49 protein-coding genes (2 of these 49 cut by a window edge) are annotated in these 57,671 nt (G+C 59.2%); 42 read left to right on the forward strand and 7 right to left on the reverse strand.

What is annotated here, in order from left to right; all coding sequences use genetic code 11:
- Positions 1 to 672, forward strand: partial view of a type IV pilus twitching motility protein PilT gene (locus tag ACWUI2_RS07090; RefSeq protein ID WP_486982158.1) — the 3' portion only. 384 nt of this gene lie to the left of the window's left edge; 672 of the gene's 1,056 nt are visible here — the last part of the coding sequence; the start codon falls outside the window, past its left edge; its stop codon occupies positions 670 to 672.
- 161 nt (positions 673 to 833) lie between these two features.
- Here ACWUI2_RS07090 and ACWUI2_RS07095 read toward each other — a convergent pair whose 3' ends face one another.
- A complete protein-coding gene (locus tag ACWUI2_RS07095; protein ID WP_486985051.1) occupies positions 834 to 1,565 on the reverse strand; it encodes an NYN domain-containing protein in 732 nt (243 codons plus the stop codon).
- A gap of 120 nt (positions 1,566 to 1,685) precedes the next feature.
- Here ACWUI2_RS07095 and ACWUI2_RS07100 point away from each other — a divergent pair, with 120 nt between their 5' ends.
- The 7 genes from ACWUI2_RS07100 (at position 1,686) to ACWUI2_RS07130 (ending at position 10,380) form a co-directional block, all read left to right on the forward strand.
- On the forward strand, positions 1,686 to 2,033 hold the full coding sequence (locus tag ACWUI2_RS07100) for a DUF3127 domain-containing protein (protein ID WP_486982159.1): 348 nt from the start codon (positions 1,686 to 1,688) through the stop codon (positions 2,031 to 2,033).
- Between the two features lie 43 nt (positions 2,034 to 2,076).
- The gene (locus ACWUI2_RS07105) at positions 2,077 to 2,511 is read left to right on the forward strand and encodes a DoxX family membrane protein (protein WP_486982160.1); all 435 of its coding nucleotides are present in this window, start codon (positions 2,077 to 2,079) and stop codon (positions 2,509 to 2,511) included.
- Positions 2,508 to 3,530 (forward strand): SAM-dependent methyltransferase, encoded by a 1,023-nt coding sequence (locus ACWUI2_RS07110; RefSeq protein ID WP_486982161.1) that lies wholly within the window; start codon positions 2,508 to 2,510, stop codon positions 3,528 to 3,530. The genes ACWUI2_RS07105 and ACWUI2_RS07110 overlap by 4 nt, the downstream gene beginning before the upstream one ends.
- 129 nt (positions 3,531 to 3,659) lie before the next feature.
- On the forward strand, positions 3,660 to 4,361 hold the full coding sequence (locus tag ACWUI2_RS07115) for a cytidylate kinase-like family protein (protein WP_486982162.1): 702 nt from the start codon (positions 3,660 to 3,662) through the stop codon (positions 4,359 to 4,361).
- Positions 4,362 to 4,434: 73 nt separating this feature from the next.
- Positions 4,435 to 7,065 carry a PAS domain S-box protein gene (locus tag ACWUI2_RS07120; RefSeq protein WP_486982163.1) on the forward strand — a complete coding sequence of 877 codons (2,631 nt, stop codon included), beginning with the start codon at positions 4,435 to 4,437 and terminating at the stop codon, positions 7,063 to 7,065.
- Positions 7,062 to 7,514, forward strand: coding sequence for a response regulator (locus tag ACWUI2_RS07125; RefSeq protein WP_486982164.1), 453 nt, complete (start codon positions 7,062 to 7,064; stop codon positions 7,512 to 7,514). The genes ACWUI2_RS07120 and ACWUI2_RS07125 overlap by 4 nt, the downstream gene beginning before the upstream one ends.
- Positions 7,515 to 7,533: 19 nt before the next feature.
- Positions 7,534 to 10,380 carry a PAS domain-containing hybrid sensor histidine kinase/response regulator gene (locus tag ACWUI2_RS07130; protein ID WP_486982165.1) on the forward strand — a complete coding sequence of 949 codons (2,847 nt, stop codon included), beginning with the start codon at positions 7,534 to 7,536 and terminating at the stop codon, positions 10,378 to 10,380.
- Positions 10,381 to 10,395: 15 nt separating this feature from the next.
- On the opposite strand, the gene ACWUI2_RS07135 is transcribed toward ACWUI2_RS07130, so the two are convergent.
- The gene (locus ACWUI2_RS07135; RefSeq protein WP_486982166.1) at positions 10,396 to 10,674 is read right to left on the reverse strand and encodes a hypothetical protein; all 279 of its coding nucleotides are present in this window, start codon (positions 10,672 to 10,674) and stop codon (positions 10,396 to 10,398) included.
- Between the two features lie 162 nt (positions 10,675 to 10,836).
- Between ACWUI2_RS07135 and panB the strand changes: the two genes are divergently transcribed.
- From panB to ACWUI2_RS07150, 3 genes are read left to right on the forward strand one after another with little or no spacing between them, the layout of a single operon-like run.
- Positions 10,837 to 11,613, forward strand: coding sequence for a 3-methyl-2-oxobutanoate hydroxymethyltransferase (gene panB / locus ACWUI2_RS07140; RefSeq protein ID WP_486982167.1), 777 nt, complete (start codon positions 10,837 to 10,839; stop codon positions 11,611 to 11,613).
- Complete coding sequence (locus tag ACWUI2_RS07145) at positions 11,610 to 12,602, forward strand: NAD(P)H-dependent glycerol-3-phosphate dehydrogenase (RefSeq protein ID WP_486982168.1); 993 nt, start codon at positions 11,610 to 11,612, stop codon at positions 12,600 to 12,602. Before panB ends, ACWUI2_RS07145 begins: the two co-directional genes overlap by 4 nt.
- Positions 12,603 to 12,643: 41 nt before the next feature.
- Entirely contained in the window at positions 12,644 to 13,000 is a 357-nt protein-coding gene (locus tag ACWUI2_RS07150) for a DUF1622 domain-containing protein (protein WP_486982169.1), read from the forward strand.
- Positions 13,001 to 13,004: 4 nt separating this feature from the next.
- On the opposite strand, the gene ACWUI2_RS07155 is transcribed toward ACWUI2_RS07150, so the two are convergent.
- Together ACWUI2_RS07155 and ACWUI2_RS07160 are read right to left on the reverse strand one after the other, a co-directional pair.
- On the reverse strand, positions 13,005 to 14,339 hold the full coding sequence (locus tag ACWUI2_RS07155; protein WP_486982170.1) for a PAS domain-containing sensor histidine kinase: 1,335 nt from the start codon (positions 14,337 to 14,339) through the stop codon (positions 13,005 to 13,007).
- Positions 14,336 to 16,504, reverse strand: coding sequence for a response regulator (locus ACWUI2_RS07160; protein WP_486982171.1), 2,169 nt, complete (start codon positions 16,502 to 16,504; stop codon positions 14,336 to 14,338). Before ACWUI2_RS07160 ends, ACWUI2_RS07155 begins: the two co-directional genes overlap by 4 nt.
- A gap of 297 nt (positions 16,505 to 16,801) precedes the next feature.
- Between ACWUI2_RS07160 and ACWUI2_RS07165 the strand changes: the two genes are divergently transcribed.
- From ACWUI2_RS07165 to ACWUI2_RS07195, 7 genes are all read left to right on the forward strand, one after another.
- The gene (locus ACWUI2_RS07165) at positions 16,802 to 19,072 is read left to right on the forward strand and encodes a TonB-dependent receptor family protein (protein WP_486982172.1); all 2,271 of its coding nucleotides are present in this window, start codon (positions 16,802 to 16,804) and stop codon (positions 19,070 to 19,072) included.
- Between the two features lie 324 nt (positions 19,073 to 19,396).
- Positions 19,397 to 20,113: a DUF3450 family protein gene (locus ACWUI2_RS07170; RefSeq protein WP_486982173.1), complete on the forward strand. Its 717-nt coding sequence runs from the start codon at positions 19,397 to 19,399 to the stop codon at positions 20,111 to 20,113.
- Positions 20,110 to 21,543, forward strand: coding sequence for a MotA/TolQ/ExbB proton channel family protein (locus ACWUI2_RS07175; RefSeq protein WP_486982174.1), 1,434 nt, complete (start codon positions 20,110 to 20,112; stop codon positions 21,541 to 21,543). The genes ACWUI2_RS07170 and ACWUI2_RS07175 overlap by 4 nt, the downstream gene beginning before the upstream one ends.
- Positions 21,544 to 21,650: 107 nt before the next feature.
- Positions 21,651 to 22,262: a MotA/TolQ/ExbB proton channel family protein gene (locus tag ACWUI2_RS07180; protein WP_486982175.1), complete on the forward strand. Its 612-nt coding sequence runs from the start codon at positions 21,651 to 21,653 to the stop codon at positions 22,260 to 22,262.
- On the forward strand, positions 22,259 to 22,666 hold the full coding sequence (locus ACWUI2_RS07185; protein WP_486982176.1) for an ExbD/TolR family protein: 408 nt from the start codon (positions 22,259 to 22,261) through the stop codon (positions 22,664 to 22,666). Before ACWUI2_RS07180 ends, ACWUI2_RS07185 begins: the two co-directional genes overlap by 4 nt.
- Positions 22,663 to 23,334, forward strand: a complete 672-nt coding sequence (locus ACWUI2_RS07190; protein WP_486982177.1) for an energy transducer TonB — start codon at positions 22,663 to 22,665, stop codon at positions 23,332 to 23,334. The genes ACWUI2_RS07185 and ACWUI2_RS07190 overlap by 4 nt, the downstream gene beginning before the upstream one ends.
- 181 nt (positions 23,335 to 23,515) lie before the next feature.
- Positions 23,516 to 24,859 carry a tetratricopeptide repeat protein gene (locus ACWUI2_RS07195; RefSeq protein WP_486982178.1) on the forward strand — a complete coding sequence of 448 codons (1,344 nt, stop codon included), beginning with the start codon at positions 23,516 to 23,518 and terminating at the stop codon, positions 24,857 to 24,859.
- An 87-nt stretch (positions 24,860 to 24,946) separates the two neighbouring features.
- On the opposite strand, the gene ACWUI2_RS07200 is transcribed toward ACWUI2_RS07195, so the two are convergent.
- Positions 24,947 to 25,150 carry a hypothetical protein gene (locus tag ACWUI2_RS07200; RefSeq protein ID WP_486982179.1) on the reverse strand — a complete coding sequence of 68 codons (204 nt, stop codon included), beginning with the start codon at positions 25,148 to 25,150 and terminating at the stop codon, positions 24,947 to 24,949.
- Positions 25,151 to 25,799: 649 nt separating this feature from the next.
- Here ACWUI2_RS07200 and ACWUI2_RS07205 point away from each other — a divergent pair.
- The 17 genes from ACWUI2_RS07205 to ACWUI2_RS07285 all read left to right on the forward strand — a co-directional run bounded on the left by ACWUI2_RS07205 (position 25,800) and on the right by ACWUI2_RS07285 (position 45,315).
- Positions 25,800 to 26,600 carry an endonuclease/exonuclease/phosphatase family protein gene (locus tag ACWUI2_RS07205; protein ID WP_486982180.1) on the forward strand — a complete coding sequence of 267 codons (801 nt, stop codon included), beginning with the start codon at positions 25,800 to 25,802 and terminating at the stop codon, positions 26,598 to 26,600.
- A gap of 293 nt (positions 26,601 to 26,893) precedes the next feature.
- Positions 26,894 to 27,457, forward strand: a complete 564-nt coding sequence (locus ACWUI2_RS07210; protein WP_486982181.1) for a BON domain-containing protein — start codon at positions 26,894 to 26,896, stop codon at positions 27,455 to 27,457.
- A gap of 280 nt (positions 27,458 to 27,737) precedes the next feature.
- On the forward strand, positions 27,738 to 28,877 hold the full coding sequence (locus ACWUI2_RS07215) for a LamG domain-containing protein (RefSeq protein WP_486982182.1): 1,140 nt from the start codon (positions 27,738 to 27,740) through the stop codon (positions 28,875 to 28,877).
- 44 nt (positions 28,878 to 28,921) lie between these two features.
- Entirely contained in the window at positions 28,922 to 29,881 is a 960-nt protein-coding gene (locus ACWUI2_RS07220) for a metallophosphoesterase (RefSeq protein ID WP_486982183.1), read from the forward strand.
- 22 nt (positions 29,882 to 29,903) lie between these two features.
- Positions 29,904 to 30,968, forward strand: a complete 1,065-nt coding sequence (locus ACWUI2_RS07225; protein ID WP_486982184.1) for an outer membrane protein assembly factor BamB family protein — start codon at positions 29,904 to 29,906, stop codon at positions 30,966 to 30,968.
- Between the two features lie 131 nt (positions 30,969 to 31,099).
- Entirely contained in the window at positions 31,100 to 33,157 is a 2,058-nt protein-coding gene (locus ACWUI2_RS07230; RefSeq protein WP_486982185.1) for a hypothetical protein, read from the forward strand.
- 41 nt (positions 33,158 to 33,198) lie between these two features.
- The gene (locus tag ACWUI2_RS07235) at positions 33,199 to 33,945 is read left to right on the forward strand and encodes a type II secretion system protein (RefSeq protein ID WP_486982186.1); all 747 of its coding nucleotides are present in this window, start codon (positions 33,199 to 33,201) and stop codon (positions 33,943 to 33,945) included.
- Positions 33,946 to 33,954: 9 nt separating this feature from the next.
- Complete coding sequence (locus ACWUI2_RS07240; RefSeq protein WP_486982187.1) at positions 33,955 to 35,487, forward strand: alkaline phosphatase family protein; 1,533 nt, start codon at positions 33,955 to 33,957, stop codon at positions 35,485 to 35,487.
- 17 nt (positions 35,488 to 35,504) lie between these two features.
- Positions 35,505 to 36,737: a phosphonoacetate hydrolase gene (gene phnA, locus ACWUI2_RS07245; protein WP_486982188.1), complete on the forward strand. Its 1,233-nt coding sequence runs from the start codon at positions 35,505 to 35,507 to the stop codon at positions 36,735 to 36,737.
- On the forward strand, positions 36,721 to 38,163 hold the full coding sequence (locus ACWUI2_RS07250; RefSeq protein WP_486982189.1) for an aldehyde dehydrogenase family protein: 1,443 nt from the start codon (positions 36,721 to 36,723) through the stop codon (positions 38,161 to 38,163). Before phnA ends, ACWUI2_RS07250 begins: the two co-directional genes overlap by 17 nt.
- Entirely contained in the window at positions 38,148 to 39,329 is a 1,182-nt protein-coding gene (locus tag ACWUI2_RS07255) for a phosphonoacetaldehyde reductase (RefSeq protein ID WP_486982190.1), read from the forward strand. The genes ACWUI2_RS07250 and ACWUI2_RS07255 overlap by 16 nt, the downstream gene beginning before the upstream one ends.
- 73 nt (positions 39,330 to 39,402) lie before the next feature.
- A complete protein-coding gene (locus ACWUI2_RS07260) occupies positions 39,403 to 40,362 on the forward strand; it encodes a phosphate/phosphite/phosphonate ABC transporter substrate-binding protein (RefSeq protein WP_486982191.1) in 960 nt (319 codons plus the stop codon).
- Positions 40,359 to 41,180, forward strand: coding sequence for a phosphonate ABC transporter ATP-binding protein (gene phnC, locus ACWUI2_RS07265; protein WP_486982192.1), 822 nt, complete (start codon positions 40,359 to 40,361; stop codon positions 41,178 to 41,180). The genes ACWUI2_RS07260 and phnC overlap by 4 nt, the downstream gene beginning before the upstream one ends.
- The gene (gene phnE / locus ACWUI2_RS07270; protein ID WP_486982193.1) at positions 41,177 to 42,232 is read left to right on the forward strand and encodes a phosphonate ABC transporter, permease protein PhnE; all 1,056 of its coding nucleotides are present in this window, start codon (positions 41,177 to 41,179) and stop codon (positions 42,230 to 42,232) included. Before phnC ends, phnE begins: the two co-directional genes overlap by 4 nt.
- Positions 42,233 to 42,295: 63 nt before the next feature.
- The gene (locus ACWUI2_RS07275) at positions 42,296 to 42,556 is read left to right on the forward strand and encodes an antitoxin VapB family protein (protein WP_486982194.1); all 261 of its coding nucleotides are present in this window, start codon (positions 42,296 to 42,298) and stop codon (positions 42,554 to 42,556) included.
- 14 nt (positions 42,557 to 42,570) lie between these two features.
- Positions 42,571 to 42,963 (forward strand): type II toxin-antitoxin system VapC family toxin, encoded by a 393-nt coding sequence (locus ACWUI2_RS07280; protein WP_486982195.1) that lies wholly within the window; start codon positions 42,571 to 42,573, stop codon positions 42,961 to 42,963.
- A gap of 69 nt (positions 42,964 to 43,032) precedes the next feature.
- On the forward strand, positions 43,033 to 45,315 hold the full coding sequence (locus ACWUI2_RS07285) for a Tex family protein (protein WP_486982196.1): 2,283 nt from the start codon (positions 43,033 to 43,035) through the stop codon (positions 45,313 to 45,315).
- A gap of 646 nt (positions 45,316 to 45,961) precedes the next feature.
- Here the strand turns inward: ACWUI2_RS07285 and ACWUI2_RS07290 are convergent.
- Together ACWUI2_RS07290 and ACWUI2_RS07295 are read right to left on the reverse strand one after the other, a co-directional pair.
- Positions 45,962 to 46,957: an LOG family protein gene (locus ACWUI2_RS07290; protein WP_486982197.1), complete on the reverse strand. Its 996-nt coding sequence runs from the start codon at positions 46,955 to 46,957 to the stop codon at positions 45,962 to 45,964.
- Positions 46,958 to 47,089: 132 nt separating this feature from the next.
- Positions 47,090 to 47,323, reverse strand: a complete 234-nt coding sequence (locus ACWUI2_RS07295; protein WP_486982198.1) for a helix-turn-helix domain-containing protein — start codon at positions 47,321 to 47,323, stop codon at positions 47,090 to 47,092.
- Between the two features lie 159 nt (positions 47,324 to 47,482).
- On the opposite strand from ACWUI2_RS07295, the gene ACWUI2_RS07300 reads away from it, so the two are divergent.
- The 7 genes from ACWUI2_RS07300 to hisC all read left to right on the forward strand — a co-directional run.
- On the forward strand, positions 47,483 to 48,238 hold the full coding sequence (locus ACWUI2_RS07300; RefSeq protein WP_486982199.1) for a hypothetical protein: 756 nt from the start codon (positions 47,483 to 47,485) through the stop codon (positions 48,236 to 48,238).
- Positions 48,239 to 48,282: 44 nt separating this feature from the next.
- On the forward strand, positions 48,283 to 48,783 hold the full coding sequence (locus tag ACWUI2_RS07305) for a hypothetical protein (RefSeq protein WP_486982200.1): 501 nt from the start codon (positions 48,283 to 48,285) through the stop codon (positions 48,781 to 48,783).
- Between the two features lie 50 nt (positions 48,784 to 48,833).
- Positions 48,834 to 51,281: a hypothetical protein gene (locus tag ACWUI2_RS07310; RefSeq protein ID WP_486982201.1), complete on the forward strand. Its 2,448-nt coding sequence runs from the start codon at positions 48,834 to 48,836 to the stop codon at positions 51,279 to 51,281.
- 2,765 nt (positions 51,282 to 54,046) lie between these two features.
- On the forward strand, positions 54,047 to 55,267 hold the full coding sequence (locus ACWUI2_RS07315) for an RHS repeat-associated core domain-containing protein (protein ID WP_486985052.1): 1,221 nt from the start codon (positions 54,047 to 54,049) through the stop codon (positions 55,265 to 55,267).
- Positions 55,267 to 55,680: a hypothetical protein gene (locus ACWUI2_RS07320; protein WP_486982202.1), complete on the forward strand. Its 414-nt coding sequence runs from the start codon at positions 55,267 to 55,269 to the stop codon at positions 55,678 to 55,680. The genes ACWUI2_RS07315 and ACWUI2_RS07320 overlap by 1 nt, the downstream gene beginning before the upstream one ends.
- A gap of 313 nt (positions 55,681 to 55,993) precedes the next feature.
- Positions 55,994 to 57,292: a histidinol dehydrogenase gene (gene hisD / locus ACWUI2_RS07325; RefSeq protein ID WP_486982203.1), complete on the forward strand. Its 1,299-nt coding sequence runs from the start codon at positions 55,994 to 55,996 to the stop codon at positions 57,290 to 57,292.
- Between the two features lie 101 nt (positions 57,293 to 57,393).
- Positions 57,394 to 57,671: the beginning of a histidinol-phosphate transaminase gene (gene hisC / locus ACWUI2_RS07330; protein WP_486982204.1), read on the forward strand. 817 nt of this gene lie beyond the right edge of the window; 278 of the gene's 1,095 nt are visible here — the first part of the coding sequence; the start codon lies at positions 57,394 to 57,396; its stop codon lies beyond the right edge, outside the window.

The following is a 57,671-nucleotide window of genomic DNA, read 5'->3' on the forward strand; positions in this document are numbered from 1 at the left end:
GTCACCGGTCCGACCGGGAGTGGCAAGTCGACCACCTTGGCGGCGATGATCGATTTCATCAACGAGAACTACCAGAAGCACATCATCACGATCGAGGACCCGGTGGAGTTCGTGCATCCGCAGAAGCGGAGCGTGATCGTGCACCGGGAAGTCGGGTCGCACACTCATTCGTTCGCCAACGCCCTGCGCGGGGCGATGCGGGCCGATCCGGATATCGTGCTGGTCGGGGAGATGCGGGAGTTGGAGACGATCAAACTCGCGTTGAATTGTGCCTCGATGGGGATGTTGGTTTTCGGGACGCTGCATACCAACAACGCGCCAAAGACGGTCGACCGGATCATCGACGCGTTTCCGGCGGAGGAGCAGGCGCAGATCCGGGTGATGTTGGCCAACAGCCTCGCGTGTGTGGTGTCGCAGCTTCTTTGCAAGCGGATCCCGAAAGGCCGGGTGGCGGTGCATGAGATTTTGCTCAAACACGAAGCGTTGCCGAACACCATCCGGACCGGTCGGATCAGCGCGATTCGGGGAATCATCGAAAGCGGCACCGCCCAGGGGATGCGGTTGATGGACAGCTCGATCAAGCGCTGCCTTGAAGCCGGGGAGATTTCGGAGGAAGAGGCTTACATGAAGGCCTCCGACAAGGAAGCCTTCGCTCAATTGTTGAAGCGGTAGGAGAGAGGCGAATTGCGAATGCCGAGTGTCGAATGGGGAAGGGAGACTGGGGACGGTGAAAGAGGATAGTGGGTGAGGCATCCCGCCTCAGTGCGGAGTTTGAAGGCGTTTGCTCTGTGCGGAGGCGGGATGCCTCACCCACTTTGGGGAGCAGGTAACTTTCAGCGGGATTTGCGGCGGACGAGGATGGTGGTGGAGTTGTCTTCTTTTTCTTTCTTCACTTCGAAGGAGTCGATGGCGGAGAATAGGTCGCTGAGTTTGCGGAATCCGTGGTTGCGGGAGTCAAAGGAGCCTTGGTTGGCGATGTGGGAGCCGACCGGACCGAGCTCGGCCCAGCCGTCGTCGTCTTCGACGGCTTCCACCGCGCTTTGGAGGACGTTCATCAGTTTCGTGTCGCGCTTGAGTTGCGCCGAAGTCGGGCGTTTGTCCGTGGTGGCGCCGGAGGATTTCTTTTCGTCCTCCAGGTAAAGGAACCGGGTGCAGCTGTTGACGAACGGTGGCGGGGCGTTTTTGCCGCCGAATCCGATCACTTGTTTCCCGTCGGCCCGGAGACGGAGGATCAACGGGGTGAAGTCGCAATCGGAGGAGACCAGGCAGAAGGTGCCGACGCTTTTGGTGTAAAGGAGGTCCATGGCGTCGATCAGGAGGGCCATGTCGCTGGCGTTCTTTCCTTTGATTAAATCGAAGTGCTGGACCGGTTGGATGGCGTAGTCGTGGAGGACTTTCTCCCAGCCGGAGAGGGCCTGTTTTTTCCAATTGCCGTAGGCCCGGCGGATGTTGACGACCCCATAGGAGGCGAGTTCGGCGATGATGAAATCGATCTTGGCGGCGGGCGCGTTGTCGGCGTCGATCAGCAAAGCGATGTTTTCGTGGGAAGGACCCGGCGGTGTCATGTTGGAATCGATGATGCCGGGAGAGAAACCGCCCGTCAAGGCGCGCGTTTCCATTCGAAACTCCGGGTGGAGATCATTCCGGGGTGGACATCCTTTCGCCGGTTCCTTTTGAGTGGTGGGATGTCTTACGAAATTGTTGGCACCATTAAAGAAATCTTCGACGCCCAGACCTTTGCGAGCGGGTTTTCGAAGCGCGAGTTCGTGATCACTACCCCGGACAAGTTTCCGCAGGACATCAAGCTGGAGTGCCTGAAGGAGAAGGCGGCCCAGCTCGACAAGCTTTCGGTGGGGCAGTCGGTCAAAGTCCAGTTCGACATCAACGGCCGGGAATACAACGGCCGGTATTTCGTGAATCTCGCCGCCTGGCGGGTGGAGCCGGCCGACGGGGCCGCCAAGTCGGGCGGGGGCGACGAGCCGCCGTTGCCGGAAGACACCACCGATTATTCGGGGGACGACGAACCGTTTTGATTGAACTTGGCGGACGGCGCGGGAGCCGGTAGGTTGCGGCCCCATGGATAATCAAGTCAACGCGCAATCCCTCCTCGACCGGCAAATGGCCTTCGCCTTGTTGCGGTTGATGTTGGGTATCAACATGCTCGGGCGCAGCGTGGTGCGTCTGCCGGAGTTGGGACAGTTCGCGTCCGGCACGGCCGAGGCCTTCGCCGGAACGATCCTCCCGGCCGGATTCGTCTATGTTTACGCCAGCTTGATCGTGTTGGTCGAGGCGGTGATCGGGGTGATGCTCATCCTTGGGTGGAAGACCCGGTGGGCGTTGGTGACGATGGGGATTTTGATGGGCACGCTGGCCTTCGGGATGATCCTGCGGGAGCAGTTCGCGACGGTGGCGAACATTCTGCTCTACGGCGTGGCGGTTTTCCTGCTGTTGTTCAACACCCGTTACGACGGGTTTGGGATCGACCGTGGGTTCCGGGTTTCGCGACCGTGAAAATTTTGCAGCTTTGCCAAGCCGACTACGAGCGGTTCCTGATCGGGGAACTGGAGGAAAGCGGGCGGGCGGTCGTGCGGCGGAGCGGTCCGGGATTCGTTCATTCGGAGTGGTCGGAGGAGCCGGAGGCGGACGTGTTGGAAGGGTTCTGTTTTCCGCATCTGACCGTGATTGATCCGGTGGAGGTGGCGGAAGAGTCGGTGAACGCGATGGCGGGTCGGTTGATGGAACGGATGGCGGCCGATTTCCGGGAGTTGCGCTTCGACGGTCCGTGGTATTTTGACGCCTGGGTCCGCCGGGATCTCGACGGGTTGGGGCGGCGGGCGACCGGAGTGCGGCGGGCGTTGGCGGAGAAGCTGAAGACGCGGATGGGGCGGGTGGCGAAGTTGGGCGGTCAGGATTTTCCGGCAACGCCGGGACCGCACCGTGGCTGGGGGATGTTTTTCGAGGACTTCGGCCGGATCTTCGCCTCCTCGCGGTTGGTTTTCGGCGGTCAACAACGAATGGCGGATGACCCGGCGGCGCCGTCGCGGTCGTATTTGAAAGTGGAGGAAGCCTACAAGGTGCTCGGGCTCGGCCCGGTGGAAGGGGAGCGGGTGGTCGATCTCGGCGCGGCCCCGGGAGGCTGGAGTTACAGCGCGGCCCGGCGGGGGGCGAAGGTGGTGGCGGTCGACAACGGACCTTTGAAGGCGGGGGCGGCGGAGCATCGGGGGATCGAGCATCGGCGGGAAGACGGATTCCGGTTCCGTCCGGCGGAGGGTGAGGACGGGTTCGACTGGATGTTTTGCGACATGGTGGAAGATCCGTTCCGGGTGTTACGTTTGTTGGAGCAGTGGGTGGTGAACGACTGGTGCCGGAAGTTTGTGGTGAACCTGAAATTCGGTCGGGCGGATCCGGTCGCGTTGTTGAAGGAAGTGGCGATTTTCCGGGCGGGACCGCTCCGGGAGTGGACCCGGTTTAGGGCGAGGCATTTGTTTCACGACCGGGAGGAGATCACGTTGGCCGGAGCGAGGGAGTAGCCGGGGGTGACGGCGGCTTGAGGAAATCGGCGTCCGCTTCGCCTCATTTTCTTGGAAATTCGGAGGAAGTCCGTAGGTTGGATGAAGCGTAAGGAAATTTGAACAAACCGGATAAGAAAGGGTTGCATCATGAAGACCGAAGGATCGATCAGGAATTTGAGCCGCTTTTTGGAAGCGAAGTTCAAGGAATCACTCTTGCAGGCGGACTTGGAGGCGAGGGCGCGGACCCGGCCGGTGATCACGTTGTCGCGGGAAACCGGGGCGGGGGCGCTGACCATTTCTCCCCGGATCGCCGAGTTGATGGGGTCCGGAAAGAACGGAGAGCATTGGGGCATTTTCGACCGGGAATTGGTTTCGGAGGTCTTGAAATCGCATGATTTGCCGGAACGGTTGGGGGAATACATGCCCGAGGCGAAACCGAGCGATATCAGCGATCTGGTGGGGCAGCTCGTCGGTCTTCATCCGCCGGTGTGGACCTTGGTGGAAAAGACCAATGACACGATGCGCCGGTTGGCCAAATCGGGGAATGTGATCCTGGTCGGGCGGGGCGCGCATTGTGTGACGGCGCGCATGCCGCAGGCGTTCCATGTCCGGTTGGTTTGTAACGTCGACCGCCGGATCGAGCGGGTGATGGAGGCGTATCGGGTGAACGCGACCGAAGCTCGCCGTTTGATGGACGTCAAGGACCGGGAACGCCGGGAATACGTGGAACGTTATTTCGAGCGGGATATCGATAATCCGTTGGACTATCATTTGGTGGTGAACACCGGAGATCTTTCGGACGAGGAGGCGGCCCGAATTATCGCGGACGCGGCGAAACGGCGGGGCTGAGCGGCGTCCGTCGTCGGCGGTTTCTCCTTTACCCGGGAAACCGTTTGGAATTGGATGGCCGGACGTTCGCATTATGAAACTCTCGTCGTTCCTCTGGCTGACCCGCCGCCATGTGCCCCTTTGGCTAGTTTTGTTGGCGGGCACGGCGTTGTCCTCGCTGGTTTTCCAGATCAAGCGGGACGCGGTCGAGGAACGGCAGCGGTCGGCTTTCACCGAGGCCGCGCATGAATACGCTCGCCGGATCCAGTGGGAAATCGATGTGCATGTCGACGCGTTGCATTCGTTGCGGGATTTCAAGCTGGCGTCCCGGGAGATCGACCGAGGGAGGTTCGAGGCGTTTTTCCAAGGGCCGTCCCGGCGGGCGTTCGCTTTGAAATCGTTGCAATGGATTCCGGTGGTGCCGGCCGGCCAACGGGCCGATTTCGAGTCCCGGATAATGCAGGACGGGGTGCCGGATTTTTCCATTTTTCGTTTCGACGCCGAAGGGCGACGGGTGGCCGCGAGCGAGGCGGAGACCTATTATCCGATCCTGTATGTGGAGCCCTTCGAAGAGAACGCGGCTTGGGTTGGATTCGATCTTGGCTCGACGGTTTCCCGTTACCGGGCCTTGTTGGAGGCGGAAGAGGCGGGGGGATTGGTGGTGACCCGGATGGCGCGCTCGATGGGAGATGCGGGCGCTGATCTCGAGCTGTTTTTGTTGCTTCCCCTGTATCAATCGGCCGAAGGACCCTCGCGGGTTTCCGGCTATGTCGCCGCGACGATGAATTTCGGCGAGATTTGCCGGCGGGTGTTCAGCCGGGGACGCGATGGGATTCGGATTGAGCTCGGACAGGGAGGAGTGGGCGCGCCGGTCTATGTGTTTCCGGCGGGAAGCTCCGCTGGTGGAAGGGGCGCTTCCGAGTTGGAGCGGCCGCTCTCGATCGGGGGAAGGGAATGGAGTTTGCGGATCGCGGCCGATGACGATTTGCGGGATCCGGCGGCGGCGGGGGAGAGTTGGAGTATCTTGTTGTTCGGATTGGTGTTGACCGGGTTCGTCACGCTCTGGATGCGGCAACGGCAGGTTTACGTCGAGTCGGTGGAAACCGAGGTGGAAGAGCGGACGGGGGCTCTGAGCCGGATCAACAACGATCTGCAAAACGAGATGGCCCGGCGCCGCAAAATGGAAATTGATCTGCGGGAAAGCGAACTTCTTTTCCGGGAGGCGTTTCTCCATGCCCCGATCGGAATCGCATTGCTGTCGCCGGCGGGGGAGTGGATGCAGGTCAACCAGGCGTTGGTGAAAATGACCGGTTTCTCCGAGGCGGAATTGGACGGACTGACAATGGCGGAAATGCTGCATCCCGACGAGGTCGGGCCGCAGTTGGCGCAGATGGGACAGTTGTTGGCGGGGGAGATCCGGACCTTCGCGTTGGAGCAAAGGTTTCGCCACAAGGAGGGAGGTTATGTCTGGGTATTGATGAACATTTCCCAGGTGCGGGACGAAGGGGGACGGTTGTTGTATTTCGTCTGTCAGATTCTCGATATCACCCGGAGGAAGAAGGCGTTGGAAGAGGTCCGCCGGGCGCAGCAGTTTTCGGAAAACATCATTCGGAGCAGCATCGACGGAATTCTGGCCTTCGACACCCGGGGCGTCGTGACGGTTTGGAACGGCGGGATGGAGAATATGACTGGAATCGGGGCCGATCTCGCGGTGGGAAAGCCGGTCGCCGAAGTTTTGCCGTCGTTGGCGGCGGTGGACGGGAATGGGGCTTCGCTGGAAAAGGTGGTGGCGGGCGAGGCGGTCATCACCGAAGAGCGGGCATTTGCGATACCCACGAGCGGACGCCGCGGATTCTATACCGCCCGCCTGGCGCCGTTGCACGATGCCGAAGGGGCGATGATCGGAGGAGTCGGGGTGATCCATGACGTCACGGCCGAACGGGAGGCGCGGGAACGCCTGCGGGAATCGAGCGAGAAATTGCGGCAACGAAACCGGGAGTTGCAGGACTTCGCCTATGTCGCGTCACACGATCTGCAGGAGCCGTTGCGAAAAATCCGGGCCTTCGGCGACCGCCTGGCGAAGAAGTGCGAAGGACAACTCGATGAGCAGGCGAATGATTATTTGAACCGGATGTTGGACGCCGCCCGCCGGATGCAGACCCTGATTTCGGATTTATTGGCTTTTTCCCGGGTTTCCACCGTGGCCAATCCGTTCGAGCCGGTTCGGCTGAACGACGTGGTCGGGGAGGTGTTGTCGGACCTCGAAACCCGGATCGAGGAGACCGGAGCGGAAGTAACGGTCGGGGAGTTGCCCGAATTGGACGCGGACGCGACCCAGATCCGGCAGCTGTTGCAAAACCTGATTGGCAACGGCCTGAAGTATCACCGGCCGGAAGTCCCGTGCCGGATCCGGGTGTATGCCGCCGAAGCGTCGGGGGAAGCCGCCGTCGGATTGCCCGACCTGGGTCAGGCCGGTTGGCTCATCTTCGTCGAGGACAACGGCATCGGGTTCGATGAAAAGTATCTCGATCGGATCTTCACGGTTTTCCAGCGGTTGCACGGACGGAACGAATATCCCGGGACCGGGGTCGGATTGGCGATCTGCCGACGGATCGTTGAACGGCACAACGGCTGGATCACGGCAAGGAGTAAACCGGGAGAGGGGACGACGTTCATCGTCGGTTTGCCTTGTGCCCAGAAAAATCTCATCGAAGCAAAATTATGACCAATCAGGCAAAGACCATCACGATCGTTATCGCGGAGGATGATCCGGACGACCGGTTTCTGGCGAGGGAAGCCTTGGAGGAAAGCCGGCTGGCCAACATCATCGAGTTCGTCGAGGATGGCGAAGAACTCATGGAGTTGCTGCGTCAGGAGGGACGGTATGCCGGCCGGAGCGATTTGAAACGGCCCGGTCTCATCCTGCTCGATTTGAACATGCCGCGGAAAGACGGGCGGGAGGCGTTGCGGGAGATCAAAGCCGATCCCGTCCTTCGACAGATTCCGGTCGTGGTGTTGACCACGTCGAAGTCGGACGAGGACATCATTCGCAGTTACAGCCTCGGGGTGAATTCCTTCATCACCAAACCGGTCACGTTCGAAGGATTGGTCGACGTGATGCGGACGTTGCAAAAGTATTGGTTTGAAATCGTCGAGCTTCCTCCTGGTCAATAGCGCATTCGTTTCTCCCCTCATGGACGCGAAAACCCAACCTGCCCCTGAAATTCAAGTCCTCCTGATCGAAGACGACGAAGACGATTTCGTCATCACCCGCGACTTGCTCAAACAAGTGCGCGGGGGGAAGATCCGGATGGATTGGGAGCCGGACCCTAAAAAGGGATTGGATCTCGCCCTGAAACGGCGCCACGACGTCGTGTTGGTCGATTACCGTCTCGGTGAATGGAGCGGTTTAGACATTATCCGGGCGATGCGGGAAGCGGATTGTTTAACCCCCGCAATTTTGTTGACCGGCGAAGGCCGGGAGAATCTGGACATTGAAGCGCTCCAGGGAGGGGCGGCCGATTATCTGGCGAAGGATCAGATCAATGCCTCGTTGTTGGAACGTTCGATCCGCTACGCGATCGAACGAAAACGATCCGGGGAGGTTTTGCGGGAGAGTGAGGAGCGTTTCCGGACGTTGGCGAACATTGTTCCGGCGTTGATTTGGACGGTCGGACCAGACGATCGGTTGACCTACGTGAACCAAGGCTGGCTCCGTTTCCGGGGCGCCCGGCCGGAGGAAGTGCTAGGGTCGGAACTGGGTGACGGGACCCATGTGGAGGATCATGAGGTGCTAGACCGGATGAAGGCCGAAATGGAGGCCCATCGACCGTTCGAGCTGGAAATGCGGATGCGTCGGCACGACGGTGAATACCGGTGGGTCTTGAATGGCGGAACTCCGACGTTCAACCGCGACGGCGTCTTCAGCGGCTACGTCGGCGCCTGCATCGACATCACCGAGCGAAAGTTGGCCGCCGAGCAACTGGCGGAAGCGCGGGACCAAGCGGTCGATAACGCGCGGCTTAAGTCGCAGTTTTTGGCCAACATGACCCATGAGATCCGAACCCCGATGAACGGGATCCTGGGGATGGCCGGATTGCTGCTCCAGACCGAGTTGAACCAGGAGCAGCGGGAGCTGACCGAGTCGGTGCGGTCGAGCGGCCAGTCGTTGTTGCGCATCATCGACGACATCCTCGATTTTTCCCGGCTGGAAGCCCGGCGCCTTCACATCGACCGTCTCCCTTTCAACCTGTTGTCGGTGGTGGAAGACGTGATCGAACTTCTCGCGGAGTCGGCGCGGGCGAAAGGGATCGAACTCATTTCCTCGGTTGATCCGGCTTTAACCCTGGGAGTGATGGGGGATTCGGGACGGCTGCGCCAGGTTTTGCTGAATCTTGTCGGCAATGCGATCAAGTTCACCGACGAGGGTGAAGTGATACTGGGCGTTCATCTGGTCCAGGAGGATCCGAAGAATGTTTCCGTGCGTATCGACGTAAAGGATACCGGAATCGGAATCGCCCGGGAAACACAGCGGCGGCTGTTCGCGGCGTTCGAGCAGGCCGATGGTTCCACGACCCGGAAGTATGGAGGCACGGGGCTGGGTTTGGCGATTTCGAAGGAACTGGTGGAGTTGATGGAGGGTGAAATTACCCTCCGGAGCGAACTCGGTCAGGGATCGGTTTTTCGGATTCTGTTGCAATTCGAGAAGGACCCGGACGGGATGCGTTTTCTGGATCGCGGGGAAGCCGGGTGGAAGGGGCGGAAAATCCTGGTGATCGACGATAACGCCGAGCAACGGGCGTTGTTGTGCGGGCATTTTTCCTATCTCGGGTTCGATTCGCTCGAGCTGGCCCATGGCTTGAAGGCGGTGCAAGTGATGGAGCAGGAGGCCCGCCAGGGAGCTCCATTTGCGGTGGTGTTCGTCGACGCCGATATGGCCTCCGGGGAGACGATCGAGGTGATCCGCGGCATGGCCGCGTCACCGGAAAGGGGGGCGACCCGGATCGTTGCCATGCCGTTCGGCATCTTGCGGGAAGATCTTCAACCGTTGCGGGCGGCGGGGGCCGACGATTTCCTGTCGAAGCCGGTCCGACAGAGCCAGATTTATCCGCTGATGAACCGTCTCTTGGCAATGACACCTTCAACCGTCGAAGAGAAGCCGGAGGAGAAGGAAGGCGCCGCGAAACCGTATTTTTCCGAGGAACGCTTCCTGATTTTGAGTCAGTCGGACGAAGAAAGCGATTTGCTGAAGCAGCAACTGGAGTTGCTTGGGGGCAACGCCGATCTCATCTCCAGCGGAACAAGGGCGGTCGAAGCGTTGAGCCTTTTCCATTACGACGCCGTATTCATCGAACCGAACGCGATGGGGGCGGACGGCGCCGACATCGTGCGCCGGCTCCAGCTGGGAGGAATGGATTCGGGAGCGCGAAGAACTCCGGTTATCGGATTTGGCCCCGCGTCCGCGCGGGTGGGTGCGCGGGTGGTGTTGGGACATCCGTTGGAGTCGGTCGATCTGATTCAGGCGTTTCGGCGATGTGGTTTGTTGCCGGAACCGGAGAAAACGTCCGGGCCTCGGCCCATCGTTCTCGGCGTCAGCGCGGAGGGGTCGGCGGCCGGGCCAGAGGTAGAGGACGGAGATCCGGCGAACCTTCCATCGGACGGAGCGCCGGAGCTGGCGACGCTCAATCTCGACCGGTTGAGTCAGATCCAGCGTTTGCAGGTGGATGGTGAAAACGTGGTGGCCGATTTGCTGGAGCTCTTCCGGCAGGAAGTCCCGTTTCGACTGGAGGAGTTGCGGCAGTCGATCGAACAGGAGGATTGGACGGCCGCGAATTTCTTAATCCATGCGGTCAGCGGCGTTTGTTCCAATCTCGGGGCTGACCGGATGGAGTCGCTTTGCCGTCAATTCGAGCAACGCCTCAAGGAGGGGTTAATCGATGGGATCGGGCCTCGGATCAACGCTTTGCACCGCGAGTCGGTCAAGGTGGAAGCGGCGCTGGAAGACGCGGTAGAAGGTTCTTCGGAGGAATCGCGGCGGTGAAGCGGCCGCCTTCACTCAGAAAAGGGCGAGGGCGTGAGCGCTTTCGATGACGACCCAGACGAAGCCGAGAAAGAGGCATCCGATCAGGAGGCGGACAGCGAGGCGGCGGCGGAGCATGGCTTTTTCCTGCCGGTCGGGATTGAAAGCGGGGCGGAAGCCGCTGCTTTCCAGAAAACCGACGAATTGGGGACTGCGCACCGCCGTTCTCCGGCCGCGGACTCCATCCATCATCAAACCGAAGCGCACGTTGGGCCTTCTGAAGAATGAAAGAGTCTGGCGGATGAGAAAACGCATACAGATATGAAACCGCATCCTGCGAAGGAATTTGCCGCTGTCCACGATATTCGGTGAATGAACCTGAAAAACGGTTGCTTTCGAAATAAATTTACTTTCCGCGCGACATTTTCTTTGCTTGGAGGCTTTTATGGGCAGGCAGGAGACGGGAGAAACGAGAATTTGAAAACGACCACGCAGACCATCCGGGACTTGAAAGGGAAGCGTCCGATCACCGCATTGACCGCTTACGATTTCATCATGGCGAAACTGGCCGATGAGGCCGGGGTCGATTTGTTGTTGGTGGGGGATTCGATGGGGACAACGGTTCTCGGGATGCCGACGACCGTTCAAGTGACCTTGGAGATGATGTTGCATCACACGGCGGCGGTCACGCGGGCAAATCCGTCGGCCTTGGTGGTCGCCGATATTCCGTTTCCGGTGGCGCATCGTTCCCCGTTTGATCTGCTCGACGCGGGCGCCCGTTGCATGCAGGAGGCGGGGGCCGACGGGTTGAAGATTGAAGGAGGAGCCTCGATGGCCGGAAAGATCGAAACCTTGGTCGAGGCGGGCATTCCGGTGCTCGGCCACATCGGGCTTTTGCCCCAGCAGGTGTATCGACTCGGCGGTTACAGAAAATTTGGCAAAACGCGGGCGGAACACGAGGTGCTGGTGGCCGATGCCTTGGCGGTGGAAAAAGCCGGGGCGTTCGCGGTGGTGATGGAGATGGTCGAAAAGGAAGTGGCGCGGGAGATCACCGCGCGCCTGACGATTCCGACGATCGGCATCGGATCGGGGGGCGGATGCGACGGCCAGATTCTGGTCTCCCATGACATCCTCGGATTGACTCCCGGAAAGACCCCGGCTTTCGCCCGGAAGTACGCGTCGTTGGGCGAAGCGATAACGACCGCTTTCCGGCAGTTTTGCGACGACGTGCGGAACAAGGAATTTCCATCATGAATTTTTGCGTGTTAGGAGCGGGCGCCTGGGGAACGGCGATGGCGGTCCATCTCAATTCCCTCGGCCATACGGTCACGTTGGTTCCGCGGCGGTTCGAACAGGCCCTCGAACTGGCGTCGCGACGGATCAACGAAGATTATCTTCCGGGCGTTTTTTTGCCGCATACGCTGCAAATCGGTCATGAGATCAAACCGGCTTTGATGGAGGCGGAGGTGGTGCTGGTCGCTTCGCCTACGGAAGGTCTGCGGGATTGGGCGGAGCGGGTAAGGGCCAATGTCGGCTTGGTCCGGGGTCGTCCGGTTTTCGTGTCGTTGACCAAAGGATTGGAGCCCGAGACCTTTATTCGGCCGACCGAGATTTTTCGGGGGTTTTTGCCGGAATTCGAGCACGCGGTTTTGACTGGACCGACCAACGCTCTGGAGGTGGCGCAGGGGAAACCGACGGCGATGGTGCTCGCGGGGGACGCCCCGCTGGAGCTCGTCCAAGAAGGACTCTCGGGGGCGAATCTCCGGGTTTACCTGAGCGGTGATCTGAAAGGGGCGGAGTTCGCCGGAGCCATGAAGAATATTTACGCGGTCGCCGCCGGCTGTTCCGACGGACTTGGATTGGGGGACAATGCCAAGGCGGCGTTGTTGACCCGGGCGCTGGCGGAGATGGTTCGGATCGGGGCATTGCTGGGCGCCCGGCCGGAGACTTTTTTCGGGTTGAGCGGCTTTGGCGACTTGGTGGCGACGAGTCACGGCGCCTGGAGCCGAAACCGGGGATTTGGCGAAGCGATTGGGCGGGGGATCGAGGTGGAGGAGTTGATCCGAAACCGGAAGACGGTGGTGGAAGGATACCGCGCGACCCGCGCGTTTTACGGGCTATGCCGCCGGGAGGGAGCCGATGCGCCGATCCTGGGCGAAGTCTATTCGATTTTGTTCGAACGGAAGGATCCTCGGCGGGCGTTGTCGGACTTGATGAACCGGCAGTTGAAGCCCGAGGATTAAAACAGTGCCAAATCGCTGGTTTTACGCTATAACGGGACCGTATGGAAGCCGTTATCCCGATTTTGACCTGGCTGGCCGACGGAATCGCCTTGCTCGGCGGGGCGATCATCGTGGCGGGCGTGGTGGTGACGACGGGGCGCTTGGTCCGGGTCGAGTTGTCCGCTTTGCGCGAATCCGATATCGACCACGACCGCAGAACGCTGCGACACCACTTCGGTTATTACATTTTGCTCGGATTGGAGTTCGTGGTGGTCGCGGATATCCTGCGGACATTGATCCATCCGGGTCTGGAGGAATTATTGGTGCTCGGGTTGGTGGTGTTGATCCGGACGGTGATCAGCATCACGCTCAATTGGGAGCTGTCCCGGGTGGACAGTATCCGGGAGGATCACCCGTGAAGGCTCAAACTCCGGGATGCTCCCCGGCGGGAATCGCGAGGATGAACTCGGCCCCTTCGCCGGGGCCGGCGCTGAAAAAGTCGATGCGCGCGCCGATCTCTCGGGCGGCGTTGGCGCTGGAGTGAAGACCGAATCCGTGGCCCTCGGCGCGGGTGGTGAAGCCGAAATTGAAAAGTTTATCGCGGACTTCCCCGTTGAATCCGATGCCGTTGTCCCGGATGGAAATGAGAACTTCACCGCTGCTCAGTCGCACGCCGACGGTCATCGTCTTGGAGTCGTGTCCCAGTTCGTCCATGGCGTATTTGGCGTTGCGGATGAAATTGATGAGGATCACCAGGACCTTGTGGCGGGTGACTTTGACGGAGGGGACGGGTTCGATTTCGCGGCGAACCTCTATGCCATGGCGGGAGAGGGAGATTTCGCTGATTTGGAGGGCTTCGTCGAGGAGTTGCACCGGATCGGCGGTTTCGGCGATGTCGGGGGCTCGGCTGTAGGCCTGCTGCATGGCGACGATCGAATTGATGTGCTCGACTGACTGGCGGAGTTGCTGCAGTTCGGCCAGGTAGTCCGCATGGTCTCTTTCGAGCTGAGCGGAGAGTTGAAGGAGGTAGTCCGGCAACTGGGCGCCGCGGGGGTCGGCGGTGAGGAAGCAGGCGAGATCTTCGCGGCGTTCTTCGAGGAGGCGGACGGCTCTCCGCAGGTTGGGGAGGCGGGAGCTTTCGATCCGGCTGTAGAGGAGCCCGACCGATGTGTTCACGCTGTTGAGCGCGTTGCCGATGTTGTGCAGGATGCCGGTGGAGATCTCGGCCATTCCCGCCAGTCGGGAGGCTTCGAGTAATTCCTGTTGGGTGTTCTTCAGGTTTTGTTCGGCATGTTTTCTTTTGGTGATGTCCCGGGAGACGCCGAACGTACCGATGATGACTCCATCGAGTGAATACAGCGGCATTTTGGTGGTGGATGCCCAGCTGACGGTGCCGTCGGCCCAGATCAATTTTTCCTCCGCATCGATGAGTGGTTTGCCGGTCTTGATGATCCGTTGTTCGTCGGCAAAGGCCAGTTCGGCATGTTCCGGGAGGAAAATGTCGAAATCGGTCAGGCCGATCATGTCCGCCGGTTGCGAACTGGCGCATTCCTGATAGGCCTTTGATTTACTTACGCAAAGGAACCGGCTTTGGAGGTCCTTGAAATAGATCCGCTCCGGAACGTTGTCGAGGATCGCCCGGAGGTAGACGACCGCTTCCCGCTGGAAGTCGCCGGGAGTGAAAGCCGGTTCGGCGGCGAGTGCGGGATCGGCGGCCGGGGCGGGAGCGCTTTCTGGAAATGGCCTGTCGGGCGTCATGTCGGAATCAAGTTGGCTTGCGAATCGAGTAGGTCGCGGAGGACTCGTTCGAGTTCTTCCCGCCGGACCGGTTTGGCGATGTAATGATCCATCCCGCAGGCGAGGCAATTTTCGCGGTAGTCGCCGACCGTGCCGGCCGTCATCGCGATGATCGGGATCCGTTTGCGTCCGGTGCGCGCCTCGTCCGCGCGGATCGTTCGCGTCGCTTCGAAGCCGTCCATCTCCGGCATTTGGCAGTCCATGAGGATGAGGCCGTATTGGCCGGTCGCGGCGGCTTCCACCGCTTCCCGTCCGTCATGGGCGATGGCTGTGTTGAAACCGAGACCTTTCAGCAGGAGAGTGGCGACCTTCTGATTCACGGCGTTATCTTCGGCGATCAGGATCCGGGTGGAGGAAAAACCGGATCGGTCGAGAGGATGGGGAGCGGGGATTGGCTCGGGTTCCTTGGACGAAGGGTCGAGGGCGGTGAGGAGGGCTGATCGGCGGAGCGGTTTGAACAGGCAGACGTCGATTCCGGCGAGGTCCAATTCGTCGCGGCCGGGGCGGAGTCGATGGGGGGAGAGCAGAACGATCTTCGGTTTCCGGACCGTCCGTTCGGAAATCGATCTCGCCAGTGAGACACAGTCGGGGCCGGACATTTGTTGGTTGAGGACGACCGCGTGGAAAGGATCGCCATCCGCCTCCGCCGCGAGGACGGTGTCGAGGACCGAGGCGGGATCCTCGACGAGATCGACGCGGGCCGATCCCGAGGCGAGGATCCTTCCGACAATGTGGCGGTGAAGCGGATGCCCGTCCCCGTTCAAGACGCGGAGGTTTCGCAGGGAGGCGGGAGCCGGGGCGGGTTGGGCTGGATCGACGGCCAGCGGCAATTCGATGGTGAAGACGGCCCCTTGCCCGGGTTGGCTGTCGACGGAGATGCGGCCGTGCATCAGCTCGGCCAGGCGACGGCAGATGGCCAACCCCAAACCGGTGCCGCCGAACCGGCGGGTGATCGAGGCATCGGCTTGGGTGAAAGGTTGGAAGAGTTGGGCGCGGGTTTCGTCGTCCATGCCGATGCCGGTATCGCGCACTTGCAGCCGGATTCCATGATCGCCGAACTCGCCTTGCGGGCGGGAGACATGGACAAAAACCTCTCCTTCCGAGGTGAATTTGACCGCGTTGCCGAGCAGGTTCAGCAGAATCTGGCGGAAACGGGTCGCATCGCCGATGAACCATTCGGCCAGGTGGGGATCGATTTCGCAAAGGAGTTCGATCTGTTTCTCCTCGGCGTGGGGGGCGGCCAGGTCGATGGTGCTGTGGACCGCTTCGGGCAGGGAGAACGGACTTCGCTCCAACGTGAGTTTGTCGGCTTCGATTTTCGAGAGGTCGAGGACGTCGTTGATCAGGGCCAGGAGAACTTCCCCGCTGGAGGCGAGTGTCTTGACGAGGTCTCGCAATTCGGCCGGCATTTCGGGAGCGCGGAGCAGCAGTTGGCACATCCCGAAAATGCCGTTCATCGGGGTCCGGATTTCGTGGCTGATGTTGGCTAGAAATTGGCTCTTGGCGCGGGTGGCGGCCTCCGCCGCGTCCCGGGCTTGCTCCAACTCAATTTCCGTCTCCTTCCTGCGGCTGATTTCCTTTTGCAGACTTAAGGTCCGTTTGCGCACCAAGTCCTCCAATTGATCCATTCGCAGGGAGGCGTCGCGCTGGGCTCGCCAGCTTTCGGTGAGGACGTGGGCAAGTTGTTCGACTTCCATCGCGTCGAACGGTTTTTTCAGGATGACCAACCGGTCGGTCATGCCGAGGCGGGCCACCATCGCGTCGAGTGAATAATCGGAATAAGCGGTGCAGATAACCACCAGGAGATTGGCGTCGACTTGCCAGATCCGTTCGGTCGTTTCGATTCCGTCCCACCCCGGCGGCATCCGGACGTCGATGAAAGCCATCGCATACGGTTGGTCGCATTCGACGGCTTCTTTCACCAGGCGCAACCCTTCTTCGCCTTGATAGGCGGAGTCGATTTGGAAACCTTCGTCCGGGATCGGGGAAGCCGGTTCGGACCCGAAGAGGCGAGCCTCCATCTGCGACAGAGCGACTTCCGCGGACGACCGCGACCGAGTCAGAATCTTTCGGAAATCCGCGTGAATCGCCGCATTGTCATCGATCACCAGGATTCTGCGGTTCACCGGTGTTGCTCCGGGAGGAACAGGTGTATTCGGTTTGGATTCCAGGGGCATGCTGGTAAAGAATCATTCTCCTCTAAAATGGAACTGCAAGGGGAATCGCTCATGGCTTCCGGTGGATTTCCAGTTCGGAAGGCAGGTTTGAGAAAGCTGGGGAGGCCTTTCCAAGCGAGGACGAACCCACTTGGAAATTTAAATTGAGATTCAGTCTCAAAAAAGGGCTTGACCGTCGAACCGCGACTCGGCAGTTTTCGAAATCAACTTTATTGAGAATGAGTCTCAGTGAGTGGTTTGATGAAAATGAACTCGATAAAATGGGGAATGTGGCTGGCGCCACTAGGAATAATTGCTGCGGGCGGAGTCGCCGGGGCCCAGTCGGACGGTGAGGCCTCCGGCACGGAGCGGACGGAGGCGCGGCGTTCGATCGTCGATCTCGATCCGGTCCGGGTGGTCGGCGGCGAGGATGAGATCGAGCTGATCCCGGGAGCGGCGGCGTTCATCGACTACGAGGAGATCCGCCTGCACGGCTACGACAACATCGAGCAGGTGGTTCGGCGGGTGCCGGGGGTTTATTTCCGCACCGAAGACGGCTACGGCCTTTTCCCGAACATCAGTCTGCGTGGGGTCGGTTCGATGCGGACCACCAGCGTGACGGTGATGGAGGACGGGGTTCTGTCCGCCCCGGCGCCGTATTCAGCTCCGGCCGCCTATTACACCCCGACCGCAGGGCGGATGCACGGGGTGGAGATGTTGAAGGGCTCCAGCCAGATCAAATACGGCCCCCACACCACCGGCGGGGTGCTCAATTACCTATCGACCCCGGTTCCGGGCGAGCGGTCGGGTTACGTTCGCGCGCTGTATGGCGAGAACAACGAATTCCGTTTCCACGCCTACGCCGGCGACACCGTACAAACCGACCACGGGCGGTTCGGTTTCCTTTTGGAGAATTACTACCGGCAAACCGACGGATTCAAGGAGATCGACAGCATCGGAAACCAGCGCGGTGGCGACACCGGTTTCACCAACTTCGAGCCGATGTTGAAGCTTTTCTGGGAGCCGAACGTCGAGATCCCACAACGTTTGGAGTTCAAGATCGGCTACACCGACCGCAACGCCGACGAAACCTACCTCGGTCTGACCGAGGAGGACTTCAACGCCTCGCCCAACCGCCGGTATGCGTCGACGATGTTCGACCACATCGCGACCGACCAGACCCGCACCTACCTGCGTTACATGGTCGAGCCGACTCCCGACTCCCGGCTCGTGACCACCGCTTATTACAACGAATTCAACCGGGCGTGGTATAAATTGAACGACGTCCGGCTGGCCGGCGATCCATGGCGCAACCTGTCGGAAACCTTGGCCGGGGAGCATGGCGCCGACACCCTGGGTGTCTTGCGGGGCACGCAGGACGGCGAGCTCCGTTTGCGCAACAACAACCGGGCCTATGACTCCTACGGAGTCCAGGCTTCCTTCAGCCACATGGTCCCGATCGGCAACGCCGACCACACGTTCGAGGTCGGCGTGCGGGTCCACCGTGATTCCGAGACCCGTCGCCACCACGACGACGTATACGAGGTCGCCGCCAACCAAAACATCCAACTCGCCACCCCCGGCGCGGTCGGGTTCGCCAAAGTCGACGCCCGCGCGATTGCGGTTTACGTCCAGGACAGCATCGCCTGGGACCGCCTGACCGTTGTTCCGGGCGCCCGTTACGAGCATATCCGTTACAACATCTCGGGAGGCGGCGACACCACCTTGGACGTCTTCGCCCCAGGGATCGGCGCGACCTACGCTTACACCGATCAGGTTAGCTTCTTCGGCGGCGTTTACCGCGGATTCTCCGTTCCGTCTCCCTCGGCCGCGATCAACGACAACATCGGCGAAGAAACCTCGATCGGCTTCGAAACCGGCGTTCGTTACAATAACCGGAACGGATTCCGCGCCGAAGCCGCCTTCTTCTTCACTGACTTCAGCGACTTGGTAGTGCCGAACAACGTGGGCGGGACCGGAACCGGCCAGGCTGAAAACGCCGGGGATGCCCGCGTTTACGGCTTGGAGTTGGGCGTCGCCTACGATCCGGGCATCGCCAACAACTGGGTGATTCGCAACCCGAATCACCTCGCCTTCACCTGGACCGATGCCACCATCCGCAGTGACGCGGCGGCGGGCGGAGCGGGCGGGGCCGCGGTCGAGTCGATCTTCGCCGGCGCCCAAAAGGGGAACCGTTTGCCCTACGTGCCGGAGTATCAAATCTCGGCCGGCACCGGTCTCGAATTTGGACGTTGGGGGGCTTATCTCGACGCCTTCTTTGTCCCGTCTACCTACGCAGACGCGAGCAACACCCGGCAACAGGCGCGGCCCGACGGCACCTTGGACGCCCGTTTCGGCCGGAACGACAGCTACTTCCTGCTCGATCTCAGCGTCCATTACCGGTTCGCCGAGTCCGCGAAGATCTTCGCCGGGGTCCAAAACCTCCTCGACGAGGAATACGTCGCCTCCCGCTTGCCGCACGGCCCCCGCCCGGGCGCGCCGCGCTTCGCGCACATCGGAATGGAAATGACGTTCTAAGCGATGATTCGGCCGCAAGTTGGAGTTCCGAATTTACGCGGTCTTCGCGTCGGGAAAAGACCGGCTGAAGCCGGAACTCCAACCCTCGACTTCGGGATGCACCGGAGCGATTGGTTGGAGTTCCGCATTTATGCGGTCTTTGCGGGGTGGTAGGGCCGTTGCTCGGCACGGAGCCGGGACGGCCCCGCCACTTTGTTGGAACTCCAACGAATCCTCGACAATTTAGGGATGCGACTTAACTGTCTCCAATGGGGGTGAAGACTGAACGCTTCGCCCCCTTTCCGTCCTCTCATGACATTCGTGCGATTGTTTATTTTTCTCTCTTTGATCACCTTCTCCGTCGCCTCGGTTTCCGGGGGCGATCCCGCCGGACCGCGCGAGGCGGTGGCCGAGTGGGTGCGGACGCAACGGATTCTTTCTGAAGAGAAAACCCGTTGGCGTCAGGAAAAGGAAATGCTCGACCAATCGATCGCTCTGCTGGAACGCGAAGCCGCGATGCTGCGGGGCCGGATCGACGAGGCCGCCGCCGACCAGGACGCCCGGGCGGAACGTAAACAGGCGTTGCTCGACGAAAACGAACGTCGGACGGCCGCCGCCGAAGAAGCGGCCGAGTTGGTCGGTGTCCTGGAAGAACAACTACGCTCTCTCCGCCCGGTTTTGCCCGCCCCGCTGCTTCGTTCGGGCGCTCCGTTGTTCGAGCGGCTCGATCAACCGCCCGGAGATCTCGGGCGACGTATGCAGACCGTGCTGGGCATCTTGGGCGAAGTGAACCGCTTTCAGCGAAACGTCACTTTGGCCCGTGAAGAACACCAACTCGACGACGGTACCCGCCGCGAGGTCCGGACGATCTACCTCGGCTTGGCCCGCGCCTACTTCGTCGACGACGACGCCCGAATCGCCGGAACCGGACGTCCGGGAGCCGACGGCTGGGAGTGGAGCCGCGACGACGCCTTGGCTCCGGCGGTGAACCGGACCGCCGCGGTCCTCCAGAACGAACGGGCGCCGGAATTCATCAACCTTCCGCTGGAGGTGGAACGATGAGGTTGCGCCCGATTTTTTCCCTTTCATCGATCATCTTGGCGACCGTATCCATCGGATGGATCGCCGTGGCCCCTGCTTCCGCCGAATCCGGGTTTGAAAGCGCCGCCGATTCGGCCCGGGCGGATTTGCAGGCCGCCCTCGCCGAACTCGCCGCGACCCGGGAAGCGATCGCCGACGAAAAGATTCCGCTGGTGCGGCGGCAACGGGAGTTGGAAGCCGAAGTCGCCGAACTCCGCCGGGAATTCGATACCCGGCAACGTCTCCGGGAGAGCGACCGAACGGAAATCGAGAACCTGCGGACCACTGTCCGGCGCCGGGAAGACCAACACCAATACGCCGCCGGTTTACTCATCGAGTATCTGCGCGAACTCGAAGCCGGGTTGCCGGTCAGCGAACTCGAAACCTTTGCGCCCTTGCTCCGTGAAGCCCGGGCCGCGGCGGACAACGAAGGAAACAACGGTTTTTCCCTGGCCAACGAACTCGACGCGGTCTCCCTTTCGCTGGACCGGATCCGGGACCAGATCGGCGGGCGAAGCTACGGCGGGGAAGCGACCGGACCGGCGGGGACGATCGATTCGGGAACGTTTCTGGAGGTCGGTCCGGTCCTGTTATTCGCCGGGGAAAACTTCGCCGGATTCGCCGAAGAGCGGGTCGGTTCGTTGAAGGCCCGGGTGATCGCCCCGGAACGGGATCATGAAGCCCGGATCCAGGAGTTGGTGTCGACCGGACGGGGAACGTTGCCGTTCGACCCGACCCTCGGGCAAGCCATCCGCCGGGTCGAAGGTCGGGTCGACCTGGTCGAGCGCATCCGCGCGGGCGGGGTGGTGATGTTTCCAATTCTCGGCCTGGCTCTGGCCGCCATGATAATCGCCATCATAAAATGGATACAAATCGCCGGGGTGCAAACCGCGGCGCCGACCCTCTTGCAGGAAGTGCTCGGCCGGTTGGAGCGGGGGAAGCCGGAGGAGGCGGCCCGGTTGGCCTCGGGCGTTCGGGGACCGGTCGGGGAACTGTTGCTTGTGGCGGTTGAAAACGCCGGGGAGCGCCGGGAGATTTTGGAGGAGATCCTCTACGAAAAGATCCTCCGCACCCAACCCCGGCTCGAACGCTACCTTCCGTTTTTGGCGCTGACCGCGGCGGCGGCGCCGTTTCTCGGTCTGCTCGGGACGGTGACCGGGATGATCAACACTTTTTCCCTGATCACCCTCTTCGGCACCGGCGACGCGCGGACCCTTTCGGGCGGGATTTCGGAGGCGTTGATCACCACTCAATTCGGTCTCGGAGTGGCAATCGTCGCGCTCCTGGTCCACGCGCTGCTGGCCCGCAAAGCCAAAGGCGTGATCGCGAATATGGAACAAACCGAAGCAGCGGTTTTGAACGGCCTGTCCGCCGACCGGCAAAAGAATTTAACCACGAATAGACACGAATAGACACGAATGTGAATGATGAGAACACAGCCTGTCAGCAACCTGCCTCCCTCTTTTAGTATTAGTGTTCATTAGTGTCTATTAGTGGTTAAATCCTCTGCTTTTTTGCGATGATCGATTTTCTGATCCATGAGATTTTGCCGACTTGGCGGGACGGGGGGTGGATTTTGATTCCGCTCTTCTTCCTCGCGGTATTCGTTTACGGATTCGGACTGGAGTTGCTGCTCAATCTTAGTCGGAAGCGTTATCTGAAGCTCGACGAAAACCGGTGCCGGGAATGGGTCGCGGATCCGGAGAAATCGGAGGGGGAGGTCGGCGAAATCATTCGTTACGCGAGCGGCGGCGGGTCCAGCATTCGGGAGTTGCAAAGCCGGTTCGCGGAAATCCGGTTGGCGGAGCTGCCCCGGATCGACCGAAGGTTGCTGTTTTTGACGGTGTTGGTCGCGGCCGCTCCGCTGACCGGACTTCTCGGGACGGTGTTCGGAATGCTGTCGACTTTTTCAGGTTTGGCCGACGGGGCCGGACGGGTGATCGAAGGAGTCGCCGCCGGGATTTCGGAGGCGTTGATCACGACTCAAATGGGACTCCTGATCGCGATCCCCGGATACTTTCTGGTCCATGCGATCCAGCGCAAACGAAACCAGTATGAGGCCTTTCTTGCCCGGTTGGAAAGCTTGATCGCCCGCCGGTGCAAGGAGCAAACGAAAGGAGAAATCGTATGAGGCGGGCGCGACGCGGATCGATCGAGAAGGAGACGGCGGAAATCAATCTGTCGCCCTTGATCGACATGATTTTCATCCTCTTGATCTTCTTCATCGTCACCACGGTTTTCGTCGAGGAGACCGGAATCGAGATCGCTAAACCGGAAGCGGCTTCGGCACGGGATTTGGATCAGGAAAGTATCCAAATCGCGGTGACGGCGACCGGACAGATCGTTTACGGCGGACAGGAGATCGGGTTGCAGGGGGTTCGTCCGACCGTCCGCCGACTGGTGCAGCGGGAGCAACTGCCGGTGATCGTTCAAGTCGACGAAAACGCGAACGCCGGGCTGGTGGTCCGGGTGATCGACGAAGCGAAACTCGGCGGGGCCGGAGCCGTGAGCATTTCCGCCGATCTGCCGCGATGAAGACGGTCTATCATCCGCCGGTCTGGGGGCGCCGCTCGTGGCTCGGGTTCCTTCAAGGAGTCGCCCTGGCGACGGCGTTGTTTTTGCTTCTTCCCCTGACCCGGTATTTCGCGAGTCCGGAGCCGGAGCCACCGGAAACCCGGCGGGTCGATACGATCGCTCCGCCGCCGCCACCACCCCCGCCGCCGCCGGAAGAACCCCGGGAGGCGGCGCCGGTCGCCGCCGCGCCGGAACGAATCCCCGAAGCCCCCCGTCCGGAGCCGCCGCCGCTCACGCTCCGGCAGTTGGAAATGGCGCTCGACCTCGACGCCGGAACCGCCGGTCAGGGGGATTTCGCGATGAATTTCGATCTGCGTCCGGGTGGGATCGGGGAGATCGACGTGTTTGAAATCGGCGAGGTCGACCAACCGCCCCGGGCGGTATCGGCGAGGCCGCCGCGATATCCCCGGGAATTGCAACGGGCCGGGATCTCCGGAACGGTTTCGCTGGTTTTCGTCGTCGACCGGGACGGCTCGGTGCGGGACATCCGGGTGGAGCGCTCGGACCACCGGGCTTTCGAAGCTCCGGCGATCGAGGCGGTGCGCAATTGGCGGTTTTTACCCGGAGAACACGACGGGGCACCGGCCCGGGTGTTGGTCCGCCAAACCTTGGAGTTTGAAGTGCAATGAGCCGGCCGCCGCCGGTGCTGGGGTTAGCGTTTTTTTAACCACTAATAATCACTAATAACCACTAATGAGAGAATTGTTGAAGTCGGTTTTTGCACGGATGGCTGGGGTGAATTTCATGATTCCTTCAGTTCGTGTCTATTCGTGTCCATTCGTGGTTTCTGGACTGCGTTTTTTAAGTTTGATGTGGGTCATGGTATTCGGGGTCGCTGCCGTCGCGGCGACGGCGGAGGAATCGGCGACCGCCCGGTTGTGGGAGGACCCCGCTTTCGTAGACCGTTTCACCGCGACCTACGGAGTGCGCGCGGAGTTGGAGCCGAGTGTCACCCGGGATGAACAACGGGTGTTGCGGGAGGTGGCGGCGAGGATGCCCGATTCCCCCGGGGAGGCGATCACGGTTTTGGAAGGGGCGCTCCGTCCGGACTCGAGCGCGGCCCTCGACTTCACCCTCGGCAACCTGCGGTTCCAGCGGGACGATTTCGCGGAAGCGGAACGGCATTATCGGGCGGCGATCCGGAAGTTTCCCGATTTTCTCCGGGCGCACAAGAACCTCGGGTTGGTGTTGGTGCGGGAGGAACGTCCGCGCGAAGCGTTGGAGGCGCTCGGGCGGGCGCTCACGCTCGGGTCGCTCGACGGCGACACCTTCGGCCTGATCGGTTTTTCGCATCTCCGGTTGGAAAACTGGGTTTCGGCGGAGGCGGCCTGCCGTCAGGCCTTGTTGTTCGAACCGGACAACGCGAATTGGCAGATCGGATTGGTCCAGGCCCTCCAAGCCCAGGACCGGCAACGGGAGGCGGGGGCGTTGCTGGCGGAGATGATCAAACGTTGGCCCGAGCGGGGGGAGTTGTGGGTGTATCAAGCGAACGTTTTTCTCGCGGACGACCAGCCGGTCGAAGCGGCGACCAATCTCGAGTTCGCCCGGCGGATGGGAGCTCTTCGAATGGATGGATTGCTGCTGCTGGCCGACATTTACGTCAACCAGGATCTGGCTCCCGTGGCGGTCGCGGCCTTCGAGGAAGCCTTGGCCCGGGAGGGGACGGTGCCGGCCGGCCGGATGATTCGCGCGGCGGAGCGGCTTGGTCAGCGGGGTTTTCTCGAAGAAGCTGGCCGTTTGGCGGATCGGTTGGAGGAACTTCCTGCGGGTGAGATGACTCCCCGGGAAGCGGGCGACTTTTCGCGGTTGCGGGCCCGGTTGGCCTTGGCGGCGGGGGATCGCGATTCGGCTGCCGATTGGTTGCGGGAAGCGCTGGAGATCAACCCGTTGGACGGCGACAGTCTGTTGGTGCTGGCGGAAATCGTGGGCCGGGAGGATTTGGAACGGGCGGAGGTTCTGCTGGAGCAGGCGGCGCGCCTGCCGGAGATCGCCGGTCAAGCCCTGCGTCAGCACGGACAGTTGTTGGTGGGGGCGGGACGTTATGCGGAAGCGCTGCCGTTGTTGCGCGAAGCGGAGAGCATCCGTACCCACCCGGCGTTGCGTCAATACATCGACCGCGTCGAGCGCCTGGCGGAAGAGGGGAGGGAATTATGAATCATGAATGGATGGGTTGCGGGAGCAAAAAAAAGCGGATGCCCGTTAAGGCATCCGCGAAAACGAGTATTTGACTCGGCGTTCGGTTTACGCGTCGTCTCTTTTCTTGTCACCGCAGGAGCGGCTGCAACCATTGCCGGCTACTTCGAACTGGGTGACGCCGGTGAGACCGGTGCCGCCATCCTTGTCGTCGCCCTTCTTGCCCGAGCAGGCCGGGTTGCAGGCGAGAGCAACAGATGCGGAAGAGGCGAAAGCGATGACTGCGAAGATTGTGGTGATTTTCTTGATCATAGCCTTCAAGATAAGGTCCGGGGCGGGGGAAATGCAAGTCGAAAAAAATCGGGGTGGGCGGGGGAAGTTCGGGGAGCCGACCGCCGGATCGCAACCAATGCGGACCGCGCCGCCCCGCCACTCTATTGCGCCGTCCCTGGGATGAATGAGCGGCGCGCTTCAGCCGCCGTCGTTTTAAAGCCGGAGTTTGCTGACGATCCCTATGGGCGACGGCCTTCGGCTAAAGTACGAAGTTCCCGCTTGGATCGGTGATCGGCGGGACTGGCGGCCGGGTGGAATCCGTACAAAAAAACAGGTTTCCGATGCAGATCAGCGGTGTTTCGTCGTCCTCTGACCCCTACTCATTTCAGATCTACGTTGATCGGCGCGATTCTGAAACGGTTGCGGAAACCTTAGAGTCACTATCGCCCGCTTCCCGTGAAATGCAATTGGCGGAAGCCTTTTTTTTGAAAAAGACGAAAGCGCGGAAAAGAGAATTCGATTCTCACCGACAGCCTTTCAAGAATCCGCGGTGGGATCACTTCATTGAGCTTTTTATTGACCCTAGGAAAGGACTTATGAAACAGTAACTTCCCTTAAAATTACTCCCTGTTAAGGAGGCTTTGATCGGCACTCTGACTGGGCACCTCCTGATTTTTCACAGACACGAATGACCAAGACTGCAATCACCACCAACCTCCGCGTAATGAGCTGTAACATCCGCTATTTTGGCGCCGGGGAGCGAGACGGAGAGAACGCTTGGAAAAACCGCCGGGATCTGACCGCGCGGGTGATTCGCATGAGGGATCCGGACTTGATTGGATTCCAGGAGATGTGGCAACCGCAGTTCGATTTCATGAACGATGCATTGCCAGGCTATGACTGGTTCGGCCTCTCCGATACTGTTGAATTCAACCGTCCCATGAACACCATTTTCTGGAAGCGGGACCGCTTCCAAATGGTTTCTCCCGGCGGCTTTTTCCTCTCGGAGACCCCCACTTTGACGGGTTCCAAATCGTGGGACGCCTTAAATAGTCGCCTGGCCAATTGGGTTCGTTTGACTGACACGCGGACCGGGAAGGAATTTCGTCTGATCAATACCCACCTCGACCACGTAGGAACGGAGGCCCGTCCCCGGCAGGCGGCATTGATCAACCAGGAAGCAGCGGTATGGCCGGTATCTTTGCCGCAAATTCTGACAGGTGACATGAACTGCGTCCGCGAAAGTCCAGCCATTCGCGCCTTCCTGGAAGCGGGATGGACGGACACCCACGCGGCCGTTCACGGAGCGGGCGAAGACCCTGTGACCTTCCATGGATTCCAAGGCCCCGAGCATGGCCCCAAGCGGAAAATCGACTGGGTATTCTCCCGCGGCCCTTTGCGGCCGGTCGGCGCCGAGGTTGTCACCGACGCTGAGCCCCCGCTCTTTCCCAGCGACCACTACTTCCTCTGTGTGGACTTTACCCTCTGAGGTTTGATCCTTCATGGATCATAGAACAGTTCCCAAATAGGTTACCCGCTGTCGGTCGACCGATCAGGGCAGTGCCGGGCGGAGGACTTTCAGGGCGGGGCCACATAAATGCGGAACTCCAACCTTGGGAGGTGGTAGCGATTTGGCCTGTTCGGGGGGAGCCCGGGCGCGGGAGTGGTGTTTTCCCGATGGCGGGCGGGCGGTGGCTAGGGTATCTTTTTGAAAAAAACAAACGTCGCGGTCTTCCGCCCGCCGGGCGGATCCGACGGCGATCAAACCTTCAGGTAATAATTATGAAAAACGTGTTAAAATATTTACGCCCGGCAGCTGTTTCGGGGCTCCTTGTAGTTTTCCTCGCCGGTTGCGCCGCTCCGGAGCATCGCCGGACGACCGGAGAGTATTTGGATGATCAGACGGTTAATGCCCGGGTGAAGTCGTCTCTATTGGGCGATGATGTGGTTCCCGGCATGGCGGTCAGTACGACGACGTTCGACGGAGTGGTTCAATTGAGCGGATTTGTGGACAGCGAAGAAGAACGGAGCCGCGCCGAAGAGGTGGCTCGCGGAGTCGAGGGAGTGCAGGAGGTAATCAACAACATCGAAGTCAAGGCCCGCGCCGAGACCGAGTATGGGGAACCGGGCGACCGCCGCGAGGAGGACCGGGAAGCGAGGGAACCTGCCCGCGACGAGGGAATTGAATATCGGGAGCCGACCTATCGGGACCAGGCGGATGGTCGTCCTGAACAGACTCACGATACCGGAGCCGACGGCCGCGGAACCTTCGAGGAGGAGCGTCCCGCCCATCCGGTCGAACCGGAATCCCAACCCCGCGCGCAGGACGCTCAACCGGAGTTCTGATCCGATTACGGATTCGTCAGTCGGCGACAACTTTGTCGACGTGTTGAGTGTCCGGATACGGAACTTCACGGCGAACGACGTTCTCGCGAATCACTTTAGCCCGGCACCGCTTCCGCAAGCGGTCCGGGCTTTTTGTTTAAACGTAGGGTACCCGTTTTCCCGTCGGAAATCTCTCCTTTGGTAACAGCTTGGCAACCGTTTGGTTGCGGGAATGTCAAATCTTCGTTTCAGCCCTGAATTCGCTTTGACACCTGTTTGGTTGCGGCGGATGGGTGGAACGATGAAGGAGACGAATGCAGGTCGGCGGGTGACGATTTCCAAGCCGTCGAGGCGGGACTTCGCCGCTTTGGTCGGACTTCTGCTCGGAGTCGTCGCTCTCGCCGTCTCCGGCGCGGAAGGAGGATCAGCTCCCGTGGCGTATTGGAATTTTGACGACAATTTCGCGGCGACAATCGGGGCGCCTGGTTACGATGGGGTTCCGGTGAACGGCGCGCGAATCGATTCGGCGCGGTCCCGTTTCGGGGGAGGGGCGTTGAGGTTGTCCCGCGGACAGCAGCAGTGGGTTTCCGTTCCCGATTCCCCGTTTGGGCAAGGCTCCCACTCGTATTCATTATGGTACTACCTTGAGGTGGATGTGATTTCGGGTAGTGACCGGTATTTTGTTATCGAGGCCTCTGATGGCACCAACTGGCCGGTTTCGTTCGGACTGAGGGCGACAGACGGTCGACCGGTCGGAAATCTCTTCACTCACGACGACGCGGCGTCCGGGGTGACCCCGCAAACCTCTTTCCCGGCGGGCTCGCACCGGATTTGGCGGAATGTGATTGTGACCTACGACCATGAGTCGCTTCGGTTGAAGGCGTATCTCGATGGCGAGGCGATCGCGGTCCTGCCCCTGCGCGAAGGCGCCGCTGAATTATCCCCTTCATCGTTTCTCGTGATCGGCGGGCACCGGGATGGGGTCGGTCGAAACTGGGAAGGGTGGATCGATGAGGTCGCGGTGTGGGACCGGGTGCTGAGTTTTCCGGAGATTCGTTTGCTCCAGGAAGTCCGGCCCGATCTCTTGCATCATTACACCCACGCCGGATACGCCGAGTGGGCGCGGGCGTTTGGGGTGGCTCAGGAACTGCGGACGCCGCGGGCGGATGCGAGCGGTGATGGAGTGGCGAATCTGCTGAAGTATGCCGCCGGAGTCGACATCTTCGACACCGGTCGGCTCGGTCTGCCGCGGCTGGAGGTCGATGGGGATGTGTTCGTGACCCTCCCCATTGGAAGCGAGACGGAACGAGTGAACTACGAGTTCGAGGCCAGTTTCAACCTGCGAGACTGGTTTCCGGCGCGCGTGACTTTGATCGAGGAAAGCGAAGGAGAACGACGCTTTCGCATCACGACGCCGTCCGCTTCTCCCGGAGGATTCTAAGCAGGCGTTAAAAACCATAGGAGAAAACCAACTCAAATATCCGAATGAATGAAAACAACCAGAAAATTAACCGTCGTCTCTTTCTTAAGAAAACCGGAGCGCTCGGTCTCGGCATGATTGTTTCAACGGCGGTGACAGCGGGGCCCGACCGATTCTTTGTTCGGACCCGGGTGAAATTGCCGGCTCAGAATCCGAACCCAGAGCCGATTTCGTTCGGTTTGATCGCGGACACCCATTTCGGGGACCTCGACGACACCAGCCGGCCCCGGTTCTTTCGCTCCTCGTTGGCTAACACCGCGGAGGCCGTCGGGCATTTCAATCAGCAGGATCTCAGTTTTATGGTCCATTTGGGGGACGTCGTTCAGGAGAGCAAGAACCGGGCGACCACGATGGGTTGGTTGCGGGAAATGGATGAAGTTGTCGCCGGGTTTGACGGACCGATCCATTACGTCATGGGGAATCACGATCTGGGGGATCTCAGCAAAGCCGATTTTCTGGCGGCCACGTCCGGCACGTTCAAGGCCCCGTATTATTACTTTGACCGAAGCGGATACCGGTTCGTTGTGTTGGATCCGAATTTCACGCGGGAAGGGATCCCCTACAATCGAGGCAATTTCAGCTGGACCGATTCCGCCGTCCCGCCCTCCCAAATCGCGTGGTTGGAGAAGGCCTTGGAGGGAGCGAAAGGCGCCGGGATGCCCGTCATTGTGTTTTCCCATCAATGCTTCGACGAAGTTTCGTCCGATCACACCATCGCGAACGCGGCGGAACTGCGGGAGTTGTTCGAACGGATGGGTAATGTGATCGCGGTCTTCTACGGGCACCGCCACGCCGGGGGATATTACAGGATCAACGATATCCATTACGTCGGAGTGGTTGCTACGGTGAATGGACCCGATGTCGCCGGGGTGGTTGTTCGGATTCCCGGGACCGGATTTCTCGAAGTCGAAGGATTTGGCGCCCGTCAGCCCTCTTGGGCGAACCTGGCACTTCCGGCAGGCTGATTTCGATTCCAACTACGACAAAATGAGAAATCGGAAAATCGTATTCAACACCTGGATTCTTATGGCGATGGCACTTGTTTTCTTTGGAGGGTGTCGGCCGGACGGCGCCAAAGTTGTCTGGGAATTCGGGGCGGGAGATGTTGTGAGCACCTCGCCGGCGATCGGGGCCGACGGAACCATCTATTTCGGTTCGGAGGACTTTCACTTGTATGCCGTGGATCCCTCGGGAGAGTTGAAATGGGCGTTTCAGACCGGTTCGATCATTCGCTCGTCGCCCGTCGTGGGGAAGGGGGGGCAGATCTTCTTCGGATCCGCCGACGGCAATGTTTATGCCGTCTCCCCGGACGGGCGGGAATTGTGGCGGCATCGAACTTTGGGGGAGGTTTTAGGGTCTCCCGTTTTGGGAAGGGACGGATCGCTTTTTGTCGGATGTTCGGCGGGGACTTTTAGTCGGATTTCCCAAGAGGGCGAACTGCAGTGGGTCCTGCAACTGGACGGACAAATCACGCTGGGGGCCGCGGCGACGGAAGCCGGAGTCCTTTTGGTCGGAACCCGGCGAGGAACGCTGTTCGCAATCGGACCGGAGGGAGGCGTCCGTTGGCGCCATGAGGCGGGAGACGCGATCAGTGTGGTCCCGGCAACAGGGGTTTGGGGGGAAATCTACGTAGGGACCGAAGGCGGGGAGTTTTTGGCTTTGGATTCGCAGGGGAATTTGAAGTGGATGGTGGAAGTGGGTGAACCGGTTCGCGGCTCGCCGGTCGTGGGCCCGGATGGCTCGGTTTACTTTTCGGCGGACGACCAATATCTCTACGCTTATACCCCGGAAGGATTTGAGCGGTGGCGTTTTGGTTTGGGGACGAATGTCCGCACCGCGCCGGCGGTGACTTCCGACGGTCGTGTGCTCGTGGGTGGATGGAACGGAGTTTTCTGGGAGATATCCAGTCTCGGAGCCGGTCGCCAACTCTTCCGCGCCGGATACGAATTCGAATCGTCGCCAGTGTTGGATGGAAACGGCCTCATGTATGTGGGGAATGGGGATTACCGGGTGCGGGCGGTCCGTTTAGCCAACACCGCTGTCCGCTTCTGAGCTCCGCGAGAAGATTTACGGAACCGTTACTTCGCCCGCATTCATTCGTCACAAAGGACGGTTAGAGTGGAATCAACCTTAGGGCTGAAATTCCGACTCAAATGCATCGAATAAAGAAAGGTTATTATCGTATGAAACTGTTCCAATCTATCGCCGCCTCCCTCGGTATCGTGACCCTGCTTTTGGGGACGTCCGCTACCGCAGGGGCAAACCTTCCGCAAGTGCCGGACGTGCCGGGACTGACGCTTCATTTGGACGCCAGCGACACCGGCTCGATCTCATTGGTCGATGGCCGGGTGGTCGAGTGGCGGGCCAGCAATAACGCAAATATCGTTTTCACCCCGGCGGAAAACCATGGGGCGGAAGGCGATTATGCTCCGTATTGGATATCCGGTGACAACAATCAAGAACGTCCGGTGAACGGTCGTCCGGTCGTCCGGTTCGATGGATCCTCGTCGTTGACCAGCAACTCTCCCGATGCGTTGGCCATGACCAATAACATTGCCGGTCTGACCTTTTTCGGCGTCGGTTGGAACACGGGTGGAGGTGCCCAGGTGTTTCTTCGCATCCGAGGTGGATCGGGAGTGGTTCGGGTCTTTTTCTACCGTGCGACCAACGATCACCGAGTGGGTGGCCGCCGGTTGGACCAGGACACGAACCAGACTCTTTCCAGTCCCAGCGGAACCCGGCTCTATGAGCAATGGGGGATCGATTCGGCGATCGTCGATTACGCTAATGCGAACGCTTTTATGCATCTTCATGGCGAGCAGATCGCCGCGACCAGTTCATGGCAGACGCCGGGTTTGGTTAGTCCGACCAACGCGATGGAGATGAGCGTGGGGTCCGACAACCGGACCCCGGACCGTGACCAACTTTGGGATGGCGACATCGCCGAGATCCTCTTTTTCGACCGGGTTCTTTCGCCCGAAGAGTTTCACGCGGTCGGTGGATATCTCGCCGAAAAATATGGTTTGCCATGGCCTGAGCCGGAACAGGAAAAAATCCAACTCTCGGTTCACGGTCCCGCCAGGCAACTGAGCTTCGATACCGTCGAAGACCGCGAGTATGTGATCTACCGTCGCGAAGGAGAGGACGCCTGGAAGAGGATAACCGAAGAACCTTTTCCGGGAATGGGAGGGACGATGGCCATGCCGGTTCCGGTCTCCGGATCGGAGCAAGCGCTCCGGGTGGTCGAATGGACCCACGAGCAATTAAACGGTGGCACGCCGGCGGCACTACCGGAAATCGAAGGACTCCGGTTGCATTTGGATGCCGCGAGGGCCGACACCTTGTCGCTCGATGGTATCCATGTCGTCGAGTGGCGTAACGCGGTCGATTCCTCGATGGTATTCGGCCAGACGGACAGTGACCGCCGTCCGATTTATTTGGGTGGAATGGTGAATGGGCAACCGACGTTGATTTTCGAAGGGGGCCGTTTCCTCGAATCAACTTCACCTTCCGCCCTCGGTTTGACGAATGATATCGGGGCACTGACCTTTTTCGGGGTCGGTTGGAACCAAGGGAGCGGCGCTCAGAATTTCATGCGGATCAGTCAAGGTGGATCGGCCTCCGTGACCGCGGCGCGGGCGATGTTCTATCGGGCGAGCAACGACCACCGGGCGATCGGGGGACCGGTCGACGGAGGTGCCAGCCAGACCTTGATCGGCGGGCCACGTTCCACCCAGCAATGGGGAATCGATTCGGCGGTCCTTGATTTCGCCGGAGCGGAGGGCTTCCTCTTCATCAATGGCAGGGAAGCGGCGGCGAATTTGAGTTTTCTGGAGCCGGGCCGGACCAGTCCGACTGATTCGCATCGCTTTCGCATCGCGGCGAACACCGCCAACACCCCCGACCAATTGTGGAACGGGGACATCACCGAAATGCTGTTGTTCGACCGCGCCCTTTCGCGGGAAGAGCAGAACGCGGTCGGAAGGTATTTGTCCGGCAAATACGGGATTCCGTATCGGGTGACCACCGAGCAGGAGATCGCCTTCGTGATCGAGGAAGGGGTGGAGCTCGAATTCACCACCGAGCTGGCGAACCAGTATCAAGTCGAGGCGACCGGCGACCTGAGGCTACCGTGGACGTCCCTCGGTGACGTCATCGAGGGAATCGGGGTCAATGAACGCGTATTCGTTCCATTTGACGGAAGCGACGCCGGATTCTTCCGGGTCCGCCGGGTCAATTGAGGAAGAGCGGACGCTTTCCAATCATCGTAGCCATTATGAACATGCACCAACGCTTAGTGAAAATCAAAACAGCGGAAGTCGTCCGCTCGTTTCCCGAACCGAGGAAACGTCGGGGGTTCACGCTCATCGAACTGTTGGCGGTCATTGCCATCATCGGCATTCTCGCGGCGATCCTTATTCCGGTTCTGGACCGGGTTCGTGAGCAGGGGAGGAGAGCGGTTTGCGCCAGCAATATCCGGGCCCAGTTGATGGGGATGCTTCTTTTCGGCGAGGAAAACGCCGGGCGGACTCCGCCGCCCCGTTTCGCCGGAGCCTTTCCCGGATATTGGTGGATCACCGCGACCGGAGATGATAATGCTCCGGACTCCTTGTATCCCGATTATGTGGATACGGTTGACATCTTCACTTGTCCGAGTACTCGCAATGTGGTTCGGCTCGACTTGATCAATGCGGGAATCCGCCGCGACCTTCAGGCCAACGCCCGTGGGGGGCGGGAGGACGACCGGGGTGGGCACAGTTACGAATACTTCGGGACTTACACCCAGGGGGAGTTGAACGGAATGGCGAAAGCTCCTGATACGATTCCGGAGCATTTGCTGTCGCAGACGGTCCTGGTTCTCGATGCGGATGACGGGCCGATGTATAACAACTGTCCGGAGCCGGAGAACAACCACGGGGCGGATGGTTGGAATTGGGGTTTTGCCGATGGAAGCGTGCGATGGGTCAGCCGAGCGGAGACCAACGACTACCTGCGCCGCTCGTTCCAGCATAGTCCCCGCTGCCCGTAACCGATGGTCATGCGTGCGATTTTCAAGTCTCTGTGCGTTGTGTTGGGCTGGGGGATGATTGTCTCCCCCGGTCCAGTGCGCGGGGAAACGAATGCTGTGTTGATCGTGGTGCTGGACGGACTTCGGCCGGATTATGTGACGCCGGAGTTGATGCCGAACCTCGTGGCATTGGGCGAGCGGGGAGGCGTGGGAACCCGGCATCATGCGGTCTATCCGACGGTGACGCGGGTCAACGCACCCTCGATTGTGACCGGTGCGACCCCAGGGAGGCATGGTCTCCTGCACAACACCGTTTATCTGCCGGAGTTCATCGCGGATCCATTCAGCAGCGGAAGCGTCGCGACTTTGCAACGGGTGGAGGAGGGGTCCGGCGGTAGACTCTTCACCTCTCCGGTGCTCGGTGAGATCCTGACGGACGAAGGAAAGAAGATCTGGGTGGCCGGTTCGTGCGGCGCCGGCACCGCGTTTCTGCTCAACCATCGGGTGGCGGGACATGGCCTTGTCAGCGCCCGCGGGTTCGCCCTTCCGGCGGAAATGGATGAAACGGTCCGAATGCGCCTCGGCGGTTATCCGGACGGTGGCGAGGAAATTCCGCTTCGAACCCGTAATCGGTGGGCGGTCGATGCGGTGTTGAAGATCGGTCTCGACGAATTGATGCCGGATTTGACGCTGCTCTGGATTTCCGATCCCGACCACACCACCCACAAGATGGGAGTCGGTCACCCTTTGACCCTGGAGGCCGTTCGCCATGTCGACGAGGAACTGGGGCGTTTGTTGATGGGTATCCGGGAACGGGACCTCGAAGATCGTATTAATATCTTCGTGACAACCGATCATGGTTTCTCGACCTTGACCCATGCGCTCGATCCGGCGGCAGCCGTGGCTGCGGCGGGCGTCGATCCCGCGCGCTACCGGGTGGTGCCCGATCGTGGGAAAGTCTATGTCGAAGGGAACGATCCGGAAATCATCCGGACCATCGTCCGGACTTTGCAAAAAGACCCGGCGGTGGGAGCGATATTCACCCGGGGCCGGCATTCGGGTGATATTTATGGACAGGTGCCGGGGACTTTATCCCTGGCCAGTGTCGATTACGATCACGAGCGGGCCCCCGACATCCTTTTCGATGCCGCCTGGAGCGACCATGTCAACGAATACGGATTTGCCGGTCACACCTCGCAAACGCGTTATCCGGCCAACCACGGAACCACCAGTCCGTTTGACCTGCATATCAAACTCATCGGGGCCGGGCCGGACATCAAGACGGGGGTCGTCAGCGACGTTCCGACCGGCAACATCGACCTCGCTCCGACGGTCTGCCGCCTTCTAGGAATTTCGATACCCGCCTCAATGGAGGGACGGGCGTTGGAGGAGTGGCTCGTGGGAGGCCCGTCGCCGGAGAGTGTGACGGTGCGGGAAAAGGTTTTCGAAACCCACACCCGGCTGGAGGATTCGAGCGCGGATTATGCAGTCCGAGTGGTTCGGATGATCGTCGGCGAAACCAGTTATTTGCACTTAACCGAGACTTCGCGCGAAGAGCGTTAATTTAAAACGGATTCATTATGATCAATGTAAATTCAAGAACGTATACCCTTCCGGAGAAACCGGTGGTTTTCATCTGCCTTGACGGGACATCGCCCGAGTATTTAGCGGCGGCTCGAGACGTGATGCCGAATCTGGAGCGCATCCGAACCGAAGGAGAGGCGGGCGTCGCCCAATCGGTGATCCCATCCTTCACCAATCCCAACAACCTGGCGCTGGTAACCGGTGTTCCGCCATCGGTGAACGGAATCTGCGGCAACTTCTATTTTGACCGGGACCGCGAGGAGGAGGTGATGATGAATGATCCGCGGTTCCTGCGCTGCCAAACTGTGCTGGCGGTAATGAGCCAGATTGGCAAATCGGTCGCGGTGATCACGGCCAAGGAGAAGCTCCGGAAATTGCTCGGCAAAGATCTGAAAGGAATCTGCTTTTCCGTCGAGCGGGCGCATGAAGTGACGGAGGACGAGAATGGTCTTTCGGATGTAGTGGAATCGTTGGGACGAGTGAACCCCGGAGTTTACCATCCGGAATGCAGTGTTTACTGCCTTGAAGCCGGACATTGGCTCTTGCGGGAGCGCCGTCCGGATTTTCTCTACCTGAGCACCACGGATTTCGTGCAACACAAATACGAGCCGGATTCGCTGGAAGCCCGCTCGTTTTACCAGAGCCTCGATCACTTCATCGGATTGATCGATCAGGAAGACGTGATCCTCGGAATCACGGCGGACCATGGAATGAACGGGAAGACACGGGCGGACGGACCCCCCCAGGTTCGGTTTCTTGAAAGCATTCTGACGGAGAACGGCGTGTCCGACGCGCGGGTGATTCTACCGATCACCGATCCCTACGTCGTTCACCATGGTGCGCTTGGGTCATTTGCCACAATCTATTTGAAGAAAGATTCGGTGGAGACGGCGCTGCGGATTTTGCGGGCGGTGGACGGAGTGGAAGAAGTCCTGACGCGGCGCGAAGCCGTTGAACGGTTCGCGTTGCCCGGCGACCGGATCGGCGACCTGGTGGTGCTCGGCGATCGCGGAACGGTGCTTGGCCGGACCCCCGAGTGGCATGATTTAAGTTCGGTGGAGCAAGGCTTGCGCTCCCATGGGGGACTGCATGAGCGGGAGGTTCCGTTGATTGTGAATCGCAAGCTGAGGGCGGATTACCGGCAAAAGCTCCTGTCGGGAACGGCCAATAATTACGACCTCCTCGATCTCCTTTGCAATGGAGTGATCGCTTATGAATACAGCCATTGATATTTCGGAATTCGGCACGATCGTCGGCGGTGCCGAAGAAACGACTGGGGAATGGGTCGAGGTATTCAACCCGTATGACCGGGGCCTTGTCGGGAGGGTGGCGGCGGCCACACCGGAGCAGGTGGACCGCATCATTAGCGAGATGCGTGGAGCAAAGGTTCGCCTGGCCCGGCATGAGCGGGCGCGGATCTTGAATCGAATCGCCGACCGACTTCTGGACACTTCCGATGAGACGAGTCGCTTGATCACCGCCGAATCGGGCCTCTGCCTTCGTGACACCCGGTATGAAGTCACCCGCGCGGTCGACGTGCTTCGTTTTTCGGCGATGCGGGCGCTGGACGATGATTCCGAAGTCTATCCCTGCGATGTATCCGCGAACGGCCGGTCGAGGAGGATTTACACGATGCGCGAGCCGCTGGATCTGATCGTCGCGATCACCCCGTTCAACCACCCCCTCAATCAGGTGGTGCATAAATTGGCCCCTGCGATCGCGACCAACAATAAAGTGATATTGAAACCATCGAGGCGGACGCCGTTGTCGGCCTATCGTTTCGCGCAAATCTGTTTTGAATGCGGCCTTCCTCCGGAGATGCTGGGGGTGGTTTGCGGGGACGACGACATCGTGGCGGACGCATTGGTCAGGAGTCCGCTGGTCGACCTCGTCACCTTCACCGGCGGCAGCGCCATCGGCAGGCGGATCGCCGAACGGGCCGGTTACAAACGCGTGGTATTGGAATTGGGCGGGAGTTCGCCGCTATTGGTTCTGGAGGACGCCGATCTCGATGAAGCGGTGGAAATCACCGTCGCCGGAACCTTCAAGAACAGCGGTCAACGATGTTCCGCCATTCGCCGGATTCTGGTTCACGATAAGATCGCGGACGATTTTGCCGTTCGATTGACGGAGCGGGCGGGGGCGATTCTTTGGGGGAATCCGGCGGATCCGATCTGCGGGATGGGGACGGTCATCACTGAAGAATACGCGGCATTGATCGAGACCCGGGTGTCGAAGGCGATCGAGCGCGGCGCGGAATTGTTGACGGGGCACGAACGGAGGGGCGCGCTCTATGCTCCGACCGTCCTCGACCGGGTTTTGAATGACGACGAGTTGGTCTCGTCGGAAACCTTTGGGCCGGTCGCCCCAATCCTGCGGTTTCATTCCCTGGACGAAGCGATCGCCTTGGCCAACGCCACGGAATACGGACTGACCGCCGGGGTGGTGAGCAACCATTGGCCATCGATCCAGAGAGTGATCTCGGAGCTTCAAGCGGGAGCGGTCAATGTGAACATCGAGCCGAGTTATCGATTGGAGTGGTCGCCCTTCGGTGGCTTCAAGAGTTCGGGCCTCGGGGAAAAAGAAGGAGTGGTCGAGGCGATGAAAGGAATGACTCGAATCAAAACGTATTCGCTTCCATGGGACAGGCCATGACGGGTGCTTCGGTTGAAGTAGTTGCGGGAACGAAGTTCCCAAAGGTGGTGGCTGAAGAGGGAGCTTTGGGCAAGCTTGGGACGTTGCTGGACCGCCTCGAAGTCCGCCGCCCCTTCCTGGTGGTCGACCAGCAGGCGTTTGTGGTTTCGGGGGCCGAGTCGGTTGTTCAGGCGGCCCTGGCGGGACGGGAAGCCGGGTGGTTTTCGGCGTTTGAATTAAACCCTAAGTTGGAGGATGTGCGGGCTGGCGTGACTTGTTTTCGCCGACATCAACCGGATGCGGTAATCGCAATCGGGGGAGGGTCGGCGCTCGATATGGGGAAACTGGTAACTTATTGCGGAACGCAGGTCGAAGATCCGTTGAACCAAATTCGCGGAGGCGCTAAGCCGGGTCGGGCGGTTTCGCCTCTGATCGCCGTACCGACGACGGCCGGCACCGGGAGCGAAGCGACTCATTTCGCGGTGGTCTACGTGGACGGAAAGAAGTCTTCCTTCGCCGATCCGGGACTCCTACCGTCCTGGGTATTCCTGGACGCCCGGTTGACCGCCAAGCTCCCGCCATCAATCACCGCCGCTTCGGGACTCGACGCGCTTTGCCAGTCAATTGAATCAATCTGGGCAACGGGTGCGACGGAGGCCTCGCTGGGGTTCGCCCGGGAGGGATGCCGTCTCGCATGGAATCATCTGGAGGAGGCCGTCCGAAATGGCGAGCGTGAGAACCGGATGGCAATGATGCGGGCGGCGCATCTTTCCGGCCAAGCGATCAACATCAGCAAGACCACCGCACCCCACGCGGTTTCCTACGCGATCACGACCCGGTATGGAGTGCCGCATGGCTTTGCCGTGGCACTGACGGTGGGAGCGTTTCTTCGGTTCAATGCGGAAATCGACCGATCTTCCTGCAATCATCCGGATGGACCGCAGACCGTTCGACAACGAATCGCCGAGGTTGTCCGGATCCTGGGAGGAGGGGGAGTCGACCAGGTTTGTGATCGTATCCAAGAGTTCCTTCAGGATATCGGTGCGCCGGTGCGGTTGCGGGATGTGGGCGTGGCCAGAACGGACCTTTTCCCGCTGGTCGACGAAGTCAATTTGGAGCGACTCTCAAACAACCCACGAAAAGTGACGGGGGCCCAACTTCGGAGGCTGCTTGAGTCGGTTTGGTGAAGCGCCGCTGGAATTTACCGGATTGTAACGCGTTTGCCCGCGAGCTGTGACATTTCTTTTGTATTTTGGAAGCATGGGATTTAGACGCACGATTCGAAAAAGCTTTCGGGTGTTCACCGGCCTGCTTCTCCTCGCAGGTGCGGTGGGATTGATTTCCACGGCGGCGGCGCAGGAACGGAGGGATGGAAGTCGGCAACTCCCGTTGCGAGTGATGTTGATTCCGGCCGATGGGGGAACGGAGGACGGAACGTTGGCGGATTTTCGCGCGTTGTTTCAAGCGATCACCCAGACGACCGGACTCCATTTCGACCTGCGGGTGGGACAGAGTTATGGGGCGGTCGTGGAAGGCATGAGCAACAACCTCGCCGAAATCGCTTTTCTCGGTCCGGTCACTTTTCTTCAGGCGAAAGCCAGAGGAGGGGCGGAATTGCTGGCCGTCGCGGTGGAGGGAGGCGAGTCGGTCTATTATTCGGGAATCTTCGTTCCGGCTGACTCGGAGATCCGGGACATCGAGGACTTACGAGGGAAAAGAATTGCCTTCGGCGACATCAACTCGACCTCTTCGTTCATTTATCCCGTTTCGATGTTGATGGAAGCCGGACTCGATCCGGCGAGAGATTTGGGCACCATCCGGTTGACCGGTAATCATGCCAACGCGATCGCCGCGCTGGTTCAAGGTCAAGTCGATGCCGCGTGCCTGGCCTTCGATTCTTTCGAGCGGGCGGTGCGGGTGGGGACGATTCGCGCTCAGGATGTTCGACTGCTGGCCCGGAGCCATCCAATTCCGTATCCGCCGCTCGCGATGCATCCGGCCCTGCCGGAGGCGCTGAAGGAAAAGCTGCGCGAAGCGATTCACCATGTTCACACTACTCCGGGTCTGCGACCGGAGATGCTTCGAGGATATGCGCAGAAGCAGGTGGATCGATATGACGCCCGATTCTCCGAACGAGCGTTTATAGAAGCGTTGCGTCCCACCATGATTGTGACCGACGAAATCCGGACGGAAATTTTGAGAAAGGCGAGCGCCCGATGAGTACGACGAAGAAGCAGGGAGCAGGAGTTGAGTTCATTAACGTCTCCAAACGTTATCCGGACGGCACTTACGGATTGCGGGAGGTTTCGCTGGAAGTGGAACCGGGGCAGTTCTGTGTTTTCCTCGGGCGGTCGGGCGCCGGGAAGTCGACGTTGTTGCGATTGATCAACGGCCTGATTTTGCCGAGCGACGGCGAGGTGGTGGTCGACGGGATTCCGCTGAATGCGCGGACCCTCCGGAAGGTACAACCCCGCATCGCGATGATTCACCAGCATTTCAATCTGGTGCCGCGAATGACGGTCTTGCAGAACGTGTTGGCGGGCGCCCTTCACCGAATTTCGACCATCCGCGCGCTTTTTTACTCGTTTCCCAAGGAATTGCGACGGAAAGCCTGCCACCTGCTGGCACGGGTCAATTTGACCGAAGATCATCTCTACCGGCGGGCGTCCCAGTTGTCCGGCGGGCAGCAGCAACGGGTCGGAATCGCCCGGGCTTTTATTCTCGATCCCGAGGTGGTTCTGGCCGACGAACCGGTGGCGAGTCTCGACCCCCGGATCAGCCGGGACATCCTGCAATTGCTCCGGGACGCCGCCAGGGAGAGCGGAGCCACCGTCCTTTGCAGCCTCCATCAGGTCGAGTTGGCGCGGGAGTTTGCCGACCGGGTGATCGCGATGCGCGACGGGGAGGTGGTGTTCGACGGTCCTCCGGCAAGCCTCGATGACAAGATGGTTGCCCGCATTTACGACAACCGGCAGGAAATGGTGACCCGAAGGTCCGGCGTCCGTTCTCCGAAAAACGAATACACCCTCGAAGTATGATTGAACAACCTCCACGCCATGAAGCGGAGGTCCGGTCCGGGCCAAATCCGTCGCAACGTTCCTCCGCCGATTGGGAGCTTCGCCCCCCTTTCGGGTGGAAAACAGTGTTATTCGCCTTGGTGGCCATGATGCTTTTGGTTTACACCGGACGGACCACCGAAATGGATCGCATGGCGGTGTTGCTCGGGGAATGGGCGGCAAGTCTGGTTGGCATTAAGGAAGAGTCGCAGGTGGGTCGAGGAGTCGACCGAGTGGTCAAAGATATGTTTCCGATTCAGTTGCGGGAGGAGACGAGCGTCGGTCGAATTGAAAACTTCGACCGGAATCAAGTCCGATGGCCGTCGCGAGTCGAGACCCGCGAGGAAACCGACTACCGGTTGAATCCGACTACCTTTGAAATGGAAGCCGTGGCGCGGGAGCGGGAGGTGCTCATTCAACCTTTCGGTTATCTTGGTATCGTTCTGGGCAAGATGGTCGGAACGCTGGAGATTGCTTTGTGGGGAACGATCATCGCGGTGATTTGCAGTATACCGCTGGCCTTTTATGGGGCGCGCAATTATTCCCGTTACCGGGCGGTATATTTCGCCTCGCGCAGCACGGTCGGCTTTCTTCGGGCGATTCCGGAACTGATCAGTGCTTTATTTCTGGTCCTTGCCTTCGGGTTCGGTCCGATCGCCGGGATCCTTGCGCTCGGACTTCACTCGGCCGGATTCCTCGGGAAATTTTACGCGGAGGATATTGAAAACGCGGATACGGGTCCGCAGGAAGCTCTTCGCTGTCTTGGGCTCAACCGGGTGAAGGTCTTATGGTATGCGGTTCTTCCTCAAGTGTTGCCGCAATATGTGGCTTACACCCTTTACATCCTCGATCGAAATGTGCGGATGGCGACCGTGATCGGTATCGTGGGCGCCGGCGGGATCGGTCAGGAATTAAAAGGTCGGTATGAAATGTTCAACTACAGCCATGTCGGCACGATTCTCGTGGTCCTGTTCTTGACCGTGATGATCCTCGACCAGTTGTCGGCCCGTCTCCGCCGCGGTTTGATTGCCTGACGGAATCGAAAAAGGTCTTTCGTTTCATTGGACTTTTCGGCCTTTTCGTGCATGGTTTCATGCATGGCGACGAAGACAATCAGTCTGGAGTTGGATGCTTACGAGAAATTGAAACGGGCCAAACGGGGGAGCGAATCCTTTTCGGAAGTGGTGCGCCGGGCCCGATTCGATGCGGAGGAAAGCACCGGCGAGCGGATTCTGGAAGAGATGGCTTCCCTTTACGGCCTGAACCATCGAGTGCCGAAGAAGACGTTTGATTACTGGGAAAACGTCAGGAAAACGGAGGAGAGGAATCCGAATATATCGGCCAGCCCTTGGGACTGATGGAATCGGCGGCGATGCTTCTGAACACCTGCTTTCTGATCGATTTGCAGCGGGAGTGGCGCGCGAATCAAACAGGCGATGCCCGATTGTTTCTTCAACGGCATGCCGCATTCCGGTTTTCGATTTCGGTGATCTCCGCGACCGAATTTCTCGAAGGTTTCGAAACCCCTGCCGATGGCGATCGTTTTCTCCGGCCCTTCACCTGGCTCGAAGTCGACGCGGAAGTGTGTCGTGAAGCGGCCCGGATACGCCGTCACCTTCGGTTGGCGGGACGGTTGATCGGCGATTTCGATATTCTGATCGCGGCTACGGCGATGAAGGCCGGTCTGGCTCTGGTGACGGACAATGCCGAGCATTTTGGGCGGATTTCTGATCTGCAAATCAGCGCTTATAAACCTGCCGATTGAAAACCGCGATTCGTGGTTGAAAATTCGGCTTGCCGGATGCGGGGAGATCGATTCGCTGGGGGGCTTTCCATGAACGAAGCCCACATTCTCAGGATCTCCCAGGAATTGAATCTTCCGGTGGCGCGGGTGCGCGCGACCGCCAAGCTGTTCGAGGAGGGGGCGACCGTCCCGTTCATCGCCCGTTACCGGAAGGAGGCGACCGGCAGCATGGACGAGGTGGCGGTGACCCAGGTCCGGGACCGGATTTCACAGCTGGCCGACCTCGACAACCGGCGCGACTCGATTTTGAAATCGTTGGAGGAACGGAGCTTATTGACCGACGAGCTGAAGGCGGCGATCCACGGGGCGGAGACACTGAACGGCCTGGAGGATATCTACCAACCCTACCGTCCGAAACGCCGCACCCGGGCGACGATCGCCAGGGAACAGGGGCTGGAGCCGCTGGCGGATTTATTGATCGGCAGTCAAGATTTGGTCGATCCGGAAAAGGAGGCAGCGGCCTTCGTCGACGCCGAGAAGGGCGTGGAGGACGTGGCCAAAGCGTTGGCCGGGGCCCGCGATATTTTGGCGGAGCGGGTGAGCGATCATCCGGAAGCCCGTTCGAAGATTCGGGAGTTTTTCCAAAAGCAGGCCACGCTGCGGTCGCGGGTGATTTCGGGGAAGGAGGAAGCGGGGGCGAAATTCCGCGATTATTTCGATTGGAGCGAACCGCTGGCGAAAGCGCCGTCGCATCGGATTCTCGCTATCCGTCGCGGGGAAACCGAGGGCATCCTGATTTTCCGGATACAGCCGCCCGAAGAAGAGGCGCTCGCCCTGCTGATGCCGATGTTCGTCAACGGACGCGGCCCGGCGGCGGAGCAGGTGCGCCTCGCGGTGGAGGATGGTTACAAACGCTTGCTTAGTTCGGCGATGGAAACCGAGATGCGGATGGAGTCGAAGAAGCGGGCCGATGTGGCGGCGATCAAGGTTTTCGCGGAGAACCTCCGGGAGTTGTTGCTGGCGTCGCCGCTCGGGGAAAAGAACACGCTCGCCCTCGACCCCGGATTCCGGACCGGTTCGAAACTGGTGATCCTCGACCGGCAAGGGAAACTGCTTCATCACGACGTCGTTTTCCTGGAGCAATCGGAGCGTCGCCGGACGGAGGCGGCGGAGAAGATCCGGGGATTCGTGCGTCACTTCGGGATCGAAGCGATCGCCATCGGGAACGGCACCGGCGGCCGGGAAGCGGAGCGGTTCGTCCGGGCACTCGGCTTGCCAGGTGAGATCGCGGTGGTGATGGTCAACGAAAGCGGGGCCTCAATTTATTCGGCTTCGGAAGTGGCCCGGGAGGAGTTTCCCGACCACGACCTGACCGTGCGGGGATCGGTTTCGATCGGTCGCCGGTTGATGGATCCGCTGGCGGAACTGGTGAAACTCGATCCGAAGTCGATCGGCGTCGGCCAGTATCAGCACGATGTCGACCAGGGCGACTTGAAGGATGCTTTGGACGATGTGGTGGTCAGCTGTGTGAACCGCGTTGGGGTGGAAGTGAACACCGCCAGTCGGCAATTGCTGACCTATGTATCCGGGATCGGACCACAAATCGCGGAAAACATCGTCAAGCACCGGGATGAGAACGGACCGTTCAAGTCGCGGAAAGAATTAAAGAAAGTGGCGCGGCTCGGACCGAAAGCGTTCGAGCAATCGGCCGGGTTTTTGCGGATTCGCGACGGCGAGCATCCGTTGGACGGCAGTGCGGTTCACCCTGAAAGTTACGGCGTGGTCGACGCGATGGCCAAGGACCTCGGTTGCACGGTGGAAGATTTGATCAAGGATTCCGGACTTCGGGCGAAGATTGATTTGCGTCGTTATGTGACGGATACAATCGGATTGCCGACGCTGACCGACATTGTGGAGGAGTTGGCCAAACCGGGCCGGGATCCGCGGCAGAAATTCGAAGCGTTTTCATTTACGGAAGGGGTGAACAGCGTGGCCGATTTGCGGGTCGGGCAGAAGCTCCCCGGAATCGTCACCAACGTCACCGCATTCGGGGCGTTCGTCGATGTCGGGGTTCACCAGGACGGCTTGGTGCATGTCAGTCAGTTGGCGGATCGGTTCGTGAAAGACCCGGCGGAAGTCGTGAAGGTCGGGGAGAAGGTTCATGTGACCGTGATCGAAGTCGATCAGGCCCGCAATCGGATCGCCCTGTCGATGCGGGCGAAACCGGAAATGAAGCCGACCGGCGGCCAGCGGACCGGTCCGGCCGAGCGCCCCGCGCGTCCCCGTCCCGGGGGTGGCGATCAGCGAAACCGGAAAGAACGCCCGCAGTCGTTGCACGGCGACTGGTTCAGCGCGGCGTTGAAGAAGAAGTGAGGGCGGAGATGAAGTGGTAAAGTGGCTGAGGTGATAAGGCGGGTGAGGCGCGCTTCAGCCGCCTACGTTGGACGGGTGAAGTTTGTGGACGTTCTCTGTGGCCGACGGTCTTCGGAGTCAGTCTGGCCGTAGTCGGGTTGGCTCCGCCGCCCGACGGCATCGGCCGAAATCGTCCGAGTCGAAGTGTGATGTCGTTCGTCGCAAGTGGGGTGGATGATTCCCGGCGTTGCGAGGACCACACATGGGGCGGCAAAGCCAACCCCACTACTTAGGGAGCTTTTCGCCGGACGCGGGAGCGGCGCGCTTCAGCCGCCGACGTTGGACGGGTGAAGTTTGTGGACGTTCTCTGTGGCGACGGTCTTCGGAGTCACTCTGGCCGTAGTCGGGTTGGCTCCGCCGCCCGACGGCATCGGCCGAAATCGTCCGAGTCGAAGTGTGATGTCGTTCGTCGCAAGTGGGGTGGATGATTCCCGGCGTGGCGAGGACCACACATGGGGCGGCAAAGCCAACCCCACTACTTAGGGAGCTTTTCGCCGGATGCGGGAGCGGCGCGCTTCAGCCGCCGACGTTGGCGGGTGGAGTTTGTGGACGTTCTCTGTGGCGACGGACGTTCGGCTAAAGCACGAAGCTCCGGCTTGGGCTTTTCTTACAGGTAGTAGTTGCTCAACTCGTGGATAAGGTATTCACGGGTTTCTTTGACTGTATCGAAAATTTTGAACAAATCGAGATCTTCCTGGGAGATGACGCCCCATTCGAGCATCGCTTCGAAGTTGACCACCTCTTCCCAGAATTCTTTGCCGTAAAGGACGATCGGCACGTATTTTTGGGTTTTTTGGGTCTGGATCAAGGTCAGCATTTCGAACAGTTCGTCCATGGTGCCGAAGCCGCCGGGGAATACAACCAGCGCCTTGGCTGGATAGAGGAACCAGTATTTACGGACGAAAAAGTAGTGGAATTCGAAGCCGAGTTCCTCGGAGGCGTAGACGTTGAGATGCTGTTCGAAGGGGAGGCTGATGCCGAGCGCGACCGACTTGCCGCCGGCCTCGTGGGCCCCGCGGTTGGCGGCTTCCATGATGCCGGGTCCGCCTCCGGAGCAAATGTAGAACCGCTTGCTAGGGTTCGGGATGTTCTTCATCGACCATTTGGTGAGGTCGTGCGAGAGCTGGGCGGCCTCCTCATAGTAATGGGAGGCCCGCTTGAGCCGGCGAGCCCTGTCGAGGTGAGCCTTTTGTTCGCGGGAAATGCTTCGTTCGGCGGCGACTTCCTTTTCGATCCGCTCTAACTCCTGTTTGGCTCTTGTCGGATGGGGGATCCGGGCGGAACCGAAGAGGACGATGGTGTTGTTTACCTGGTGCTTCCGCAACCGGCTGGCGGGTTCCGTTAATTCGCACTGGATACGGATCAAGCGGCCGGCGGAGCTGTTGAGGAAGTCGAGATTTTTATAAGCTTTTTCGGGGCGAGGATATTCGCTCGGGACATCCGGGACGGCCGGTGGCTGGGGAGGAGTGGAGGCGGCCTCGTGATCGGCTGCGACTTCCTTGGTGGCCGAGGCCGAAGGGAGTCTCTTGTCGATTTTCGATTTCTCGACCGGTTTGCGCGATTTCTTTGGAGGAGGGCCAGAGCGTTTCTTGTGTTTCGACATGAAAAAAGGATGAAGGAATCCGGGACGGTTGTCAGCCATAAAAGCCGGGAAGAGAGAGGGATGGCGGTTCCACGGGGGCAGGACAGTAGGTGGCGAACGGGGAAGATCTTCCTGGTGTCGGATAACAAAGAGTCATTCCATCAACCGTTCCCACGGGCAGCCAAGGGCGTCGCGGAGGCGTTTTGTCGTTGTGCGCAAGATATTGATTTCTCCGGCCTCGATTTTCTGTAGTGTTCGAACCCCAATTTCGGCCCGCTCGGCCAAGCGCTCTTGGGTGAAACCGCGCCGGGTCCTCTCACGCCTCAAGTTGGCGCCGAACTTCTTCAACTCATCTGCAAGCTGTTCTCGTGGGTATCCGGATGGCACGCCTCAATGTGGCGGAAAACAAAACTTTGAAGAACGACCCAATGGGTCGTGAGTTTTTAATTGACATCAGATTTGTTTAGTCGATTTGTTTGTTTCTGTCCTAAAGTTTGACTCATCCGTTCGATCTTCTTCCTCTCCTTCAGCTGATACCATCCGACCATGAGATTCGATAGTGCCCCATTTGTTTTTGTTTCTTTTCTGCTGATTGCTCCCGCCGTTTTCACCGATGAAGCCGTCGGCCATCAGGTGGCCGAAATATTTTTCGAGGTTCTAGAGAGCCGGGAGGTCGAAGTGGATGGAGGGGCGCGGAAGGTTGTTTTCAAGCGGGTGGCGCCCCCGGAATTGCCGGAGTCTCAGGTCGAACCCGAACGGGTGGAGGCGCGGGAATGGACGGAGCAGGAAAGGGCCGCGATGGAGGAATGGACCGCGAAGGAATCCGTCAGTTTGTTGATCGAGGCGGTTAAATACGAACCGGGTGTCACCCGGATCGGCTGGGGCCATGGCGGGAATCGGGTTGTTGCCTGGAGCAACGTCGACTTTTCGGTTTTCCCGGCTTTCGGACAAGTTGAAACCGACTCGCTTCGGCTGACGTATATGATTTTGGCATCCCGGGCTTCGGATGGTGGCCCTGCCGTTCCGGGATGGCAACCCGACGCGGACGACTTCGATCCTGAGCGGGCCGATTGGTTCGTGGTTGCACCCGAATCAGGCGAAATCGGGGACGGTGACCTGGCGCTTCGCGGGATCGAAGCGTTGCACGATTTTTACGATCGAAACCGACAAGAACTCCACGTCGCGCACGCCGGACGTGAGGCCGCACGAATTCTGAGAGAACAGGAACAGGCCGAGAATCCTCCCCAACCCCGCGACACAACTATCCATTACTGGCCGGTCGAAAGCCGGCTCCACCGGTGAGCGCGTTTTTTAACGACTTTTCATGCTCTCGTCGTAATCGCTTTATGAAACTCCAATCCATCGTGCTGCTTTCCTCCGGTTTGTTCGTCGGGGCGGCTTCCGCTTCCGGCCAAAGTGTCTTCAATGCCGGGACTCTCCTGACCCCGGGACCGGTTCCCGAAACCTTCTTTTTCGAATGGTTCGGCAAAAAAGCCACCTTTTACACGATCGAACTGTCGGAGAATCTTGTTGTTTGGAACCCCATTCTGATCGAGCGCGGTTACGACGAGATCATCCAATGGGGATTCGCGACCAACGCGGATCGCCTGTTCGCCCGGTTGCGTTTCGTCGACTTCGAGGACAACGACAACGACGGCCTTCCTGACTGGTGGGAAATGCACTGGTTCGGCGATCTCACCTCGTATGCCGGGATCGACGATTCTCCTGGAGACGAAAACGTATCTGTTCTTCAAGCCTATCTGGAAGGCCGTGACCCGCACGGAACAACTTCAGTCGGTTCGGCGGCCGACGCTCACGTTGGGTTGGTGGTTTTTCTGCCGTTCTAACTTTCTTGATTCCGTAATTTTTCCGCCCCTCCAAATCTTTGATTCAATTGATGAAAACTACCCTTTTGACCTCTTTTTACTTCATGGCGGCAGGCAATTTCCCGGCACGGATTGCACGGCAATTACGACCTATCTCGACTGTCATCTGTTGCTTCGCGTGTCTGGCGTTTGGGCTGACCGAGGTTCGCGCGACGACTTCCGATTTCCCCATTGAAAAAGCGATGCGGGATTACCAGGCGCGATGGCAGTATCTTGCGGAACGAAACTCACAGATGGCTGATTCTATTTCCTGGCCGGCCTGTTTAGGCGGAGCTGTGCCGCCCAATTACCCAAAGGATGGTTTTTACAGCCAGGATGCGATGTTCCGGGAACGAAGAATTGAACTGGTAAAGGCGCTAAGGGATGTATTTTGGGCGGATGAGGAGAACGGAATATGGAGGGAATTTCTTAAAGGAGAACTTGACGGAGTAACGACTTTCGAGGCGTTTGATTCCACCGATTTTACCAAAACCTCCAATCCTCAGATTGAGGCGGATCCGACCTCCTCGTTAGAGAAGATTCAAAAGTATATCAATCAGCTGAGATTTTTAAGCCATTATTTCCCCACGACCAAAGTTGATTTCGGTGTGAAGGTCGCGCACGGTGCTGAATATGATGGATCGGATCCAATTGAGACTTGTGAATCAGCGCAGCTGGATGCATATGCAGCTTTTTCTTCACAAATGTGGAGAGAGCCACAGTGGTTCGGCGATCCACTTCAGATTGGGTCGGTTTCGATTAACCAGATTTGGCCGTCCGAGACCCATGATGCGTATATGGATATTCTTGCCGGACGGGGAAGACTGGAATTTGATTTAACTGGTTATGAAGGAACCGCTCATTTGCTGCTCCAGTTGGTTGAATCTATATGGGGACCAGCAGAACAACATGAACCGCCTGTGATTGCAGATGGAAAATACCGGTTTTGGAAGTCAATTCCCGGGGGCCAAACTGGAGTATCAGACTGGATTGGCAACACCGATTTGCCGCCAGTATTTCCTGAATGTGTATCAGAATTGACTGGTTATGGATGGTGGCTGATCGATCAGATGGTCGTAATCGAGCCGGACTTCAATCCTCCGGAGGACGAGGGCGACTGCTGCGGGTCGGGATGCGGCGGAGGAAACTGCACATTCGGCAGCGCGCGCGGCGGCACGGGGAGCATGTGGTTTCGTTGGGAGTTGGGAGCCGGCAACCAGAGCGGAGACGCGGGACATATCGGGCTGCGGGCTTCGACACCTGACGAGAATCTCTCAACGCCGACGGCGTTGTATTTTAAAGTGTCCGATGACGTCGATATGACTGATTTTGGCGGAGGAGAAATCACGCTCGAAGCTCCGGATGGTAAGGTCGTGATCGAACCTGACGCCACCCAGCCGGACAAGCTTTACACCATGCGGTTTTACCAGCCGAATAAAGCCGGCTATTTTCGAAAATTCCGGGTCGAAAACGTCTCCTCTGGCTTGGGATTCGACAATTACCAGCTGCGGGTGACGGAAATGAATGGAAATGACAATGAACTTCGCGTATGGCAGTTTGAATACGAGGTTTCTGAGGCCAGTGGCGGAGGCGGGGTTTGGAAAATGGCGGATGGTTTTGCCGCTGGCGGGGCGTTGTCCTGGAGCTCCCGTTCCGAAAGTTGGAACTCGTCGAGGAGCCAGCGAGTGGAAACGTACAAGATTTTGGAGAACGACGGCACCATTCGTTACCATGAAGAAACGGTATTCGAACGCCGGAATTGGGGCATGGTGAAAGTGAAGAAGACCGTGGCTCCCGGAGGGACGGAGGTCGGACCGGAACTCGTTACCGCGTGGGATTATTATCCTGATGGCAGGCTCAAATCCCGTCGCGAAACAGGCGGATTTTGGGAGCTGCTGGAGTATGACGCTTTGGGTCGTGTGGAATTTCGAAAATCCGTATTCAAAAACTCATCTCTCGACGAAAACAGTGTGCCGGTGGGCCCTTATCGTCTCTGGCAACGGATTCATACATCCGCTGACTTGGATAATGATGGCGATACGGATTTAATGGTCACGACCGTTGAATCCCTGGTGGATGGTGCTTCGACTATCGAAACGTCTCGCAGTTTTCGCATCGAGTGGGGTAAACCCGTAACAATCGGAGCGAAGTTTTTTACCGAATCTCCGACATTCGGGGCGCTCGTGCGGGAGGCGAATGGGATGACGAGGGTAACCTGGGAACCGTCAGGTTGTATCACAGCCTTGGCACAGATAAGGCGGGAAAAACGTATCGAACCGACCATCCCGATGGGACGATCACCCTGCACGAATACAGTTTTGCCAACAGTCTTCACACCAACACCGTTTGGTCCGGTGTTCCCAATGCCAGCCGAACCGGGATCATTCAGGGAACCCGCACGGAGCAACAAACCACACCCGCCGGTCATCTGCATTGGAGAAAAAGGTTTCACGTCGAAGCAGGACAATCCGATCTCCTGATCCTGCACGAGGATGTAGTCCAGTGGGACGAGTTCGGACGGCCTTCCGAAATCACCAATCTGGATGGCACTGTCGAGGAAAAGGAATACACCTGCTGCGGTCACCTGCGCTGGCATAAAGACCGGGAGGGAATCATCACTGAAAACGGGTATGATCTTATAGGGCGTCTGGCCTGGACCGAGCGAGCCGGAGTCTCGCATGATTACGAACTGGACGCCGCCGGAAGACGGACGAAAACGATTCGGCAAAAAAACGCCGCCTCTGAAATCGTCGTCAACGAACAAAGCTTCGACATCGCCGGCCGGCTAATCTGGTCTCAAAACGCCATGGGGATCGATTCCCGAACCCTCTACTTTGAAGGAATTGATCCCGCGAACGAAGAATGGATCCGGACAACCGAATTCCCAGATGAAAGCACCGTGATCGAGACCAGTTTTCGTGATGGACGTCTCCAGGAGGTCAGCGGGATTGCTGCGCCTCGCTGGATCGAGAACGATTACGGCGTCACCTCCGCAAATGAAACCTGGACCCGGGAAGTCCGGCACGTGGCGGGTGGCTCCGGAGAGGAATGGGTTGAATCTCGCCGAAACATGCTCGGGCAACACGTCGTAACCGAGTATCCGGACGGCACCATCGAATCACGCCGCTACAACGGAAAAGGCCAACTGGTTCGTATCTACAAAGGTCCCTCTCCAGAAACAACCGGGCCGGAAGTCGAGATCACTTATTTTGCCTACAGCGATCTGGGTGAACTCGAATACACCGTGATTGACATGGACCACACCATCGATTCGGAAAATTGGATTGTCGACAGCCTCAAAACCGGGACCGCCCGAATTACCCAAACCGCACGGGAATGGATCGATGTCGGCAGCACCCCCCGCAATCGCACCACGACCCGCGTCTGGCCCGACAATGGGTCGGATTCGCCGGAAGTGGTCTCCATCATGGAAACCTCCATTGGAGGACGCGAAACCTGGACGACCCAATTTGGACTGACCACTCATACGGAAGTCACTCTTGATGGCACCGGCGGACGCACGGTCCGGACAGAGCGACCCGATGAAAGTTACATTATCGAGCAGTTTCTGGACGGACGTCTGCAATCAAAAACTGAATACGCCACCGACAACACCCAACTCCGTGCGGTGACCTACGAATATGACTCCCACAAGCGAGTCAAAAAACAGATCGATGCCCGCAACGGCCCGACCGAATTCACCTATTTCGACGACGACCAGATAAAAACCATCACCACGCCCGACCCTGATCCCTCCCGCTCGGAAGTCGGCTGGGTCCCACAGGTCACGGAATTCGAATATGACGAACGCGGTCGCCGGAGCAAAACGAATCATCTGGACAACACCGAGGCATTGACCACCTACTGGCCGACCGGCCAGGTCAGGCGGGTCTCCGGCAGCCGCACGTATCCGGTGGAATACACCTATGACGCCCAAGGCCGGATGCGCACCATGAAAACCTGGCGGGATTACGACGTTGCGGGCAATCAGGACGGAACGATCGAGGCCGTGACCACGTGGAGCTACGATCCCGCCCGTGGATGGCTCATCGAGAAGGTCGACGAGGATGGCAAGAAAACCCTCTACACCTATGACGCGCTCGGCCGTCTGAAGACCCGCGCCTGGGACCGCGGGCCGATCACCACCTACGGCTACACCACGGCCGGCGAGCTCCGATCGATCACCTATTCCGGCGAAACCATCGATCCGGAACTCCGCGCCGCCGACGTCGAAATCGAATATGACCGCCGGGGTCTCCGGGAATCGGTCACCGAAACCCGGGACAATACGTTGGTCTCGGCTCGGACCTTCACCTACGCGGACCATTGGCAATTGGAGGAGGAAAAATGGACCGACTGCATCTTGGCCGGGTTCTCCCTGCGCCGGGATTATTCAGACAGTCTTAACCGATTGACCGGCATTTCCCTCAAAGAAGGTTCGACCACCATCGTCGCCCAGGAGATTGACTACGCGACCGGGCGGCCTCATATTGCCTCCGTATCGGATTTGACCGTTCCGGCCCTTCCGGTCCGGGCGGATTTCACCATTGAGCCGAATTCGCGGATGATCGCCAACACCAAGTTCTATCATGACCAGACCTTGCGGCATGAGGTGACCCGCCAGCGCGACGCCCTCAACCGCCTCGTTTCGATCGGCTCATCGGCCGCCTCCTTCGTTTACGATTACAACGCGGCCAACCAGCGCCAGCAGGTCACGACTGAGGACGATAATTATTGGCGTTGGAAATACGACCCCCTCGGACAGCTCGAATCGGCCAGGCGCCATCGTCCGAACGGCCAAAAGGTTCTCGGCCACGACTTCGCTTTCACCCACGACACGATTGGGAACCGGACGTTGGCGGTCCGCAACGCAACCCCGTCCTCCTATACGGCGAACCTCTTGAACCAATACGAGAAGCGCGACGTCCCGGGAGTCATCCATATCTTCGGCACGGCCGATCCCGACGCCACTGTGACGGTCGATCAACGACCGACTCTTCGGCAGGACGCTCTCTTTTACGCCGAATATCCGGTCAATAACGGTCCTGGCCCGGTTCACGAAACCATCCAAATTAGAGGCGTGAAAATCGAAGACGGAGTTGAACCGAAGAATCACGTTTCCGACGCCGAACGAGAAGTCTTCGAGCCCGGAACCCCGGAGTCGTTCGATTACGACACCGACGGCAACCTGCTCCAGGACGGACGCTGGGATTACATTTGGAACGCCGAAAACCGCCTGGTCCGGATGGAAACCCGTCCCGGCCTCCCGCCGTCATTGGTGCGTCAACAGCTCGATTTCGCTTACGATTCCGACGGTCGGCGCATCCGCAAATCGGTCTTGCAGTGGGACGACGTCGCCAACGATTTCGTGCCGGTGTCGGTCACCCGTTATCTTTACAACAACTGGAATCTCTTGGCCGAGATCGACGAAACCGACACCCTGATCCGCAGCTATCTTTGGGGACCCTCCGAACACGGCCAGTACGAACTGACCGCCACCCCCGGCGCCCTCCTCGGCCTGCGCGACCACACCGACAACGACGCCTTTTACTTCGCCCAATCCGACGGCAACGGCAACATCACGAACCTGATCGCCGCCCTCGACGGCACTGAAGCCGCCCGCTACGAATACGGCCCCTTCGGTGAACCCCTCCGCGCCACCGGCTCGATGGCCCAGGCGAACCCGTTGCGTTTCAGCTCCAAATTCGTCGACGTGGAGACCGGCCTGTATTATTACGGCTTCAGATACTATAGCCCGTCAATGGGGCGGTGGCTGAACAGGGATCCAATCGAGGAACAGGGAGGCTTGAACCTGTATGGGTTTGTCGGGAATGATCCGGTGAATCAATGGGATTATTTGGGATTGTCTGCTTGTAAATGCGGACCAGATGTAACAGATATTTTTTATCAATACCTTCGGTCAATTTTAGGTCACCTCCAGACTCTGGATTCCAAGTTGACCGGACCTATTGATGGTCTTCGAACGATGAACAGGATCGGAATTAATATCGATTTTTGGTATGGTGGGGGCGTAGAAGGGTGCGGAACATCTAGTTGCCAAGGTACGGTCTATTTTGAGAACAGGTGCGTTCGATCTACCGTAATGAATAACATTCTTTTCGGATTTGTTGCGAATGCACTGGGGATTTTTCAGGCAGATGCAGCTTTTGGAGCGGGTGTAAATAATCTGCTAAAAGGGCAAGGTTTTGAAGGACCTGAACAAGAAGGGGCCTATAATATTGGCTACCGCCTAAATCGAAGGATGAATCGCGATCCAAATGCAAGCAATCTAGATTCGGTGGTTCGAAGGTCGCGGGTTAACCTTCCGGTTTGGTCGTTTCTTCCATTTAATTCCTATGACGCGATTGGATCGGATTTTGAGCATTGCGAACCATGCGGAAAGACTGCCAGCCGGAGCGACTTTGGACGGGTTGGGGATGGGTTTACCACGGGTTTCCTTCACTAATGATACGATGGATATTAGCGGGAGTGTTTGTGGTGTGCCTATTCCTGGTTGGCGTAGTTTTCATTTCTGATCGTATTGAGATTGCACGATCTGAGGCAGAGGCTGTTTGGTTAGCACGCATGATTGAGGAAGAGATTACAGAGGACACACCCTATGAAATTCAACAGCGACTTATTAAAGAAGAAGGATTTTCCCTCGATTTGAACCGCTGGCAATTTGTTACGGGCGAGCACATAGATAACTCACGTCGTGACATTATCGCATATCATGATGGAAGGCGAAATGTTTTGGTCATTCGTTCGGACAAGTCGATTGAATGGATTCACCGGGATAGTTCGGAACTGGTCAGGCTGAGCATTTCGATGTTCTTAACAATGAATATACCCAGCACGGACAACGGCAACCGGGCGTAATCGGCCGCCCTCCCGCTCTCTGGTCGCGGCTGGTCCGCCCCTGGTGAAATCGAAAGCCGCTCCAGCGCACAACATCACCCTATGTCCAATCCCGCCTTTATCCCGCCTGCCATGATCCGAGATCATTCGGCGGGGGCGAGACCTGACATAGGGTGTTATTGTACGATTCCGCGGCAAGTCAGCTGGATTCGGCCCCGTTCCTACCCTTATCAACGGGCGGAATCGGTCGAGCGTCGGCGGTTTTCGGATTAGGTCGGCGGGGCTGTCGTTCTCCTTGCCAGCGACGGAAGAGGTGGGCAAGCTTGCTGCCTTCATGAAGCGTTTATCTTTTTCGTCTCCGAGGTTTTTCGTCACGCTGGATCGGTTTGCCCGTAACGCGGGGGCGTCGGAGCAGGTCGCGGAGAGTGTGCGGGGGATCATCGCCGATGTCGGGAAACGGGGCGACAAGGCGGTGAGCGATTATGTCGCGAAATTCGACAAGGCGAAGTTGGCTCCGGCGAAGTTCCGGGTTTCGCCGGAGGAGTTGGCCGAGGCCCGGAAGGGGTTGGCTCCCGCGAAGAGGCGGGCGATTCGGGAGTCGATCCGGTCGGTGACCGAGTTTGCCCGGCAGGCGGCGCCGCGGAATTGGAAGCGGAAGAATCGTCACGGGGCGACGGTCGGAGAACTTTATTTTCCATTGCAGCGGGTCGGGATCTACGTTCCCGGCGGTCGAGTGCCGTTGGTCTCGACCGTGGTGATGACCGCTACGCTGGCGAAGGTCGCGCAGGTGCCGGAGATCGCGGCGTTTACTCCGTCGGACGCGGAGGGGAAGGTGGCGCCGGAGATTTTGGCGGCGTTAGAAATGGTCGGCGTGGAGGAAGTTTACCGGATCGGCGGGGTGCAGGCGGTCGCCGCGATGGCGTGCGGCACCCGGACGATCCGTCCGGTGAACAAGATCTTCGGTCCGGGGAACGCCTACGTGGTGGAGGCCAAACGGCAGTTGTTCGGGCGGGTCGGCATCGATCTGCTCCCGGGGCCGAGCGAAGTGATGGTGATCGCCGGAGCGAAGGCTAATCCGGCGTTCGTCGCCGCCGATCTGCTCTCCCAGGCCGAACATGGGCCGAACGGAAAAATCTACCTCGTCTCGACCTCGGAGGAAATGTTGGACCAGGTTGAACGTCAGATGGAGGAGCAGGCGAAGACGTTGAAACATGGCGACGTGTTGGGCGTCGCGCTGAAGGAAGGGTATGTCGGGATCGTGGTGGGGGACATCGAGGAAGCGATCGCGGCGGCGAACTACGTCGCGCCGGAGCATTTGGAGTTGCACCTATCGGGCTGGGACCGGGCGGCCTGTCTGGCTAAAATTACTACGGCCGGCTCAATCCTCGTGGGCGATTTCACACCGACGGTCTTGGGCGATTTCGTGGCGGGACCGAGCCATGTGTTGCCAACCGGGCGGAGCGGGGAATTCTCCAGCGGATTGCGGGTGGGCGATTTCATGCGGAAGACCAGTTTGGTGGAGTATGGTTCGGCGAGCTTGAAGAAAGCGCTTCCGACGGTGGAGGAGTTCAGTCGGATGGAGGAACTCGACGCCCATGGCCGGTCCGCGACGATCCGCTTCGAGCAGCGGTGAAACGAAGGATTGGGTAACCACGAATGGACACGAATAAACACGAATATCGCTGAGCTGGATCTGCGATAATCAGCGATATCTGCGGTTCAATTTTTTCTGAGATGAACGAGTTTTTCGAGAATTTGGCCTTGCCGCATGTGCGGGGGTTGCATGCGTACACACCGGGGTTGCAGCCGAAGGAAACGGGGTGGACCAAGCTCAACACCAACGAGAATCCGTATCCGCCGAGTCCCCGGGTGGAGGAGGCGATCCAGCGGGAGTTGGGTCAATTGTTGCGGTTGTACCCGGATCCGCGGAGTAGCCGGTTGCGGGAGGCGGTGGCGGCCCATCATGGATTGCCGGGCGGGGAGCATGTCTGCATCGGGAACGGATCGGACGA

It is taken from the genome of Verruconatronum alginivorum (assembly GCF_056590205.1).

Bases quoted from the DNA above. Each gene is read 5' to 3' on its own strand.
- ACWUI2_RS07095 (WP_486985051.1), bottom strand. From the start codon at position 1,565: ATGACACCGCCGGGTCCTTCCCACGAAAACATCGCTTTGCTGATCGAC.
- ACWUI2_RS07100 (WP_486982159.1), top strand. From the start codon at position 1,686: ATGTCTTACGAAATTGTTGGCACCATTAAAGAAATCTTCGACGCCCAG.
- ACWUI2_RS07105 (WP_486982160.1), top strand. From the start codon at position 2,077: ATGGATAATCAAGTCAACGCGCAATCCCTCCTCGACCGGCAAATGGCC.
- ACWUI2_RS07115 (WP_486982162.1), top strand. From the start codon at position 3,660: ATGAAGACCGAAGGATCGATCAGGAATTTGAGCCGCTTTTTGGAAGCG.
- ACWUI2_RS07120 (WP_486982163.1), top strand. From the start codon at position 4,435: ATGAAACTCTCGTCGTTCCTCTGGCTGACCCGCCGCCATGTGCCCCTT.
- ACWUI2_RS07125 (WP_486982164.1), top strand. From the start codon at position 7,062: ATGACCAATCAGGCAAAGACCATCACGATCGTTATCGCGGAGGATGAT.
- ACWUI2_RS07130 (WP_486982165.1), top strand. From the start codon at position 7,534: ATGGACGCGAAAACCCAACCTGCCCCTGAAATTCAAGTCCTCCTGATC.
- ACWUI2_RS07135 (WP_486982166.1), bottom strand. From the start codon at position 10,674: ATGCGTTTTCTCATCCGCCAGACTCTTTCATTCTTCAGAAGGCCCAAC.
- ACWUI2_RS07145 (WP_486982168.1), top strand. From the start codon at position 11,610: ATGAATTTTTGCGTGTTAGGAGCGGGCGCCTGGGGAACGGCGATGGCG.
- ACWUI2_RS07150 (WP_486982169.1), top strand. From the start codon at position 12,644: ATGGAAGCCGTTATCCCGATTTTGACCTGGCTGGCCGACGGAATCGCC.
- ACWUI2_RS07155 (WP_486982170.1), bottom strand. From the start codon at position 14,339: ATGACGCCCGACAGGCCATTTCCAGAAAGCGCTCCCGCCCCGGCCGCC.
- ACWUI2_RS07165 (WP_486982172.1), top strand. From the start codon at position 16,802: ATGAACTCGATAAAATGGGGAATGTGGCTGGCGCCACTAGGAATAATT.
- ACWUI2_RS07175 (WP_486982174.1), top strand. From the start codon at position 20,110: ATGAGGTTGCGCCCGATTTTTTCCCTTTCATCGATCATCTTGGCGACC.
- ACWUI2_RS07180 (WP_486982175.1), top strand. From the start codon at position 21,651: ATGATCGATTTTCTGATCCATGAGATTTTGCCGACTTGGCGGGACGGG.
- ACWUI2_RS07185 (WP_486982176.1), top strand. From the start codon at position 22,259: ATGAGGCGGGCGCGACGCGGATCGATCGAGAAGGAGACGGCGGAAATC.
- ACWUI2_RS07190 (WP_486982177.1), top strand. From the start codon at position 22,663: ATGAAGACGGTCTATCATCCGCCGGTCTGGGGGCGCCGCTCGTGGCTC.
- ACWUI2_RS07195 (WP_486982178.1), top strand. From the start codon at position 23,516: ATGTGGGTCATGGTATTCGGGGTCGCTGCCGTCGCGGCGACGGCGGAG.
- ACWUI2_RS07200 (WP_486982179.1), bottom strand. From the start codon at position 25,150: ATGATCAAGAAAATCACCACAATCTTCGCAGTCATCGCTTTCGCCTCT.
- ACWUI2_RS07205 (WP_486982180.1), top strand. From the start codon at position 25,800: ATGACCAAGACTGCAATCACCACCAACCTCCGCGTAATGAGCTGTAAC.
- ACWUI2_RS07210 (WP_486982181.1), top strand. From the start codon at position 26,894: ATGAAAAACGTGTTAAAATATTTACGCCCGGCAGCTGTTTCGGGGCTC.
- ACWUI2_RS07215 (WP_486982182.1), top strand. From the start codon at position 27,738: ATGAAGGAGACGAATGCAGGTCGGCGGGTGACGATTTCCAAGCCGTCG.
- ACWUI2_RS07220 (WP_486982183.1), top strand. From the start codon at position 28,922: ATGAATGAAAACAACCAGAAAATTAACCGTCGTCTCTTTCTTAAGAAA.
- ACWUI2_RS07225 (WP_486982184.1), top strand. From the start codon at position 29,904: ATGAGAAATCGGAAAATCGTATTCAACACCTGGATTCTTATGGCGATG.
- ACWUI2_RS07230 (WP_486982185.1), top strand. From the start codon at position 31,100: ATGAAACTGTTCCAATCTATCGCCGCCTCCCTCGGTATCGTGACCCTG.
- ACWUI2_RS07235 (WP_486982186.1), top strand. From the start codon at position 33,199: ATGCACCAACGCTTAGTGAAAATCAAAACAGCGGAAGTCGTCCGCTCG.
- ACWUI2_RS07240 (WP_486982187.1), top strand. From the start codon at position 33,955: ATGCGTGCGATTTTCAAGTCTCTGTGCGTTGTGTTGGGCTGGGGGATG.
- phnA (WP_486982188.1), top strand. From the start codon at position 35,505: ATGATCAATGTAAATTCAAGAACGTATACCCTTCCGGAGAAACCGGTG.
- ACWUI2_RS07250 (WP_486982189.1), top strand. From the start codon at position 36,721: ATGAATACAGCCATTGATATTTCGGAATTCGGCACGATCGTCGGCGGT.
- ACWUI2_RS07255 (WP_486982190.1), top strand. From the start codon at position 38,148: ATGGGACAGGCCATGACGGGTGCTTCGGTTGAAGTAGTTGCGGGAACG.
- ACWUI2_RS07260 (WP_486982191.1), top strand. From the start codon at position 39,403: ATGGGATTTAGACGCACGATTCGAAAAAGCTTTCGGGTGTTCACCGGC.
- phnC (WP_486982192.1), top strand. From the start codon at position 40,359: ATGAGTACGACGAAGAAGCAGGGAGCAGGAGTTGAGTTCATTAACGTC.
- phnE (WP_486982193.1), top strand. From the start codon at position 41,177: ATGATTGAACAACCTCCACGCCATGAAGCGGAGGTCCGGTCCGGGCCA.
- ACWUI2_RS07275 (WP_486982194.1), top strand. From the start codon at position 42,296: ATGGCGACGAAGACAATCAGTCTGGAGTTGGATGCTTACGAGAAATTG.
- ACWUI2_RS07280 (WP_486982195.1), top strand. From the start codon at position 42,571: ATGCTTCTGAACACCTGCTTTCTGATCGATTTGCAGCGGGAGTGGCGC.
- ACWUI2_RS07285 (WP_486982196.1), top strand. From the start codon at position 43,033: ATGAACGAAGCCCACATTCTCAGGATCTCCCAGGAATTGAATCTTCCG.
- ACWUI2_RS07290 (WP_486982197.1), bottom strand. From the start codon at position 46,957: ATGTCGAAACACAAGAAACGCTCTGGCCCTCCTCCAAAGAAATCGCGC.
- ACWUI2_RS07300 (WP_486982199.1), top strand. From the start codon at position 47,483: ATGAGATTCGATAGTGCCCCATTTGTTTTTGTTTCTTTTCTGCTGATT.
- ACWUI2_RS07305 (WP_486982200.1), top strand. From the start codon at position 48,283: ATGAAACTCCAATCCATCGTGCTGCTTTCCTCCGGTTTGTTCGTCGGG.
- ACWUI2_RS07310 (WP_486982201.1), top strand. From the start codon at position 48,834: ATGAAAACTACCCTTTTGACCTCTTTTTACTTCATGGCGGCAGGCAAT.
- ACWUI2_RS07315 (WP_486985052.1), top strand. From the start codon at position 54,047: ATGGAAACCCGTCCCGGCCTCCCGCCGTCATTGGTGCGTCAACAGCTC.
- ACWUI2_RS07320 (WP_486982202.1), top strand. From the start codon at position 55,267: ATGATACGATGGATATTAGCGGGAGTGTTTGTGGTGTGCCTATTCCTG.
- hisD (WP_486982203.1), top strand. From the start codon at position 55,994: ATGAAGCGTTTATCTTTTTCGTCTCCGAGGTTTTTCGTCACGCTGGAT.